Origin of the sequence: Periweissella fabalis, assembly GCF_012396505.1 — a bacterium.
Classification (GTDB): domain Bacteria; phylum Bacillota; class Bacilli; order Lactobacillales; family Lactobacillaceae; genus Periweissella; species Periweissella fabalis.
The window spans coordinates 1-57,671 of the sequence record NZ_JAAXPN010000007.1 but is presented as its reverse complement, the minus strand read 5'-3'; the positions used below and the strand labels follow the sequence as shown (position 1 = coordinate 57,671).

The window sequence follows — 57,671 nt, the reverse complement described above, 5'->3', positions numbered from 1 at the left end:
ATTTTGCTGGTAATGAACGAACGATTGATGTACATATTAAAAATTTACGGAAAAAAATTCCAAAATATGGTGCGCAAGTTATTAAAACAGTTTGGGGTGTTGGATATAAATTTGACGATAACCATAAATAAAAGTTACTTAATGAAATTATTAATTTGAATAAATTGTAAAATTATTTTACTTAACCTCTTGTGTAAACGTTTACAATAAGATAGAATATCATAGTTGATATTATTCATTGACTTTTAGAGAGAAGAGAGAAGAATTATGTTTATACTTATTGCGTTGATTCCTGCGTTGGCATGGGGTTCAACTGGTCTATTTTCTACCAAGTTAGGTGGGTCAGCGGGACAACAAACACTAGGAATGACTTTTGGAGCCATGGTATTTGGATTGCTTACATACCTTTGCTTTGTATTACCAAACCATATTAACATGGCATCAAATATCTGGGTTGTAGGTTTACTATCAGGTTTACTTTGGGCAGTTGGACAGGCAGGTCAATTTACTGCAATTAAGGCCATGGGTGTCTCAAATGCGATTCCTTGGTCAAATGCTGGTCAAATAGTAAGTAATGCTGCTTTGGCAGCGACAATACTTGCTGAGTGGCAATCAGGTAAGACATGGTTATTTGGTTCATTAGCAGTTTTACTTGTTGTGATTGGCGCAATTCTTACTGCAAAACGTGATGCTGCTATTTCAAATGGTGATACAGCTAAGTCTAAAGAAACAACACGTGGAATTATTGCTTTAATAATTTCAACGATTGGTTATGCCGGTTACTTTATTGTGCCTAATTTGATGCGTAAGTTTGGATACATTTCAAGTACAGTTGCTAATCGGAATCATGGTGTTGATTACTTGACTGCAACAATTTTTCCACAATCAATCGGAATGGTTATTGGAGCTTTCATTATCGTTTTATTCTTTATGCGTGAAAGTAAGATTATGTTCCAAACACCAACATGGCGTAATATCTTAACAGGTGGTGTTTGGGGGATTGGTAATTTAGCAATGTTCATCTCAACAGCAACAATTGGGCAAGCAGTTGCCGTAACAATTGCCCAAATGGGTATTATTGTTGGTACGTTTGGTGGTATTTTTATTTTGAAGGAACGTAAAACTACTAAGCAAATGGGCTTTATTATCGCTGGTTCAATTTTGATTGTGATTGGTGGTATCTTGATTAGTAATTTACCTAAGTAAAAAAGAGTTCTGATATAACTCCAATATTATAGGAGTATACTACGATACGTTGGTTCATAATTTTCATATATTTAAAATACGATAGAAAACGTATTGAAGAAATATTTTTCTATTAGGGTAGCCTCCGAGGTAACAAATGAAATTGATTATTTCATTTGTTACCTCGGATTTTTTTATAAAAAACTGCACATAATCATTTTGACATACTTTGAATCATGCATAATAGAAAGTGCCAATAAGAGTGTAGTTATTTAATTTGCAAAAAATTACTCGCCCTGAAGCGAAAACTTTAGCTGGGTAAAATGGCTAGGGAATATCAAAAAATACAACTGGATTGTTTAAAAAAGGCCTTATTCATCGTTTAAAAAATAAATGGCCTTACACCGAATAATTTCGGTGTAAGGCCATTTTAAAACGGTTAATTACATAACCATTTTTAGTCGCTATTATTAAGTAAGGTATTATGCCCAATCGCCATTACGGAAGACAGGGATAGTTTCACCGTCGTAAGTAATACCGTCAATGTTCATGTCAGCAGAGCCAATCATGAAATCAACATGGGTTTGTGATTGATTTTGGCCAAGTTCTTTACGTGCTTCTTCATCTAATATGGTTCCATTTTTAACATTAAATGGATAGGCAGCACCGAGTGCTAAATGATCAGATGCATTTTCATCAATTAGCGTATTAAAGAAAACAATGCCTGATTCTGAAATTGGTGAGTGGAATGGAACTAATGAAACTTCTCCTAGAGAACGTGAACCTGCATCAGTATCTAATAACTTAAGTAAAGCATCTTCACCCTTAGAGGCATGTGCTTCGATTACTTGACCATTTTCAAAAGTTAATTCAATATCCTCAATCAAGACACCAGCATATGAAAGTGGCTTAGTTGAAACGACTTTTCCATGAATGTTTTTAAAATCAGGTGATGTAAATACTTCCTCAGTTGGCATATTAGCAACGAATAGGTTGCCTTGGCGATCAATTGAATCTGCAGCTTCCCAAACATGATTTTTGGCTAAACCAATCGTGAAATTAGTTAATTCACTAGTATAATGAAGTTCTTTGAAGTTTAATTCATTAAGCCAAGTAGCCTTACTTTTAAGGGTTTGAATATGTTCATCCCATACTGCAATAGCATCATTAGTATCATCAATACGGACAACCTTGAAAATTTCATCCCATAAGCGATCAACTGCTGCTTGACCGTGTAATTTAGGGAAAACTTTTTCGGCCCATTTTTGACCAGATGCGGCGACTACAAGCCATGAAATATCATTATTCATAGTTGCTTGACGAATCACGCGAAGTGCTTTACCAGTTGCTGCGGTAAATTTGGCAACTCTTTCTTGATCTAAATCACCATATGCATCAGGATCACTTGAGATAAGTGAAATACGAGATGCATTTTTAGCCATTAATTCTTCGGCTTCGACTGATAAGTAATTGGGAATATTTACTAATCTTTCAGCAGAGGTATGTTCAAGGAAAGCATGACTAATATGACTGTCGTTCCATTTGACAATTACTTCATTTGCACCAGCAGCATAAGCAGCATCTGTAATCTTACGAGCTAAAACGGCATTCTCAACATCGGCATAAAGGATAATTGTTTGACCTTTTTGCACATTTACTCCAGTTTTAACGATTAAATCTGCATATTTATCAAGTTTTAGTTCGAAATTTGAGCTCATAGAAAAGCGCCTCCAATAAAAATTAAATTATCTTAATTATAACATGTTAATTACATGAGTAAATAATTAAATTTATTTAATTTTTACGTTGTTAATTAGGATTAAGCGATAGGTGATTATTAATACAAACAATACAAACGAATAAGACAAAGCCTATTAGCAATGCTATAATAATAAAGATTAGTAGGTTAGAAACTAAAGAAGATTTAGAAAGGGAGAACTATGATTAGTTTAAAATCAGCACGTGAAATCGAGGCAATGAAAGCTTCAGGTGCTATTATTGCAGGCATGCATAAAGAATTAGCTCAAATTATTAAACCAGGTATGGAAAGTTGGGCAATTGAGGAATTTTGTCACAAATATATTGAAGAACATGGTGGGGTTGCAGCCCAAATTGGTTTTGAAACATATAAATATGCAACTTGTGTTTCAATAAATGATTATGTTTGTCATGCAATTCCTCGTAAAGGTGTTTTCCTAAAAGAAGGTGATATTGTTAAAGTTGATACTGTTGTCGAGCTTGATGGAGCATTTTCAGATTCATGTTGGACTTTTGCAGTTGGTAAAGTTAGCCCTGAGGTCGCTGCTTTAATGGAGGCGACTAAGCATGCATTATACCTTGGAATTGATCAAGCTGTAGTTGGTAATCGAATTGGTGATATTGGTGCAGTAATTGATGGTTATTTAACTGAAAACGGTTATGGAAATGTTCGTGAATATATCGGACATGGTATTGGACCAACTATGCATGAAGAACCATCAGTACCTCATTTTGGAACTGCTGGACGTGGGTTACGCTTGAAAGAAGGAATGACAATCACCATTGAACCAATGGTAACACTTGGTGGTTGGCAAACGCGAATTGTTGCTGAAGAATCAGATTGGGATGCAGCAAAAACTGCTGATGGTTCATGGTGTGCTCAATATGAACATACGTTAGCAATCACAAAGAACGGACCTAAAATTTTAACTTCTCAAGATCCAAAAGAAGATGCTAAATACTTATAATAATTAAAACAGAGCCGACTTTTAAAATAAGCCGACTCTGTTTTAATTAGGTAGATTTGAGTGTTTAGGTAACTCAAATTTGCTACAATATAATTAGTAAAATTTATTATTGAAGAGGTGACAAAATGGTTTTAAAAGTTGGAACAATTGGAACAAGCTGGATTACTGAACAATTTATTGAAGCAATCCTGGCAAGTAGAGAATATGATTTAGGCGCAATTTATTCGCGTGATGCAAGTAAAGCAAAGGTAATCAATGAAAAGTTTGCAACAAATGCTACGGCTTTTACAGATTTGACAGCATTTTTTGCGAGTGATATTGATGTTGTATACATTGCCTCACCAAATGCTTTGCATTATCGACAAATTTTACAAGCTATTGAAAATGATAAACATGTGATTGTTGAAAAGCCAGCCGTGATTACACCAATGCAATTTGAAATGGTATATTCAAAATTGCGGGAGCATCCCAATGTTCGCTTTTTTGAAGCTGCTCGTCACATTCATCAACCAAATTTCAAAAAAATTGCAGCCCAAATTGAAAAAATGGAGCAAATTCAAGGGGCAACCTTTGTCTACAATAAGTACTCATCTCGTTTTGATGATTTCCTTGCAGGTAAAAATCCAAATGTATTTAATCCGGATTTTGCTGGAGGGGCTATTGAAGATTTAGGAGTGTATCCAATTTATGCAGCTGTAGCATTATTTGGTTTACCAAAAGATGCACAGTACTTTGCTACTAAATTATCAAATGGTGCGGATGGTCGTGGGACTGCTATTCTACGTTATCCAGAGTTTGATGTTACATTGATTTTTGGAAAAAATTCCAATTCATATTTAGCATCTGAAATCTATGGTTTAGAAGATTCGATTGTGATTGATAGTATTGCTGAATTAACAAGTATTCTTTATCACCATAACCCAACTGAAGCTGAACAAATTGCTGATTTACCACATGAGAATCCAATGTTGGCTGAGGTAACGGTCTTTGCAGAAATTATTAATAATTTTGATCTACATAATCAAGAATATCGTGATTTATTAATGCTTAGCCAACGGGTCAATAATGTTATTTACCAATTACGTCAAACTGCTGCTTTATCTTTCCCCGCAGATCAGGAAAAATAAAGTTTTAAATTAGAAATGAGATAAAATATGTTACAAATTTTAGAAGATCACTTTAAAGCTAAGGGTTTCACTGAACAAACGCCAATTCAAAAAGCAGTCTGGGGGCCCCTAGTTAATGGTGAGTCAATTATTGGACTATCACCGACTGGCTCAGGTAAAACAATCGCATTTACCCTTCCGTTGTTAGCTAATATTATTTCAAAAGATGGTACTCAGCTTTTAATTTTGGCACCATCACAAGAATTAGCAATGCAGACAACTCAGGTTGTTCGGGAATGGGCAGCATTGCTTAACTTAACAGTAGCCTCAATTACAGGTGGTGCTAATGTAAAACGCCAAATGGAAAAATTGAAATCCAATCCTGAAATTGTGGTTGGTACACCCGGACGCGTGTTAAACTTATTAGCAGATCGCAAGTTAAAATTACATAATTTGCAAACAATGATTATTGATGAAGCAGATGAATTATTAACTGATGAAACATTACGTGATATTCAAGACATTGAACGGTATACAAGTTCTGATGTTCAATTTGGCTTCTTTTCAGCAACTGATAAACCAGTTTTTGATAAGCTTGAGGAACTTTTTGGTATTGAAGTTAATGTTATAGATGTTCGTGCGGTTGATAATACTCAAGGAGTCGTGCGACATGGCTTGATGATGGTAAATAATTCGCAAAAGGTAGCAATGTTAAAACGTTTTAGCCATATTAAAGGCTTTAAAGCTTTGATTTTTTTCAATCAATTACCGAATCTGAAGTACGCTGCTAGTAATTTAAAACATGAACATGTAAATATTGCAGTACTTGGTGGCACGCAACGCGGTACAGATCGAGCGGATGCTTTACGTTTATTCAGACAAGGGAAGGTACAATACCTTCTTACAACTGATGTTATGGCACGTGGATTAGATATTGCCGATTTACCAGCAGTAATAAACTATGATCTACCTAATAGTGCACTAACTTATACTCACCGTGTTGGCCGGACAGGTCGTATGGGTAATGAAGGAATAGTGGTTAACTTTGGTAATGATCATGATTTACGAAAATTGAAGCAATTAGTTGGTAAGGATTTTGATTTAAAAGCAATGTATTTTGCCAATAATAAATTAGTTGATCAAAGGCCAATTATGACAGGAAGTCAACAATCAGGGGCACAAACGAGTACACGTATCACAGTTGAGAATAAACCAACTAGTACTAAAGATGCTAATTTGACTGGTAGTAATTCAAAAAATATTTCAAAAGATAAAGTAATTGTTCAACAACCTAGGATATTATCTAAAAAAGAGCAAATTGCTGCTAAAAAAAAGGCACGTTCACGTAAAGGTTCACAAAAGAACAAAGGGATGCGTCGAAAAAAGGATTAGATTAATTATAAAATTCTTACTAAAGTAAGAATTTTTAAAATTAAAATAGACATAATTGTGATATAATATCTCAGTTGGTCTATTTGACCCTATAGTTTAACTGGATAAAACGACTGCCTCCTAAGCGGTTGCTCCCAGTTCGAGTCTGGGTGGGGTCATAATTTGTAACTAAAAGGTGGTCTTAAGGTGCAATCAATCAAATTAATTATTAATAAGTATTCATCACAACTATTATACTTAGTTTTTGGGGTTTTAACCACGATTGTCAATATTGTAGTTTTTGGTGTGGGTATAAAATTTGGTCTGAATACGACATTTAGTAACATATTAGCATGGCTATTATCAGTGCTAGTAGCTTATCTAACTAATCGAGTCTGGGTATTTGGTTCAAAAGCCGTCTCTTTTGGTGAAAAAATACGTGAAATTATAACTTTTTTTTACTATCGTGGTGTCACCTTACTTTTAGATTTAGCAATTATTTACGTAGGGGTTAATTTATTGCACGGACAACCACTTATTTGGAAGATTATTGATAATGTTATTGTAATCATTCTAAACTACGTTTTGAGTAAAGTTTTTATTTTTAAAAATAATAAAATGTAAAAAATAATTTTACTTATTGATTAATAAGTAAAATAGTAATAAAATGAATGGTGTTATTTATTGCGCATTCGCCAAGGTGGTAAGGCAGTGGACTCTGAATCCATAATGCACTGGTTCGAATCCAGTATGCGCAATATAGAGTATGCTATTAATAAAAAAGCGAAGGTGAATGGAAATTCCTTTCGCTTTTTTATTAATTTTTAACCAATTTGTTTAGTAAGATAACTTGTAATCACTTTATTTTGTATAGAAATATAATTGTTGTATAATAATTATAGGATTATGAAGTATTGTGAATTAGAAAATAACTATCTGTTTTGAATTACAGAAATAATAGTCAAATTGCTGGGTTAATACTATTAAATAATGGTGACGTAAAGTTTTGGGAAATTTACATTACGTTAATAGATTTTTGAAGGGGGAATTAACCGTGAAATCAGGAATTAAAGTTTTTAGTGGTAAATATCTAGAAGAATTGGTTGCTGAATTAGATCGATGGCTTGAACAAAACAATGCATCATTATTTGGTCAAGGTGCAATTAAGCAACGGCGTTTAGCTGATGAAACTTATGAAATAACACTGAAATATGTCCTTAATAATTAAAATTAATGAATCTAGAGTTAAATTATTATCAAATTTATTTGACTATCGACATTGTTTCGTCTATTCTTTTGATTAGCGATTGTTTATATGATACGTAAACACAATTCTTTTGTGGTAAAAGTAGCATTATAACAACGTTTGTGCTAACATTTTATGTGCTGAAGGTTCAGTACAAAATTTTATATAAATGAGGAGTCTCCACATGGCTAACAAACAAGATTTAATTGACCAAGTCGCATCTACAACTGGTTTGACTAAGAAAGATTCTGCTGCTGCAGTAGAAGCTGTATTTAGCTCAATTCAAGATTTATTGGCAAAGGGTGAAAAAGTTCAATTGATTGGCTTTGGTAACTTCGAAGTTCGCGAACGTGCTGCCCGTAAAGGTCGCAACCCACAAACTGGAGCAGAAATTGAAATTGCTGCTTCTGTAGTACCAGCATTCAAGCCTGGTAAAGCCTTGAAGGATGCTGTTAAGTAAGCTTAACGACACATTTAATAAAGCAATATAAGGTACGCCATTGATTTGCAATGTGTACTAATAAAAAAACGAGAGAAAAACATCTTTTCTCTCGTTTTTTTATTGTTTAAAATTATAAAAAGATATCTTTTTGTGCTAAATTAGCTAGACACTCAGCAAGATAAGCCGCATCATGTTCTGGATAAATGGGAGTTGTTAATGGACAAGTTGACAACTCGCTGTAAGCTTGTGCGGTTTGCCCACGATATTTTGCTACCTCCCAACGGCCATCAGGCTTATACCCACGGCGGTGCATTTCTTGCATCACCAACTGATGATATTGAAATAACTTATAGGGTGAGTATTCAAAAACATAGTTAACAGTTTGGTGTGGACGGCCCCAGCCACGGCCACGCAAAGCACAACATTCTCGATGTTGGCCTAATAGTTGTTGACGCGGGAGTGTTGTGATTAAATCTTCATGCCATAAACGCATAAATGAACCTCCTGTATATAATTAAATCATTTTATTTAATTATATATCAAAACATAATTCGTTTAATAATTTTGTGATTAAGGCTGTTAAACTATGATAAAATTAACCAATGTAAAATAATTAGGATAGGTGAAGATAATGGCAGAAACAGAATTGACACGTGAAGAAGTCCGTCACGTGGCGGGCTTAGCAATGCTTGAATTTAGTGATCAAGAACTTGATTACTTTAAAGAACAACTTGATGACATTATGAATTTAATTGATGTCTTAAATGAAGTTGACACAACAGATGTCCCTGCTACTTTTACTGTTACTGAAAATCGTAACATTCTTCGAGCAGATGAAGGCATTAATGCAGAACAAAAAGATGAATTATTGGCACGTGCACCTGAAAGTGAAAATGGTTTGATTAAGGTTCCAGCAATTATTAATGAAAGTGCAGGTGCTAAGTAATGAATTATTTTGAAACTGATTTAACAAAGCTACACAACCAGTTAGTTAACAAGGAAATTTCGTCAGTTGAATTGACAAAAGAAACAATTACTAACATTAAGGCAACTGAACCGGCCGTTGATGCATTTATTACGATTGCCGAAGAAGAAGCCTTGGCACAAGCAAAAGCAATTGATCAACAAGGAATTGACCCAAACAGTTTGTTTAGTGGAATTCCAGTGGCGATTAAGGATAATATTTTAACAAAAAATATCTTAACGACTGCTGGTTCAAAAATGTTGCACAATTTTAAGCCAATTTTTGATGCTACCGTGGTTGAAAAATTAAACAATGCCGGAGCCGTCATGGTTGGTAAAGCAAATATGGATGAATTTGCAATGGGATCGACTAGCAAAACTTCATATTATAAAATGTCAAAAAATGCTTGGGACCAAACTAAAGTGCCTGGTGGTTCTTCGGGTGGATCAGCGACAGCTGTTGCTGCAGGTGAAGTAATTGCTTCACTTGGTACTGATACTGGTGGTTCTGTTCGTCAACCAGCAGCATTTAATGGGATTGTTGGCTTTAAACCAACTTATGGACGTGTTTCTCGTTGGGGTGTGATTGCTTTTGCGTCTTCATTAGACCAAGTTGGACATCTTACACGGACTGTTCGTGATAACGCAGCAATGCTTAATGTTTTGGCGGGCTTTGATTATCGCGACCAAACTACTTCAACACGTGAAGTACCTGACTTTACAGCTAACTTGAATGGTGATATTAAAGGGATGAAAATTGCGCTACCTAAGGAATACCTTGGGCAAGGTGTATCTGCTGGGGTATGCGAAACCGTTTTAGCAGCAGCAAAACAATTTGAAGCCCTTGGTGCTACTGTTGAAGAAGTTAGTCTACCACACTCAAAGTACGGTGTGGCTGCTTACTACATCATTGGTTCTGCCGAAGCGTCATCAAACTTACAACGTTTTGATGGAATTCGTTACGGTTTCCGGGCTCAAGATGTTAAGAACTTAAATGATTTATATATTAAGACACGTTCACAAGGATTTGGAGATGAAGTTAAACGCCGAATTATGTTAGGAACATTTTCACTTTCAGCCGGTTCATACGACGCCTTCTTTAAAAAGGCTGCGCAAATTCGAACTTTGATGATTCAAGATTTTGATAAAGTCTTTAATGATTATGATTTAATTATTGGGCCTAGTGCACCATCAGTTGCATTTGGTATGGATTATAAACCTGAAGATCCAGCTGAATTATATATGTATGATGTACTTACAATTCCTGCTAATTTAGCTGGTTTACCTGCAATTTCAGTTAATGCTGGCTTTTCAGAAGGTTTACCAGTCGGGTTACACATTATCGGTAAAGCATTTGCTGAAGATACTGTTTATCGTGCAGCTTATGCATTCGAACAAACAACCCAATTATTTAAGCAAGTGCCTAATTTGGGAGGACAAAACTAATGAATTTTGAAACAACAATTGGACTTGAAGTCCACGTCGAAATGAAGACAAATTCAAAGGCATTTTCTCCTTCACCAGTTGCCTATGGCGCGGAAGTGAATGCCAATACTAATGTGATTGATTGGGGCTACCCGGGGGTCTTACCACAAGCAAATAAAGGGGCTATTGAATTTGGGATGCGTGCAGCCTTAGCTTTAAATGCTGAAATTACATCTGAAACCCACTGGGATCGTAAAAACTACTTCTACCCAGATAATCCAAAGGCGTACCAAATTACGGAACATGACAACCCAATTGGTCGCAATGGTTACTTGGAAATTGAAGTTAATGGTGAAACTAAACGCATTGGCATTCGTGAACTGCATGTTGAAGAAGATGCAGGTAAAAATACCCACAATCCAAATGGGTACTCATATGTTGACTTAAACCGTCAAGGAACACCATTGATTGAAATTGTTTCAGAGGCCGACATTACTAGTCCTGATGAAGCCTATGCATATCTTGAAGCCTTACGTCAAACAATCCAATTTACCGGAATTTCTGATGTTAAGATGGAAGAAGGTTCAATGCGGGTTGATGCTAACTTGTCAGTTCGCCCAATCGGCCAAAAAGAATTTGGGGTTAAAACTGAGTTGAAGAACTTGAACTCATTTAACTATGTTCGTAAGGGACTTGAATTTGAAGCTAAGCGTCAAGTGCAAGTCTTACTTGGTGGTGGCGAAATCAAGCAAGAAACACGTCGTTACGACGAAGCAACTGGTACAACAATTTTGATGCGTGTTAAAGAAGGTGCTGAAGATTATCGCTACTTCCCAGAACCAGATTTAGCACCTCTTACAATTGACGATGCATGGATTGCTAAAGTGCAAGCTGAATTACCAGAAGGCGCTAAGGCTCGTCGTCAACGCTATGTTAATGAACTTGGTATCGAAGCTTACGATGCTGAAGTTATTACGCAAACTCTTGAAATGTCAGATTTCTTTGATGCAACAGTTGCGGCTGGTGCGGATGCTAAAAGAACTGCTAATTACCTTATGGGTGACGTTAATGCCTACATGAATGACAAAAAGGTTGAATTACAAGATACTGATTTAACCCCAGCTCACCTTGCAGGAATGATTAACTTAATTGAAGACGGTACAATTTCAACTAAACAAGCCAAGAAAGTCTTTAAGGCAATCATGGAAGGCGAAGAACCAGTTGCTTATGTTGAAAAGAATGGTTTGAAACAACTTTCAGACCCGTCAATCTTACAACCAGTTATTGATGGTGTTTTAGATGCTAATGAACAATCAATTGAAGACTTTAAGAATGGTAAAGATCGTGCGGTTGGTTTCTTAGTTGGAGCAATAATGAAACAAACGAAGGGCCAAGCTAATCCAAACGTTGTTAATGAACTTTTAATGGCTAGTTTGAATGCTCGTTAATCATTGATATATCTTTATTGACCAAATTAAGGTAAAATAAACTTTCATGGTTAAATAAAATTGAATCGATGTCCCAATTAATTTGGGCATCGATTTGTACATAAATAAATTTCTTAGAAGGAGGTTTGTGCATGAAACGTGCTCGAATCATTTACAATCCGACTGCTGGACGTGAATTAGTCAAGCGTCAATTAGTCGATATTTTACAAGTTTACGAAGAAGCCGGTTATGAAACGAGTGCGTTTGCGACAACGCCCGAACCAAATTCAGCTGAAAATGAAGCTAAACGTGCTTCACTAGCTGGCTTTGATTTAATTGTGGCAGCTGGTGGTGATGGTACAATTAATGAAGTTGTTAATGGGATTGCTCCACTTGAAAAACGACCTAAGTTAGCAATTATCCCTGCAGGGACAACAAATGACTATGCTCGTGCTTTAAGAATTCCACGTGAAGATCCACTTGAAGCGGCACAAGTGATTTTAAAGGGTAAAACGTTTAAAATTGACGTTGGCCAAGCTGGTGATACTTATTTTGCTAATATTGCCGCCGGTGGAATGTTGACTGAATTAACATATTCAGTACCTTCAAAATTTAAAACATTGTATGGTTATTTTGCGTATTTAGCTAAAGGGGCTGAATTATTGCCACGATTACGGCCAGTTAATGTTAGTATTGAATATGATGATGGCAAATATGAGGGTGAAGCATCGATGATGTTTTTAGCCCTTACTAATTCAGTCGGTGGATTTGAACAATTGGTACCTGATGCGATGTTAGATGATGGTAAGTTTACATTGCTGATTGTTAAAGCGGTTGGCATAGCTGATTTACTCCAGATTGGGGCTGAAATTATTAATGGCGGTAAGCATGTTGATGACCCCCGAGTGATTTATAAAAAAACTAGTAAAGTATTTGCTAAACCACTATCTAATGATCGATTAATGATTAATCTAGATGGTGAATACGGTGGAGATGCACCAATGAGTTTTATTAATTTACAACAACATATTGAGGTTGTTGCTAATATTGATGATATGCCAGATAGTGCTTTAAAATCACACGAAGATAAAAAGCTTCGGGAGTATGAAGAAAAATTTATTGAAGAATCAAAACACATAAATTAGCAATGTTGTTAATTTAAATGTAGAAAAAAAGGATATTTTATGAGTAAGAAAAACGCACCTGTTTCAAAAAATCAACAATTTGATGTTGAAATCTTCGACCTTACATATTTAGGTATGGGGGTTGCGAAAATTGAGGATTTCCCAATTTTCGTTGCTAATGCTGTTCCTGGTGAAACAGTTAAGATTGGGATCACTAAAGTGGCTAGTTCATATGCTTTTGCACGAGTAATTAAGGTTTTAGTAGAGTCAGATAATCGTAATAATGAGGTTAATGCTGATTTAGTTACAACTGGGATTGCACCATTAGCTAATTTAAAATACCCGGCACAATTGAAGTTTAAGCAACAACAAATTGAAGCGTTGTTAAAGAAACAGCACTTGGACATTCCGGTTGCTGAAACAATTGGGATGGAAAATCCATTTGGCTATCGTAATAAAGCACAAGTACCAGTACGTGAAATTAAAGGCCAGTTAGAAACTGGCTTTTACCGTCGTAATTCCCACAATTTAGTGCCAATTGAAGATTACTTTATTCAAGATCCAGAAATTGATAAAGCTGTTAACACGGTACGTGATATTTTACGTAAATACCACGTGGCAGCCTATGATGAAGTCAACCACCGTGGAGTTGTTCGTACAGTAATGGTTCGTCGTGGTTACTACAGTCATGAAATGATGATTGTAATTGTTACTAAGTCACGTAAGTTACCAATGCAAGAAGTGATTGTTGATGAAATTCGTGCCGCCTTACCTGAAGTTAAGTCAATTATGCAAAACATTAACCAAGACAAAACAAATGTTATTTTAGGTGAAAAGAACGTTGTCCTTTGGGGTAACAAAGTCATTTTCGATACCTTACTTGGCTTAAAGTTTGCCATTGGACCAAATTCATTCTACCAAGTTAACCCACAAACAACTGAAAACTTGTATACATTAGCTGCTGAAAAAGCTGAATTAACTGGTGATGAAATTGTTATTGATGCTTATTCAGGAATTGGAACGATTTCGCTTACAATTGCGCCAAAAGTTAAGCAAGTATATGGTGTTGAAATTGTGCCAGGAGCGATTGATGATGCAAAACGTAATGCCGATATGAATAACATTAAAAATGTGAAGTTCACCCTTGGTAAAGCGGAAGAACAAATGGTTAAGTGGGCGGAAGCTGACTTGAAGCCAGATGTTATCTTTGTTGATCCACCACGTAAAGGTTTGACTGGTGAATTAATCAGTGCAGCAGTTGAAATGGCACCTAAGAAAATCGTGTACATTAGTTGTAACCCAGCTACTTTAACTCGTGACTTGGAAGAATTTAAACAACTTGGTTATGAGGTAAAAGGTTCAATTCAACCAGTTGATCAATTCCCACAAACAACCCACGTCGAAAGTATTGCTGTGTTAGAAAAAAACTAGCATATAAATTATCAAGTCATCCATTGTATAATGGATTATGACATACCCACTGTACAGTAAGTAAGTCTATTCTAAAATGCCGTCTAATTCCTGATTGTGTTTGAAATACAACAATAACGGAAGCATGCAAAAAAGTAGATAATATTGAGAAATATAAGTAAAAAGCCCAGGGAAAATTTATTTTTCCGGGGCTTTTTTGTATACGATTTTAAAACCATTTTTTCATGGGATAGTAGGCATTAAAGACGATTAATAGCTATTATTATTAAAATTATAGAATTGATTTTTGGGGTTAAAAACGTATTTGTTAATAAGCTAAATATTGGTAACTTATATATTTATTTGATAAATTTATTAGTAGTATTAAATAAATATTATAATCAAAGGGGATAATTTGATGGTAATAAAACTTTCGCCACAAGATATTACGGAATTAGGTAATCTAATGTTACTACGCTTTAATGCTAATGAGTTGCATACATATCAAAAAAATGTCCAAGAATTACTTGATTTAACGACAAATTTTGCTGATTGTGATTGTACAGATGTTGAACCAACATATGTTGTTGCTGAAGATAATGCTAGTCTGCAAAATGATACTGGCTTAACGATGATTCCAACAGCATACTTTAATTTGGAGGAGCAAGATTAATGAACTATTTTGATACTAATTTAGTTACACTTCACCAACAGTTGGTTGATAAAAAAATTAGTGCAGTTGAACTAACTAAGCAAACATTAGCACGGATTGCAGCAACTGATGATAAGTTAAAAGCATATATCATGGTTACAAAGGAACTTGCCTTAAAACAAGCTGCAACTATTGATAATCAAGGAATTGATTCTAATAGTTTATTTAGTGGTATTCCAGTGGCAATAAAAGATAATATTTTAACAAAAGATATTATTACAACTGGTGCTTCGCAAATGTTAAAAAACTATCGTCCAAGTTATGATGCAACGGTTGTTAAAAAATTAACTCAGGCAGGTGCAATCATGATTGGTAAAACCAATCTTGATGAACTAGCCATGGGTTCAACGAGTGAAACATCTGCTTATCAAGTAACACGAAATGCTTGGAACCAATCGAAGTTACCCGGCGGATCATCTGGTGGCTCAGGTACGACAGTTGCTAGTGGCCAAGTTTTGGCAGCGTTAGGTTCAGACACTGGTGGCTCGGTACGACAACCAGCTAGTTACAATGGAATTGTTGGGATGAAACCATCATATGGACGGGTATCGCGCTCGGGCGTAATTGCATTTGCTTCATCACTAGACCAAGTGGGCCCATTGACACGTAATGTGTATGATAATGCTGCACTTTTAAATGTTATAGCGGGGTTTGATGAACAAGATGATGCTAGTTCTCATAAAGTACTTCCAGATTTTACGGCGAATTTAACGCAAAGTATCAAGAATATAAAAATCGGGTTACCAGAAGAATTCTTAAGTGCTGGAGTTGAAGAAGGCGTTAAAACGCAAATTTTAGCTGCTGTCAGGCAGTTAGAAGGACTGGGGACCCAAGTTGAGCTGATGCATTTACCACACGTTAAATACGCACGTAGTGCCTGGTATGTGATGTCATATGCTGAGGCTGCATTTAACTTTGCGAACTTTGATCGAAATACGAGTGAGTATCGAACTGAAAATATTGATATTTTACAAGATTTCTATACAACAATCCGCTCAGAGGGCTTGGGTGAAAATGTTAAAAGCTGTCTATTATTAGGAACACTGGCACTTGTACCTAAACATTATCATAGTTTATATCGTAAAGCGGCTCAGATTAGGACCCTTATCAATGATGATTTTAAACAAGCTTTTACAAAATATGATTTACTTATTGGACCGACAACACCAATTGTGGCTTATGGTGATAATTATCAAGAACCAACCCAAGCTGAAGCCGATATGTTTGATATCTTAGTTACGCCAGCAAATTTTGCTGGTTTACCAGCATTATCAATTAATGCTGGGTTTTCAAAAGGTCTGCCAGTTGGATTACAAATTATAGGTCCCCGTTTTGGTGAAGAGCGAGTGTATCAGTTAGCCTATGCATTTGAGCAGGCCAGTGATTTATTAAGTCAGCATCCTAAATTATAATTATAATCGTGTGGTTAATAATTTTACTTTGATACAAAGTGGTATAGTAAGGATTATTGATTTGAAAGTAGGGTATGAAGATGTTTTTTTATAATAACGAGTTAAGTTTAGAACGTATTGATGAAAATAGTTTTCGTAAGGTATTGGCTTATGGGGATGGGCTAATGAACACCCTAGTAGTTTTTGAACATGGCATTCCTATTGGAACAAACATTGTGTGCCACCAACATGAACATGCACAAACGACTTTTGTGTTGCAAGGTCGATTTGAATTTATGATTCAATATCCAGATCATATTGAGCGAAATATAGTAGGGTGTGGTGACTCGATTTATTTTCCTAGTAATTATCCACATGGCTGTATTCCTTTGGAAGCTGATAGTCGTTTACTAGATTCTTTTAATCCAATTCGCCAAGACTTTTTATAATATTAAAATTAGCAGTTGATAGTTAAAAATTATTTATCAGCTACAAATTAGCATAACGAATTTATTATTAAGAATTTTGTAATACCTTTTCGGGCTTTTTTTTGATAAGATAGATACCTGTAAGATTCACTTTTTAATTTGTAAGCGTTTCTGAAAGTAGAGTAGAAATTGGAGGGAAAATTAAATGTCGCATTTTATTCAGACATTAATTTCAGAGCGTTTTAATTTGTTCAATGCAATTTTACAGCATATCGAAATTTCATTGGTTGCTTTAGTAATTGCAATTATAATTGCTGTACCAATTGCAATTAGTGTCTTAAATCATAAAAAAATTGCGTATGTTATTACTCAATTTGCAGGAGTATTACAAACAATTCCTTCTTTGGCACTATTAGGTTTATTGATTCCATTTGTCGGAATTGGTCAAGTGCCAGCAGTAATTGCATTAGTTGTATATGCTATTTTACCCATTTTTCAAAATACGTATATCGGCTTGACATCAATTGATCCATCACTTGATGAAGCTGCTAACGCATTTGGGATGACAAAGTTTGAAAAGTTAACCAAGGTTCAATTACCAATTGCTTTACCAACAATTATTGCTGGTATTCGTCAGGCGTTAGTCATGATTATTGGTACAGCGACGTTAGCTGCCTTGATAGGTGCTGGTGGGTTAGGTAATCTAATATTATTAGGAATTGATCGTAATGATAATACCCTAACAATAATTGGTGCGATTGCAGCTGCATTATTAGCAATTATTTTTAGTGCATTAATTTATGTACTTCAAAAAGGAAAATTAAGGTATTCAATTCTAGCATTACTTTTAATTGTTGCAATTCCAGTTGGTAATGGTATCTATCAAGCGGTCCAACCTAAACAAACAACGATTACTATTGCAGGTAAATTAGGATCAGAACCTGATATTTTAATTAATATGTATAAAGAATTAATTGAAGCCAAAAATAGTAATACTAAAGTTATTTTAAAACCTAATTTTGGCCAAACTAGTTTCTTATTTAATGCGTTGAAAGCCAAACAAATTGATATTTATCCAGAATTTACTGGGACTGTATTGGAAAGTTTAGTTAAAGTTCCTAAGGGGCAACGTGATACTGGCATTTCACCAGAACGATTGTATGGATACGCTAAAAAAGATTTGAAAAACCAATTTGATTTAGATTATTTACCACCAATGAAATATAACAATACGTATTCAATAATCGTTACTAAAGCTTTTGCTGATAAATACCACTTGAAAAATATTTCTGATTTACGTAATATCGAATCGCAATTACACGCTGGTTTTGATCTTGAATTCTTAAATCGAGCAGATGGGTATAAAGGCTTACAAGAAAAATATGGGTTATCAGTAACCTCACAATCAGTTGATGCTGCCTTACGTTATGAAGCTTTACGGAGCGGTAAGGTGAATGTGATTGATGGTTTTTCTACTGATTCACAAATTCGCCAATACAATTTTGTAGAATTAAAAGATAATCATCACTTGTTCCCAGTTTATCAAGGGGCACCTTTAGTCTCAGCAACCTTTGCTAAGGAAAATCCTGAAATTGTTGATACGTTAAATGCTTTAGCTGGTAAAATTACCGATGATGAAATGCGTGAAATGAACTATCAAGTTAACGTTAAAGGTAAATCACCAGCTGTTGTTGCTCGTAACTTCTTAGTTACCCATCACTTGTTAGGAGCTAATGAAAAATGACAGAAACTTTAATAAAATTAGATAATATTTCTAAGATATATCAAGATAAGACTGTAGTATCTAATCTATCACTTGATGTTCAAGCTGGTGAAATTTTAGTTTTAGTCGGTTCATCAGGAAGTGGGAAGACAACTACCCTTAAGATGGTCAATCAATTAATTACCCAAACTGAAGGGAATGTTTTATTCAAAGGTAAAAATGTTAATGAATATAAATTACGGGATTTACGTTTGCAAATCGGTTATGTATTACAACAAATAGCCTTGTTTCCTAATATGACGGTTGCTCAAAATATTAGCTTAATACCAGAGATGAAGAAGCAATCTAAAGCAGAAATAAACAAAATGGTTGATGATCTGTTACGAGAAGTTGATTTAGATCCAGTTAATTATCGTAATCGTATGCCAAATGAACTTTCTGGTGGGGAACAACAGCGGATTGGTATCTTACGAGCTTTTGCTGCCAATCAAGACGTTGTTTTGATGGATGAACCATTCAGTGCCTTGGATCCAATTTTACGGTCCCAATTACAAGTGTTGGTTAAAAAAATACATCAACAGTTTGGAACAACAATTATCTTTGTAACCCACGATATGGATGAAGCGTTACGTCTAGGTGATCGAATTGCTGTTATGCGGCATGGACAAATACTGCAAGTTGATACGCCTGAGGAAATTGTAAAGAATCCAGCTAATACTTTTGTTAGCGAAATGTTTGCTAATTCAATGGCACAAGATGTTTTTGGTGTTTATTTAAGCCGATTAGAATTATTAGGTTATTTAGATGATCAAGATACTTCAACACCACTGGGTGACTTAGATACAAATTCTACTGTGGGTGAAGCAATTAAATTACTGGCACAACATGATGTAATTACTATAACAACTAAGAATAGTGGTTTAAAAGTATTAAGCAAGGCACAACTCTTTAAATTTATTAGTGAATTCCAAGATATGTAATAAAATATATTGCTAATAAACTAATTAACGAGGCACTAACATAATTATTATTTTTTAGTAGCAAATTACAGCTAAAATGTGTTTCAAGGCCCGATATACTTCCAATATGACAGATGTCTTGTTGTAGGATGTACCCTTAAAGTTATTTCTAACTTTAAGGGTATTTTTATGACTAAAAATTCAATCGAAATCCAATCTTTAAGCCACACTACTAAAAAATTTTACGCATGGAAGTATCTTAGTGCCTTTTTAAATGTTATTTGACTTTTGATGTCCTTCATTTGTTTTTATTTAGATAAACTACTTTTAATTAAGTAACTTATACGTGGAATAAGGATATTTCATTACAAAGAGCTAAATATTTCTCATAATGCTAGTTTTATTGAGCATTGCTCTTCACAAACGCTTCAAAATTCCTTATTATTAATGAGTGTTTCAATCAGCCAGCGATTTTAATTAGAAAGAAGTAGTTATTCATGATTTATTTTGATAATTCAGCAACAACGCAAGCTGATGCTTCAGTTTTAGAGACCTATACGAAAGTTTCGCAAAGTATTTGGGGCAATCCAAGTTCATTGCATAATTTTGGTGAAAAGGCCGATAAGTTATTAAGTCAATCACGCCAACAAATTGCCGATATTTTAGGTGTGAAAAAGCATGAAATCTTCTTTACCTCAGGTGGTACGGAAGGTGATAACTGGGTAATAAAAGGGACAGCAATAGCCAAACGTGATTTTGGTAAGCATTTAATTACTACCCAAATTGAGCACCCAGCTGTAATTAATACAATGCAGCAACTTGAACAGTTAGGCTATGAAGTAACATATTTACCAGTTGATAAGTCTGGTCGTGTTAGTGCCGATGATGTTGCTGCTGCGATTCGTCCAGATACAATTTTAGTATCAGTTATGGCCGTAAACAATGAAGTCGGTTCAATTCAACCACTTGATGAAATTGGTGCGGTTTTAGCTGACTATCCTAAAATTCATTTTCACGTTGATGCTGTCCAAGCAGTTGGGAAGGGTCTTTGGGATTTAGTTTTAAATCCTCGAGTAGATTTTGCAACTTTTTCAGGGCATAAATTTCATGCACCACGTGGGACTGGCTTTATTTATATGAAAGCTGGTAAAAAAATAGCACCATTAATGTCAGGTGGTGGGCAAGAAAGTAATTTACGCTCAGGTACTGAAAATGTCCCTGCAATTGCTGCAATGGCTAAAGCATTACGGATCGTCACAACTAACGAACAAAGTAAAAATCAACAAGAACAAGCAGTTCGTAAGATCATTATTGAGCATATTAAAGATCAACCAAATATTACAATTTTTTCTGGAATGGATGAACATTTTGCACCACATATTTTAACATTTGCAATAGCTGGTGTTCGGGGAGAAACGATTGTACATGCTTTTGAAGAGCAGGATATTTACATTTCAACAACGTCAGCTTGTTCTTCAAAAAAAGAACAAGTATCAGGTACATTGATGGCAATGCATACACCAGAAAAGTTAGCAACATCAGCTGTCCGTGTGTCTCTTGATGCAACTAATACCATTGCTGAAGCACAAGCATTTAATCGCGCTTTTGATAGTATATATGCTGGCTTTGGTAAGATCATGACTAAATAAAAGTCAATTAGAAAGAGGTATACTTTGGAATATACAGAAATTATGGTTCGCTATGGTGAACTGTCAACAAAAGGTAAAAATATTAAAGATTTTATCAATCGCTTGGGCTCAAATACAATGCGTGCTTTGCATGATTTTCCAGAGGTACATGTTTACCCTAAGCGTGATCGAATGCATGTCGTTTTAAATGGAACCGATCCGGAACCAATTATGAAGCGATTAAAGCTTATTTTTGGGATTCAAACATTTTCACCAGTAGTACAATTGCGAAAAGAAATTGATGCCGTATATGCAGCAGCTATTGAAATGATGCAAGAACAAGTAAAGCCAGGAATGACTTTTAAAGTTAGTACTAAGCGCTCTGATAAAGAATTTTCAATGGATACGAATGCTATCAACCGAGAGGTGGGTAGTGCTGTATACGAGGCTTTTCCAGATTTAACGGTTGATGTTAAAAATCCAGATATTGAAATTTTAGTCGATGTTCGGCAAAATGGTATTTTCATTTCATGTGAAACGATTAAAGGTGCTGGTGGTTTTCCAGTTGGAACAGCTGGTAAGGGGATGATGATGCTTTCTGGTGGAATTGATTCACCAGTTGCGGCGTATCTTGGTATGAAACGTGGAGTTGATATGGAAATGATTCACTTCTTTAGCCCTCCATACACAACTGAGCAAGCCTTAGCTAAATCTAAGCAATTGACTGAAGTGCTTTCGCAATCAGTTGGAGCAATCAAGTTTATTCAAATTCCATTTACTGAAATTCAAGAAACAATTAAAGAGAAAGTTCCAGAAGGATATTTAATGACGGTTCAACGTCGATTGATGTTACGTTTAAGTGTTGCCATGGCTGAAAAGCGTGGTGGAATGGCAATTTTTAATGGTGAAGCATTAGGGCAAGTTGCATCACAAACAATGGAATCAATGATGGCAATTAACGATGTAACAACAATGCCGGTTATTCGGCCTGTAGTTTCAATGGATAAAACTGAAATTATTAAAGTGGCTGAAGAAATAGGTACTTTTGATCTATCAATTATGCCATTTGAAGATTGTTGTACAATTTTTGCACCACCATCACCCAAAACACGCCCTAATTTAGAAAAGGCTCGCCAATTTGAAGAATTAATTGACGTTGAAGGTTTAATGGAACGTGCTTTAGCAGCCACAAAAATTGTGACTATTAAGCCTGGTGAAAATTATTTGAATCCGGACGAGGATATTTTTGCCGAGTTGTTGTAAAAAATGTTGCATAGGTCATGTCAATATGCTATTATTACTTTATGCGATGAGTCGAGAATAACCAGCTGGTTTTACCGGTGCAAGTAATTGCCTAGTGGTTTTCGAAGGCAGGGCACATATACCACCGAATTGTGGGTGCTTGTTAAGGGGATTGTGGAATCTACCTTTTCTACTCATGACTACACTAATTTATTAGTGGAGTACTGCCGTGACGGAATTAGAAATAATTCCCCGGGCTTGACCGGTTATTCAAGCAAAATGCCAAATCGAGCTGTAGGGTAATCCTACAGCTCTTTTCTTTTATCTAAAAATGACTATAATGGAAGTTAAACATTGCTAGGAGTAATAACATGCGAAGTGGTGGTAAAGCCCAAACAAAGAAGCTAATTCAGCAAAAACATCGAATTAGACAACAACAAAACCAACAACTAGCTCCGTTTAATGCACAACAATTCCAAGAATTTATGCGCGTTCGCTGGTATTTAACTAATCAAGTATTAACGATTACAGAACGTAACTTGAGTGAGATATGGTTAACGACATTATTAGATGATATTATTGCACAACGTATTATTGAACCAACTAAAGTCCAGTGTTTAGACTTAACACGTCTCATCAGATTAGTTTTGATACAGTTAATAAGGCTAGATTATCAATATTATCTCATGTTGGCGAAATTAGGGCCTAAATTGTTAAGATTTATAAAAAAAGAGTTTACGGTGAATGCATATTTTACGTTGGACTGCATACCGTCAAACAAGCAGTTTAATAAGTTAATTAGTGATGTCTTGGCCCAAAAATTAAGTCATAGCCAAGGCGTGGATAATCGGTTTACGGCACAATATCAAGCATTATTTTGGCAAGATAATCAACTCGTAGAATCCATGATAGTAGAATTATATCGTGGTCAAATGGCACAACCAGTAATATTAGAAAGTAAGCCGCTGTTAGCTGACAATAATAAAATAAAAAATTTAGAAGAGAAATTAAAAACAGCCTTACGAAAAGATATGCCTAATATAGGTGCGTTGGATGCTATTTGTAATAACACAAGTTTTTTAACGGCGCTAATCTATGATGATCCTGATTTATTATTAATTAGCCCAACAGTGATTGTTATTGAAAGCTGGAAACCAACAAATGAAACATTTTTAGGGATAGGTAATCAATTACAAGTAATTGTTAAAACTATTATTTCAACAACTAACATTGATACTAATACTTGGCACCAATTTGATCGGATATTGGCTGTTTGTGCACTTAATACTTTAAAAAATTAACATCAATAAAATTTAGTAGTAATCTGCTGCTAGATTGTGTTCCAAAAGGCAGCTACCAGTATAAAATACAAAAATCCCGATCGAATTTTTTAAATTCAGTCGGGATTTTCTAGTTCTATAAAACTATTACCACATTGGAATGGCTGTGACAGCTATTTTTAAATAGTTATTCGACGATTTTAGTACCGTGAACTTGGTAAACAGTTAGTGATTTAGCAATACTTTCATAATTTGCACTTGTAATACCACCACCCGGTAAAATAGCAATATGGTTAGCAGCATGGGCTAAAAGTTCTTTTAAGTGGTTGATATTATCTTCAATTGGTGTTTCAAGGGCACCACCGTGCGTCAAGATTCGTTCAACACCATGATCAGTTAACCAGTCAATTGCATGGAGTTGTTCTTCGTGATCAAGAGCATCAAATGCCATATGCATTGTGATTGTCATGCCCCCAGCAGCTGCAATTAGGTTTTCCATTGCATCTTCATCGAGTGCGTTATCTACAGTTAATGCCCCAAAAGCGACACCGTCAGCTCCTAGTTGTTGAGCTTCAAGAATGTCAGCTTCCATAATTTTAAGCTCGATGTCATTATAAATAAAATCACCTTTGCGGGGACGAATCATCACGGTAATTTCTTTATCATGATCGTGGACATATTTAATTGCCTCAGCAATCATCCCTTTTGATGGAGTAACACCACCGACGGCAAGATCAGCATTTAATTCAATACGATCAGCACCATTTTGAATTGCTTGTACAATCGCTGGAAAATTTGCGACACAAGCTTCTTTAATAATTGCCATATTTAATAACTCCTGTTCATCTTGTTAGTTAGATAATTGTATCAAAAAAAAGCGCCTACGCCAAACTATCTAAAGCAAGCATGTTAAAAATAGTGGTAAATAAAAAACGAATCTGTTACCAGGTTCGTTTTAAAAATTAGCTTATTCGAAGTGTACTCGGACGCCTTCAGGAAGGCTAAAGTCTTTTTGGACTAAGCTCAACTTACCAGTGGTAGCATCACGGCTAAGTAATGATACATTATCAGTATCTTGATTAGCAACAACAACGAATTCTTCAGTGCTATTAAGATCAAAGTCCCGTGGGAACTCACCTTCCGTGCTAATAGTTTGAATTAATTCAACGTGATTACCATTCTCAGTAATTGCAAAGACTGCAATTGAATTGTGACCACGATTAGATGTGTAAATAAACTTGCCATCTTTGGATACACGAATAGCAGCTGCACCATTAAATTCTGTCCAGTCACTTGGGAGAGTTGAAACTGTTTGTTCAACTTTAAAACTACCATCAGCTTGGTTGTAAGTTAAGACACTTAATTTAGATGAAAGTTCACCAAGCAAGTAAGCATGCGTACCATCAGGGTTAAAACGAATATGACGTGGGCCAAATCCAGCTTCAGTGATTAGTGTTGCTGCATGTGTTAATTTACCTGAATCAACAACATCATACGTATCAACTCGGTCAGAACCAAGATCAACAACAACAAGCCGTTGATCAGGTGTCAAACCAGTAAAGTGCACGTGGGCTGAAGCTTGTTCTGGGCGAGGGCCGTGGCCTTCATTTTTAATAGAATCAACTAATTCAAGGCTGTCACCATTGATTTTAAGGACTTCTGTTAAACCAATATGGTAGTAACCGGCATAAATTAATTGACGTGCCTCATCAACAGCAACATAAGCAGGGGCTGCTTCCAACATGTGTTCTGATAGCTTAGTAGTTGGACGAGTTGTATTATCTAGTACAAAGATTCCACCTTGATCACCGTGCTTATCAACACTGTAGATTTTACCGGCTTTTGAGGTAGCAAGATAAGTTGGATTACCTACCTTAGCAACCAGTGTGGCATCAATTAGTTCACGCTTTTGAGTATCAAGAATAGCTTCGTAAATACCCTCAGACGTTTTTTTGGTGTATGTACCAAAGAGAATTTTTTCTTGCATCGTAAATGTGCCTCCAAAAATTTATTTATATCGATAACGCTTTCATTATAACAGAAAAATATTTATAAAAGCGTATTTTACTGAATATGAAAATGAAATCTTGATAGGCTTAGGTTATGATTTGAATTAATACTGAGATGCTAATAATTGTGGAATAATGTATACTTAATAATGGAAATTAAGTAAATGAGGTTATTATGAAAAAAATAGATAAAGGACGCGTATTTGTCCAAGAAAATTTGGCATTATTCCAATGCCCAAATTGTCAAACAGCATTTACTAAGGTTGTTGGCAACACGGTTAGTTGTGTAAACCAACATGCTTTTGATTTATCAAAAAAAGGTACGCTATATTTTTTAAATCATGCAGTAAATACTGAATATGATGATGCGATGTTGGCGTCACGGCGCAAAGTTTTAACTGCGGGTTTATTTGACGGTATTGTTGATGCCGTTGCCACAGCATTGCCAACAACGTCACAAACAATTTTAGATGTTGGAACGGGTGAAGGAACTCCATTTGCGAAGTTATTGGCCCAACGCGGTAATGTTGATACAGCGATTGCGTTTGATATTAGTAAAGCCGGAGTCAATTTAGCAACGCAACTTGAAACACAGGCATTTTTTGCGGTGGCAGATTTAGCACAATTGCCATTTGCAGATGCGACATTTTCAAGTATTGTGGAATTTTTTTCGCCAAGTGCGTACGCTGAATTTAATCGGGTAATTCAACCTAATGGGATGCTTGTTAAAGTGGTGCCCAACCGTTTTTATTTACGCGAACTCCGCGAAATGCTTTATCCTGAAGGTTCAAAACATCATACATATGATAATCACCAAGTTGTTGATTTGTTTATGCAAAATTATCCGAATACGGAAATTAAAGATGTGACGTATCAATGGACTATTCCAACAGACTTATATGCTGATTTATTACACATGACCCCGTTACATTGGGGGGCACGTCCAGAAGCACAAGCAATGGCAGAACAAACATCATTAACAAGTGTTACTGTGGATGTTCAATTATTAATTACGCATTTTAGTTAAGATTGGGGTTGGAGGGAAAATGACAAAAAAAGAACCTGATATGTTGAAAGGTACACAAACTCGCCATGAGCGCGAGACACAAGCATACCAAGCAGAAGTACATAGGAAACGATTGACACGTACTAAAATAATCAGTATGTTATTAGTTATTGTGGTTATAATTCTAGTATTAGATGGCTTACAATTTAATAAAAAAGCCCATAATAAATCAACTGAAGAGGCAATTAGTCAAGCTGTTACTAAATCAGATAAGACAAGTAAGATGTCCTCAGCTAGTAGCCAAATACAGCCAAGTAATATTTTTGGTGAAGCAGCTACTGAAATCGCACCTGATAAGTATATCAAAGACATCTATGGTAAAACGCAAGCATTATACTTAATTGTTGGTGACAGTAGTGATATGCGGGTACAACAATTAGCGCAAATACTAAAAAAGGACCACAGTACTTTGCATACCCGAGTCCCGGTTTACTTTATTGATGCTAATCGCTATTTACATTCAAATGATGCTCAACAAAAAATTGCAACTTTACAATTATTAAATGGTCTAGGATTAGCCAAAGTTAATGGTAACAGTATCCCATCACAAGTTAAGTTTACTAGTACGATGTATGCTAATAAATTAACTAAGGTCAATGATAAGGCAGCGTATACTAGTTATACGGCTGATGAAAATACTTTTACGGATAGTAATGCATTGCAGTCATTTTTAGTAGCCGCTAATGGGAAATTAGGCGTAAACTAGTATTTATATTATTTATTATTAAAAAAGGAAATTAAGATTAATGAAAAATCATATTGTTTTATTTGAACCTCTAATGCCAGCAAATACTGGAAATATTGCTCGTACATGCGCTGGAACTGATACTGTGTTACATTTAATCGAGCCTCTGGGTTTTTCAACTGACGACAAGATGATGAAACGAGCTGGTTTGGATTACTGGGATAAAGTTGAAATCAAATACCATAAGAATTTACCTGCCTTTGTTGAATCACTTGGGGAAAACGATCGTTTATACCTAGTTTCAAAATTTGCTGAGAAAAGTTATCACCAAGTTGATTATACTAATGAAGATTTAGATTACTATTTCTTATTTGGTAAGGAAACAACAGGGTTACCAGAGCCCTTTATGCGCGCAAATCCTGAAAAAGCGATTCGAATTCCTCAAGACGATGAGCATATTCGTAGTTTGAATTTAGCTAATTCAGCAGCCATCGTTATTTACGAAGCGTTACGCCAGCAAGATTTTCCAAATTTGGAAACAACGCACTTATACGAAAATGACAAATTGAAGGATTAATAGAGTTATGGAACGCGCCTGTATACTATAGGCGCGTTTTGTTTGAAAGGAGGTCAAAGATGCCGGTCAAAAAACAAGCTACAACTAATGCACGTAAGCGTAATACGACAAAAACTAAGTCCAAGGCTAAACCACGGAGTACGCAAAATAAAAGTGAAGCATTTATCTATCGTAATAATTTAATTGGGGTTGTGTTAGTCTTTATTTTATTATTAGCAATTTTAAAGGCTGGTGAAGTAGGCATACTTTTAGCTAATGGCTTACGATATATTGTTGGAAATTCATATCAAGTATTTGCTAGTTTTTTAGCAATTTTATTTTTATACTTCGCTGTTTATGGTAAATGGGTTAATCTTAAGGGCCGTGTTTATGGCGGGTTTACTTTGACTTATATTGGTGTTCTAATATGGCAATCTTTATTATTTTTTACAAACGCTAACGTTCATAGTGGTAAATTAACGGTTCTAAGTAACGCAATTAAATCAGATATGGTTAATCATTTAGTTCAAAGTGACGTTGGTGGAGGTGTTATTGGGGCTTTATTGTATGGCTTAGTCGGTCCACTTGTCGCTAATTGGGGCACGATTGTCATTGCGATTGGCTTAATTATTGCCGGGATTATTGTTTTATTTGATTTACCATTACAAAAAACACTGGGAATTTTCTTTAATAGCTTAGGAATTTTTGGCCACAAAACCGCTCAATCGGCCCAAAAAGTTAGTGAAGAATTACAAAAGCGTACCGAACAAATTAAAACTGAACTTGAAGCCACTCGGGAAGCTGAACGTCAAGCCCGAATTGATAATATTTTAGATCAAGATTTATTTCCAGCATCCAAACCATTACCAACGCCAAAAGCGATGGCACCAGATAATAAGGCTGCTGATAGTTTAGCATCGGACTCGGACATGGTTACACCTAAAATTTCAACGTTTGATACTAAGCACTTAGATCAATCACTTGCGCCAATTGAACCAATCTTTAATAAACAGAGTACTGCATCTATGGCAGCATCAACCATGGAAGAGACTAGTCCAGTAGTACCAACGAGTGACTGGACAACTAAACCAACGCCTGAACCGGTGGCAGCAGATGAGTTTGATTTACCAACTGATGTTGAATCAAATGATGTCCAACTACCAGTCCCAACGATGGCTAGTCCAAGTGAAAATGGCTTTGATGAGCAAGCTTATCAATTACCATCAACTAATTTGTTGGATCAAGTTAAGCAAACGGATCAATCAGCGGATTACCAACAAATTAAAGAAAAATCACAAATTCTCCAACAAACGCTTAAATCATTTAATATCGATGTGACGGTTGAATCGGTCGCTTTAGGCCCAACTGTGACTCAATATGAAATTAAACCGGCCATTGGGACGCGCTTATCTAAAATTACCGGGCTAGCGCAAGATTTGGCCCTTGCCTTAGCCGCAACAAGTGTGCGGATTGAAGCACCAATTCCGGGTAAATCATTAGTTGGGATTGAAGTACCGAATGCACATCAAGCGATGATTGGTTTTCGGGATGTTTTTGAAAATTCACCGCAAGATGATGAAGGACAACTTGAAGTGCCAATTGGTCGTGGAATTACGGGTGAAGTGGTCACGGCCGATATTGGGAAGATGCCACACTTGTTAATTGCCGGGCAAACAGGTTCTGGTAAATCAGTGGCAATTAACGGGATTATCGCGGGTTTATTGATGAAAAATAAACCAAGTGATTTGAAAATGGTGATGGTCGATCCTAAGCAAGTGGAATTATCAATTTATAATGATATTCCACACTTGTTAACGCCAGTCGTGTCTGATCCAAGGAAAGCGGCGCGGGCCTTACAAAAAGTCGCTAAAATCATGGACGATCGCTACAAACTCCTCGCAACCGTGGGTGTACGTAAGATTAGTGAATATAATAAGCAAATCGAAGCTTACAACGGTGAACATCAAACGGGCTACGTTAAGATGCCATATATTGTGGTTGTGGTTGATGAAATGGCCGATTTGATGATTCAAGTTAAATCTGAAGTTGAACAACCAATTATTCGGATTGCCCAACTAGGCCGGGCGGCTGGTATTCATATGATTTTGGCCACCCAACGGCCAACCGTTGATGTTATCACCGGCTTGATTAAAGCTAACGTGCCATCTCGGATTGCCTTTGCGGTGGCCTCAGGGATGGATTCACGGACGATTTTGGATAAAAATGGGGCCGAACAACTCCTTGGTCATGGGGATATGTTATTTGAACCAAGTGGGAAACCATCGCAACGGGTGCAAGGGGCCTTTATTTCCGACCGCGATGTTAACAATCTAGTTGATTTCATTAAAGCGCAAACCACGGCTGATTACGATGACTCAATTACTGAAGAAATTGAATCTGAAACGGACGGTGGCGACGGTGATAATGGTGCACCAGCCCATGATACACAATGGAATGAAGTTTTAGAATTCATTGTTCGTGAACAAAAAGCCTCAACGTCATTATTGCAACGGCGCTTTGGTTTTGGTTATAACCGGGCTGCTCGCATTATTGATCAATTAGAAGCCGAAGGGTATATTGGGCCAAATAATGGCTCAAAACCTCGTGAAGTGTACTTACAATCATTAGATGATGCTAAATAAAAACCAGACGCAGTCGCGTCTGGTTTTTATTTGTTTTCACTAAGGACTTGTTGGCTATACCACGTTTGGAGTTTTTCATTTTCGTTAGCTTCTAAATAACGTAACGTTAAACTAGCAGCATGACTACCTTCACGAATGACAAAATCTAAATGATGAGTGTTACCATGTACCATAAAGATTGATTGGTGATGATTGATCAGTTGGAGCTTGTTAGCTCGTAGTAAAAATATTTTTTTCGTCATAAAGACATTATTTTGGATATTTAACTGATCAGCGAATATCGCATATTTAGTTTCAGTGTTGTCCAACCATGCCCAGACGGTAATACAAGTGATAATAATGATAATCCCAATGATAATTACGGGAATGTACCAACCATAATAAATTGGGATAAGCACAAGTGGTAACCAGCAAAACCACAGCCAGCCAATCCGCCAAAAATTCCAAAAGTGCGATTTGGCATTATCCCGACCTAACTGATTAAACTCAAATTCATATTCCGGTAATAAGTTTTTTAAGACGACTGGAAGATTAAGTTGGTCAATGACGGGAATTAAGACGAGGGATTTATCATTGGCATCTTCTTGTTTGTCAGAGCCAGAAATGAATAATTTAACAGTATATAATTTAAATAACCGCCGTAAAAATGATTGTTCAATCGTGATCCCTTGAATTTTACGTTGATCAAAATGGACCGTAGTTTTACTGAAAAAACCTTTGCTAATGCTAAAAGTATTGTTATTACGGGTCACAACTTGGTGGTAATAACGATTCAAAATTTGTAACAAGCTCAAAAACATCCCAAAGATAATCGCTAAGATAGTCAACGCGACAATCGCAATCACGGAATTTTTAACAACTAATTGATTGACTTGATTAAGAAAATGTTTGGGAATAATTTCTGACAGATGGGAATATAGTAAAAATAAAATTGATATCCCCGGTAAAATCCCTAATGAAGTTAAGCCGTAAATCATGAGTTCGTGCATGTTAATGGCGTAACTGATATCGTTTTTGGGGTTAGGCGTCGTCGGTTGCTTGACCATCGCTTCATGCGTATCGCTACCAGTTGTCTGGGGATAAAGTACTTCAACTTGTCCTGGTATTGGGCTGTGTTGGCGTTGATTACGGGTGGCCTCGATTTCATCAGCCGCGGCAATGGTGAGGGCTTTTAATACAATTGGTTCATCATCTTGACTAGCGGTTTCAATTTTTAATTCAACTAGTTTAAAGATTTGCATATACCATGGTTGAATTCGTTCGATAGATTGAATGCGCGTATATGGCATATGCCGGGCTTGTTTAATAATCACGCCGGTTTTAAAACTAAATTCTTGGGCTTCGAGCGCATAGGTGGTTTTGAAGTAGTTAATAATCGGCAAAGCAATAATTAAGAGGGCTAATATTATGCAAAGGCCAAATAAAATGGGCTTGGGCAAATTAAAAGTACTAGCGATAAAGATTAGGATAACAAAAATAAAGACGGAATTAATTAAGCTATTAATGACCGTGATGGGGACTAGTAACCAGTGTAAACGTTTAGGCATTTTCTTCCCTAGCCTTTCGTGCAGCTTTGACAATTTGGTTACGTAAGCTATCAGCTTCAGCCTCCGTAATCCCGGAAATTGAAAAGCCATCGGCGGCGGTGACTACTTTAAGTTCTTTTAAATGCGCCATTTGTAAGAGGGGGCCTTGTTCTAAATCGACGTTTTGAATCCGATTGATCGGAATTGTGCGTTGTTGGCGAATAAAGAAACCGGATTGAATGAAGACAAAATCAGCATTAATTTCATAGCGCCAGAAACGATAATAGTAGGGCACGAGGGCGATATTAATAATATCAAGTAACAGAGCAAGGACCGCAACGATTAAAACATAGGGGGTAATGATTGGTAGAAAACGTTGACTAACGTACCAAGCCACACTGCAGATAATTAGTAAAATGATTAAGCCGATGACTTTGCTAACTAGCCAAACTGGAATAATTTGTTTAGGTAATGCTTTTGTTTGATTCATAATGGCTCCATTCATATAACAAAAATTTATAAAATGATAACATAAATCACCAAGATAACCAACCAGGATAACCAAATTGCATGCGATGACATTTAGATATTGTCGATTCTTTCTGTAACGTGTTAAACTTTAAGTAATCTAAATTACAATGAGGTGGATACACATGGACATTTTCGTAGGCGAAGACAAATTTCAAACAGTTGGTGAACCAGTTTCAGTAGGAATGGAATTGCCACACTTTAAGTTAATCGACGCAGAAGGTAACAAAGTTAAGACAGCTGATTTATTAGGTAAGGTTACTTTGATTAGTGTGGTACCAAACATCGAAACTAACATCTGTGCTTTACAAACAAAGCACTTTAACGAAGTTATTGATAAGTACAACGACATTAACTTTATTACAGTTTCAACTAACTCAGTTGAAGAACAAACTAAGTGGTGTGCTGCTGAGGGTGTTGAAAACATGAAGATGCTTTCAGATAAAGAAGAATCATTTGGTTACGCAATGAACCTCTTTATTGAAGCAACTGCTTTTGATGCACGTTCAATTTACATTATTGATGAAAACGGTCAAATCGTTTACCGTCAAATTGTTGAAATTACTGGTACTGAACCAGATTACGCTGATGCACAAGCTAAGTTGGATGAAATTTTAGCTAAATAAAGTAGTAGCGGATATTTTTTGAAAATGTTAATATAAATGCAACGATGTAAGAGGATTAGTAAGTATTCTTAATTTTAGCGACAAGGTGGTTGGTGCAAACTTTGATAAGAACTTACGAAGGTAGCTTACATGCATCTGATTCTGAACTAATAGTAGGAATTAGCGGTTTAACAATCCGTTACTATTGTTAGAGTGGACCCTCAATAATTTGAGCGGTCAATTCAGGTGGTACCACGACTTTTACAGCCGTCCTGATTGCATTTAGCAATCGGGACGGTTTTTTATTTTAGAAAGGGAATTATTATGGCAAAAGATATTGATATGTCAACCAAATACGATCCAACTTCTGTTGAAGCGGGCCGTTACCAAGCTTGGAATGAAGCTGGTTTATTTAAACCTTCAGGAGACAAAACAGCACACGCATATTCAGTTGTGCTTCCACCACCTAACGTGACTGGTAAGCTCCACTTAGGTCACGCCTGGGATACGGCTTTACAAGATATGATTGTGCGGCAAAAACGGATGCAAGGTTTTGATACTGTCTGGGTACCAGGAATGGACCACGCTGGGATTGCCACACAAGCGAAAGTTGAAGCACGATTACGTGAAGAAGGCATCACTCGTTATGACTTAGGTCGTGAAAAATTCATCGACCAAGTATGGTCATGGAAAGATGAATATGCTTCAATCATTAAAGCCCAATGGGGTAAATTAGGTCTGTCACTTGATTACTCACGGGAACGTTTTACCCTTGATGAAGGGTTATCAAAAGCCGTCCGGAAAGTCTTTGTTGACTTGTATAACAAAGGTTTAATTTACCGTGGTGAATACATTATTAACTGGGATCCCCAAGCCCGGACCGCTTTATCAGATATCGAAGTTATTCACCAAGATGATGAAGGAGCATTCTACCACGTTAAGTATCCATTTGTTGATGCTGATGTAACTTACGATGGTAAAAATTATATTGAAATTGCCACGACACGTCCTGAAACAATGATGGGGGATGTGGCAGTTGCTGTTCACCCAAGTGATGAACGTTACAAAGCCTTAGTTGGTAAGAAGGTTATGTTACCACTTGCCAACCGTGAAATTGAAATCATCGCGGATGAATATGTTGATCCAGAATTTGGAACGGGGATGGTTAAAATCACGCCGGCCCACGACCCTAACGACTTCTTAGTTGGTAACCGTCATAACTTACAACGGATTAACACAATGAACGACGATGCATCAATGAATGAATTAGCCGGTAAATACAACGGTATGGATCGTTTTGATGCCCGTAAAGCGATTGTTGCTGACTTAGAAGAACTTGGTCTAATGCTCGCAATTGAACCAATTGTCCACTCAGTTGGGCACTCAGAACGGACAGGGGTACAAATTGAATCACGCCTTTCAACGCAATGGTTCGTTAAGATGAAGCCACTTGCCGAACAAGCATTAGACATGCAAAAGGGTGAAGATCGTGTTGAATTTGTCCCTGCACGTTTTGAAAATACGTTCACTAGTTGGATGGATGATATCCATGACTGGGTTATCTCGCGACAATTATGGTGGGGCCACCAAATTCCAGCGTGGTACAACAAAACAACTGGTGAAACTTATGTCGGTGAAGAAGCGCCTAAGGATATTGAAAACTGGGAACAAGATAACGATGTGCTTGATACATGGTTCTCAAGTGCCTTATGGCCATTTACCACGCTAGGTTGGCCAGATCTTGATGAAGAAGACTTTAAGCGTTACTTCCCAACTTCAACCTTAGTTACTGGTTATGATATTATTTTCTTCTGGGTTGCCCGGATGATGTTCCAATCAAAAGAATTTACTGGACGTCGGCCATTTAAGAATGTTTTAATTCACGGTTTAATTCGTGATGAACAGGGTCTCAAGATGTCTAAATCACTCGGTAACGGGATTGACCCAATGGACGTGATTGAAAAGTACGGTGCCGATGCCTTACGGTGGTTCTTATCAACTGGGTCAACACCTGGTCAAGATGTTCGTTTCTCATACACGAAGATGGATGCTGCTTGGAACTTCATTAACAAGATTTGGAATGCATCACGTTACGTAATCATGAACCTTGATGAAAATACCAAGCCTGAATTACCAGCAACAGAAGATTTAACATTAGCTGATAAATGGATTGTTTCACGTTTACAAGCAACGATTAAACAAGTAACAACGATGTTTGATAAGTTTGAATTTGGTGAAGCTAATCGGGCCCTTTATAACTTTATCTGGAATGATTTCGCTGACTGGTACATCGAAATGACGAAGGAAACTTTAAATGGGGATGATGTAAAAGCCAAAGCCAATGTGCAAAATACTTTGGCCTACGTCTTGGATCAAACATTACGCTTACTTCACCCAACAATGCCATTTGTAACTGAAAAGATCTGGTTATCAATGCCACATAACGGTGAATCATTAGTGGTTGCGGCGTACCCAACATATGATGAAACTTTAGCTAACCCAGTTGCTGAAAAGCAATTCCAAAGCTTAGTTGATTTAATTACCGCCGTACGTAACATCCGTAGTGAAGCAAATGCAGCGATGTCAACGCCAATTGATTTGTTAATCAAGACCAACGATGCGGACTTGCAAACAATTTTCAACGAAAATGCAGATTACATTAACCGTTTTGCACATCCAAAGGCAATGCAAATTGGGGCTGATGTAGTGGCACCTAAGTTGGCGATGACGCAAGTTATTACGGGAGCTGAAATTTATGTTCCGCTTGCTGAATTGATTGACATTAAAGATGAAATTGCACGCCTTGAAGGTGAAGTTAAGAAGCTCCAAGGCGAAGTAAAACGTGGTGAAGGTAAACTTGGTAACGAACGCTTTGTTAACAATGCCCCTGAAGACGTGGTCGCTGAAGAACGGCAAAAATTAGCTGACTGGCAAGAAAAATTAGCTATTACGCAAGCACGTTTAACTGAATTACAAAACGCTTAAAGTAATCTAAAATTTAGTAAATAAAAAGAGAGCGTGACAGAAGTCGGGCGATATCGAGAAATACACTAAAAATCCCCATGAAGAATTTTCTTCATGGGGATTTTGTCGTAATTCGAATATATCGGACTTCTGGAGCGCATTTTGGCAGCAATTTAGTACTCAAAAAGAGTTAAGTTATAGCATTTTTTTACTATATTAATCATCTACTGAAATTACACCGTTTGAAGAAACGTCAGCTTCATAATGATTATCCCCTTTAAAATTCCACGATTGGATATTTTCACAAGCTGAAAGATTAGTGTGAATTTGCTAGAATTAGGAGGCAGACTAAAGGTTACGTGAATCAAAAGGAGTAAGCGATGCAACGCTGTCAATGGATTACTGGGCAACCAGGTTTTTATGTTAACTATCACGATCATGAATGGGGTAAGCCAATTTATGGCGACCAAAAATTATTCGCATGTCTCGTCTTGGAATTATTTCAAGCGGGCTTAAGTTTCAAAACGATTTTAAATAAACGGGCTAATTTTCAAACTGCTTTTGCTCATTTTGCGATTGATCAAGTCGCCCAGTTTACGGCCGTTGATGTCGAACGGTTAATGCAAGATGCCGGAATTGTGCGGCATCGGGCTAAAATCTTAGCAGCCATTACCAATGCCCAATGTATTGTTAAGCTGCAAGCACAAGGGCAAACATTTACAGATTTTGTATGGCAATTTGTGGATAATCAAGTAATTGATCATCAGATTACAACGATGGCTACTATTCCCACGAGTATTTCAGCCACCCAACAATTACAAAAAGCGTTAAAAAAAGCCGGGTTTAAATTTGTTGGTGAAAAAACCGTCTATGCTTTCATGCAAGCGGCAGGATTAGTAAATGACCATGAAATAACATGTGCATTTCATGGCTAACAATTTTACTAGCTTAAAACCTTTAATTATGTTAAAGTATACGGTAGATTGTCATTTGAAATTATAAACGGAGGCCACAGACGTGTACGATATTTTATTAGGCGCATTGCTCGTAATTAGTGTGTTGATTATTATTGCGGTAATGATGCAACCATCTAAACAACAAGATGCATTGAACGCATTGACTGGTGGAGCCGGTGAATTATTTGCTAATCGCAAGGCTCGGGGATTTGAAGCCGTTATGCAACGGGCAACCGCAATTCTTGGCGGATTATTTTTCGTAATTGCATTAGTTTTGGTTTATTTATCAGCTCATAAATAATTACAATATTAATCCCCAGGTAGTTCTTTGCCCGGGGTTTTTATATATAATGGCCTTGTAGTAATGATTTTGCTGGCCTTGATGCTTTTTATGAGCTTAAATAGTTGATAAAAGGTGTTAAGTAGCAAGCATGGCTACAAGGATGAGAGAAGAGAAACGCATTGGAACATAAATAAACTTTGAATGTGAGGATGAATTTATGTATCAGGCACCAAAACCATTTTTCTTTGCAAATGAATCAGCAACTAAGGCTGTGGTGATGTTTCATGGCTATGCTGGTTCAACCAACGATATGCGGATGTTAGCACGGTCACTACAACGGCAAAATTATGCGGTGTATTGTGCGAATTTTGCTGGCCATGGGACTGGTGAACCGCGGGATATTTTAACCAAAAATATTGATGATTGGTTACAAGATGCCCGGGATGCGGTTAGTTATGTTCGTGATCGCGGATATAAAGAAGTTGCTGTGTGTGGGCTTTCATTAGGAGGCTTAATTGCCACTTGGATGTTAGCTGAATGTCAGGATATTAAAACTGGCATTGCGATTAGTGCGCCATACATCATGCACGTTACGGTGCACTTTTATGATCAATTCATCTACTATGCTAATTTAGCATATCGGGCACAAGGACTTGCTGAAGCAACGATTATGACTAATGATCGGGCATTGCGGTTAGCGGTTCCTAAACAAATCGAAGAAATTACCCACTTGTCAGAAATGGTTAATAAGCGGGCGGGTGAGATTTACCAACCGATGCTGCTTGCTCAAGGAGAAGCTGATAATATGCTTAATTTAGGGAGTGCAGCGACGTTTGCCAGCCACTTGCCAATGGAGCCAACTATTCAGTATTATCCGGATGCTGGTCATGTTTTGACAGTTAATGAAGCGCATCATGCATTAGAAGCTGACGTATTACATTTTTTAGATGATAATCTTTAGAAAATGTTGAGAAAGAGGAAATATATGAACGAACAAACTTTGCAAGCGCAATTAGCAAGCTTTTTAAAAGCTAACCACACTCAAAGCTTTTCGGCGCAAGTACTTACAGATGGACTTCGCTTGGATGATGCCAATGCATTTACTAAGGTGGTCCAAGCATTAGCCCAACTTGAACGTGACAAAAAAGTCATGGTTAATGAAGCCGGTGAATTTACTTTTGCTCCTGAAAATCAAAAAATGGGAATTTTCCATAGTAATGAAAAAGGGTTTGGGTTTGTCAAATACGATGAAAACGAGTTAGATGTTTTTATTAGCCCAGCCAATACTTTAAATGCTCTTAATGGGGATGAAGTGGCCATTGAAATTACTCGTAAATCAACTGATCCTAGCCGTGGACCAGAAGGTAAAGTTACAGAAATTATGACGCACCACTATGAAAAAGTCGTTGGTCAATTTAGTCTTGGTTCAAACAAACCAGGGATTATTGGTTCAATCAAGTTAACTGACAAAAAGATTTTGACTTATGAATTTTTTGTAACCGATGCTGGTTTAACACCACAAGATGGTGAAGTTGTGACGGCTGATATCGTTACTTACCCAACAGCAGAAAATCCTAAAGAAATTTATGGGGTTGTGACGGAAGTTATCGGTTTCAAGGATGAACCCGGGATTGATATCTTACAAATTGTCTACAATCACGATGTACCGCACGAATTTCCAGCTGAAGTTTTAGAACAAGCCAAAGCGATTCCAGACCACGTCTTGGATACGGAAAAAGCCGATCGCGTCGATATTACTGATCAAACGCTGGTAACAATTGACAGTATTGAATCAAAAGATTTGGATGATGCCGTTGTGGTATGGAAATTGCCAAATGGCAACTTCCATCTCGGGGTCCACATTGCCGATGTTTCAAACTACGTTGTTGAAGGTACACCTTTAGATGCTGAAGCCTATAATCGTGGGACATCAGTTTACTTAACTGACCGGGTTATTCCAATGTTGCCCCGGAACATTTCTAATGGGATTGCTTCATTGAACCCAGGGGTAGAACGCTTAGCAATGTCAGCGGATATGGAAATTGATCGCAATGGGGAAGTTGTTAACCACAAGTTATACACTTCTGTGATGAAATCCCATGCCCGGATGACTTATAAAGCGGTTAACAAAATTTTGACTGATCAAGATGAAGCTACACGGGCGGAATACCAAGAATTAGTTCCAATGTTTGAAGCGATGGAAGAGTTACACCACATCATGGTTGCCAAACGTAAGCGTCGTGGTGCCATTGAATTTGATGCACCTGAAGCCAAAATTATTGTTGATGAAAATGGTAAGCCAACGGATATTGAATTACGTGAACGTGGTTTATCTGAACGCATGATTGAATCATTTATGTTAGCGGCTAATGAAACAGTTGCTGAACACTTTGATCGTTTACACGTACCATTCCTTTACCGGATTCACGAAACGCCAGATGGTCAACGTGCACAAAGTTTCTTTGAATTTGTGCAAGCGTTAGGTCACCCAGTTAAAGGTGATCCAAATAAGTTATCACCTAAGTTATTCCAAAGTATTTTAGGTGAATTAGCTGAAACTCCAGAAGAACGAATGGTATCAACGATGATGTTGCGTTCAATGAAACAAGCTAAATATTCAAACGAACCAGTTGGTCACTTTGGTTTGGGAGCTGAATACTACACCCACTTTACATCACCAATTCGTCGTTATCCTGATTTAACGGTGCACCGTTTAATTAAATGGTACGAAAAGAATGGTCTTGGTGAAGACGCCACGGCCAAGTACCGTGATAAATTAGCACAAATTGGGGAAGATACATCACAAAAGGAACGTCGTGCGGTTGATACCGAACGTGATACGGATGCGATGAAGAAGGCTGAATTTATGGAAGAACACGTTGGTGAAACATTTGACGCCGTTGTTTCATCAGTCTTGAAGTTTGGGATGTTTATCTCACTTGAAAACACGGTTGAAGGTTTGATTCATATTTCAAACATGACTGATGATTACTACCAATACATCGATTCACACATGGCATTAGTTGGTCGTCGCAGTCACCGGATTTTCCAAATTGGTCAAAACGTTAAGGTTCGCTTGGTCCGCGTTGATAAAGCGCAAAGTGCTCTTGACTTTGTCTTAGTTGATCCAAAGAGTGCCCCAACAACGACTTTACGGGCTCCAGAACCACAAAATAACGGTAATAACCGCGGTGGTAATGGGCGTGGCGGCGACAAACGTCGTCCTAATGATCACCGTAGTAGCAATAAACCTGGTAACTTTAATAAAGGTGGCAAGTTTGGTGGTAACAAAGAAAAATTTGGCGGCGGTGGTAAAGTCGGTGGCCGAGGGCAAAAAGGCCTTGGTCGTCGGAAACCAACTAGCCCAACGCGTGGTTCATAATTAATTATTAAAAGGAGGAGTCGCTTATGGCCCATCAGCTAAATGACGCTCTTGCTAGTAATAAAAAAGCCCGCCATGAGTACTTTATTGAAGATACTTATGAAGCGGGGATGGTCTTAACGGGAACCGAAATCAAATCGGTACGCGCCGGTAAGATTCAAATTGCCGATGGTTACATTCAAATTAAAAACGGTGAAGCAACGTTACTTAACGTGCATATTGCCCCCTTTGAACAGGGTAATCGCTTTAATGTGGATCCGTTACGTCCTCGCAAATTACTTTTGCATAAAAAGGAAATTAGTAAACTAATTAAAGAAACGCAAGCAACCGGGATGACGATTGTGCCCTTGAAAGTCTATTTAAAACATGGGTATGCAAAAATCTTGATTGGGGTTGCTAAGGGGAAACATGAATATGATAAGCGCCATGATTTGAAGAAGCGTGAACAAAATCGTGAAATTGAACGGGTGCTTAAACATCGATAATATTACAGAAAAAAGCTATTTCCATGTGGAAATAGCTTTTTTTGTTGATTTTTATGTAATAAAAAACATTTATTTGTTATTTTTGTGTTTTATGTTTCTTTTGTGTTACAGAAGTGTTACGATAAGTGTGTAGAAAAAATCATATAAAATTAACGTTTGGAGGTTAAGAAAATGAAATCATTGAAAAAAGTATTTGCAATTTTAATCGGTTTAGCAGTTGTCACATTATTTGTAGGGGTTAGCGTGCAAAATACGAATGCTTCCGTTGTTAACCACCAAACGGCTGGTAAAGTTATTAAGACACCTACTACCCCACAAATTATTTCTAAAAAAATTCAAGGTACTTGGTACTTCTTTGATAATAATAAACGACAACATAAGATTATAATTACAGGTAACACTTTTAAAATAGATAACGAAAATGCCACTGTTAATAAAAATGGATTTATGTACTACTATGCTGATGGAATTTACCAATTAGGTTACCGTTACTCAGATAATGGCTATGCTTTTAAGACAAAAGTACAACGTGTAAAAGGGCATAATGTTGTCACATTACAAATGATTAGTGCTAACTTTATTGGTACAAATGTCCTCACTCAAGGGCGTGCATATCATTTTGGGGCACAAGAGTTCTTTTAAGCCTAGACGCTAACTTGGTACAATATGATTATATAAATGAACTATCCCGCCGTGATTTAAAGTTACGGCGGGATAGTTCATTTATTGGTGATGACAGCTTATTGATTTAACTAAAATATGTTACTCTTTTTAAGGTAAATGCAATAAATAATTCTAAGTAGTTTAATGATAACTGTTTTAGGATATGGTATAATACAAAAAGTTATTACACAGGAACGAAAGGAAGTAGCAACGTGTTATCATTTGGACAACGAAACATTGGAATTGATCTTGGGACAGCAAACACCCTTGTTTATATTGAAGGTAAAGGGATTGTGTTGCGCGAACCATCAGTCGTAGCACGCAATACTCAAACAAACGAGGTTGTTGCTGTCGGAGAGGCTGCCCGTGAAATGATCGGTCGTACACCTGGCAGTATTCGGGCAATTCGCCCAATGCGTGATGGAGTCATTGCGGATTACGATACAACAGTTGCGATGTTAAAATACTATTTAGAAAAATCCCTTGGCGGCCGTGGTCAAAAGCCATTTGTAACTATTGGGGTACCATCAGGAGTAACTACAGTTGAAAAGCGGGCGGTTATTGATGCTGCGCGTGTGGCTGGTGCTCGTGATGCGTATGTAATCGAAGAACCTTTTGCAGCGGCTGTTGGTGCTGGCTTACCAGTTATGGAACCAACTGGATCAATGGTAGTTGATTTAGGTGGTGGAACAACGGATGTAGCTACAATTTCTCTTGGTGGGATTGTCTCAAGTCGTTCAATTCGAAAAGCTGGGAATGCACTTGATGAAGCTATCATTAATTATATTCGCAAGGAATACAATGTAACAATTGGTGAACAGACTGCAGAGCGACTTAAAATTGAAATTGGTTCAGCTGATGTTGAAGCGGCTAAAGCACTTGATGGTGCTCAGGCACGCGGACGTGATTTAGTATCAGGTTTACCAAAAACAATTACAGTAACAGCAGAAGACGTTGCTATTGCAATTAAAGATGTCGTATCAGAAATTATTATCGCTATTCGTGAAACCCTTGAAGAAACATCACCTGAAATTGCGGCTGATGTAATTGATCATGGGATTGTTCTCACAGGTGGTGGGGCAATGTTAAAACATTTAGATGATGTTATTTCAGAATCAACAAAAGTACCAGTATTTATTGCTCCAGAACCATTGGATGCTGTTGCAATTGGAACTGGTGAAGCTTTGAAGTCAATTGACGCATTACGTAAGACAAAATAATGATTAGTTAAGTGGCGTGCATGGGGAAACCGGTACGCCATTTCGCTTCATTAGGCATGTTAAATTTATCTTAATTTAATCTGCGAAGGGAGGAACATGATGAAGTTTTTTTCAACACGACGACTTGTATTTGTCATCATTGGCATTGTTGTCACAGTAGCATTATTAACTGGTTCAGTACTTGTCCGTAATCGGCGTGCAACGCCACCGGTGATTCAACAATTTGGTAACGATGTAGCGGGGGTTGTAGCTCGAGTTGTCAATTGGCCAGTTGCAGTAACCCATGGTGGATACGATTCAGTTGCACAACTTCTTGATACATACCAAGAAAACACACAATTACGAGCTAAAGTTGATGCATTAGCACAAGAAAAAGTTCGAGCTCAAGTACTTGAAAATGAAAATAAGTCATTAAAAAATCAATTGAATTTAAACGAAACGTTAACAGATTATTCTTTGATTAATGCAACAGTAATTAGTCGTGCACCTTCAGCGTGGTTAAGTCAATTAATTATTAATGTCGGGCGTAATGCTGGTATTAAGAAAAACATGCCAGTTGTATCTGGTAAAGGACTTATTGGTCGTATTAGTGAAGTTGATCGAACTACATCAAAAGTTGAATTGCTATCGGATGATAGTGGTTCATCTAATCGCTTTGCAATTCAAATCACTAATAAAGAAGGTGAAGCGATGTATGGAATCATCACAGGGTATAATCGCAATGCTAATCGTTTAATTGTTGGACAAGTTACTTCAAATATTAAGTTGAAAAAAGGTGATCAAGTCTTAACTAGTGGTTTAGGTGGTATTACACCTAAGGGACTATATGTAGGAGAGGTTGACTCGATTCACAATGATGCGAGTGGATTGTCTAAGTCGATATATATAAAGCCGGCTACTGATTTTGGAAATATTAATTTTGTATCGGTTGCAATCGAAAAATAAGGAGTAATTATGTTTGGTTTTTTTAATGGTTACCATACAAAATTAAAATGGATTTTTGCGGTAATTACATTCTTTTTACTATTTTTTGATGGGGCATTATTTGCTAATATGGCTGGTTTTTTAACAAAAGGGCAATACCATATTATGCCAATGTTACTAGTGATTTGGTTTGTTTATGCAGTTTTATTTGAACTTGATTTAGACTTACCAATCTATGCTTGGACACTTTTGGCTGGATTAATATATGATTTCTTCTATTTTGGAGTCATTGGTGGTTTTACAGTAGGACTACCAATTATGGTATGGGTAAGCAAGCAATTACGTTTCTATTTATCAGATTCAATAGTATCATTATGTATGATAATTATATTGTCAATAACGGCCTTGCAAATTTTCACTTACGTTGCTGCATTTATTGCAGGCCTTGATGTTGGTAATGCTGCTAATTATGTGGTACATACGTTTGCACCATCATTAGCTTTAAATGTGATTGTTGCAATTATTTTATACTTGCCATTTCGTCAATTGTTCCGTAAACTAAAAGAAATTTAAAAACTTTGAACAGAAGAGTAAGATTTAATATTAGTAACAGCGAGTCTAGAATGGTGCGAATAGACCAATATTAAATCTGAACCACATCTGGGAGTTGATTAGTTGAAATTTTAGTAGGCTAGTTCGGTTGGTCGCGTTATCGACTTAGGTTTTATTCAAATAAAACCTATTGAGGATTCTTGTGTGAGCAGGGATTGATTTTGAGGTGGAACCGTGCAAAGCACCCTCTTAACGTAATACGTTAAGAGGGTGCTTTTTTATTTTTTATATTATCAGGAGGCATATACAATGCAATATATTCAAACAGTTTTGCCCTCACTCTTAGCAGGGGCTTTAGTAACACTAAAGGTTTTTTGTTTAACAATTATTGGTGCATTACCAATAGGAATTTTAGTTGGCTTAGGTCTTAAGTCTGAATTTAAATTGGTCCGTTGGATTTTAAATGGTTATGTATGGTTAATGCGGGGGACGCCATTATTACTACAATTAATATTTGTATTTTATGGGTTACCCTTAATTAATATTACTTTTGATCGATTAGATGCAGCACTATTTGCATTTATTCTAAATTACGCCGCTTATTTTGCGGAAATATTTCGTGGGGGCTTTCAAGCAATTCCGATGGGGCAGTATGAAGCAGCAAAAGTGTTGCGCTTAAACCCATGGCAAACACAGCGTAAAGTTATTTTGCCACAAGTTATTAAAAATGTTATTCCACCGATTGGAAATGAAGTAATTAATTTAATTAAAGATTCATCATTAGTATATGTAATTGGAATTGGTGATTTATTAAGGGCTGGTAATATTGATGCTGCTCGTGATGTTACATTAGTACCATATATTTTGGTTGGGATAATTTACCTAATATTAACAGCTGTAACGACACTTGGCTTGCGCCGTTTAGAAAAATACTATAATTATTACCGTTAAGGAGTAAAACAATGATTGAATTGAAAAATATAAAAAAATCTTTTAATGGCCGCATGATTTTAAACGATATTAATTTAACAATTAATGATGGTGATATTTTAGCAATTGTTGGCCCATCAGGAGCTGGTAAAACAACATTATTGCGGGCCTTAGCTGGTTTAGGTGATATTGATAGTGGTGAAATTCTATTAGATGGACAACAATTTGATCCTCGCAACAGTGATTTAAAAAATAACGTAATCGGGGTAGTTTTTCAAGACTATAATTTATTTCCAAATTTAACAGTTTGGGAAAATGTTACCCTAGCACCAAAAATGGTCTTAAAAATGACAAAGCAAGAATTAGAAACTAGGATTAAGCCAATACTAACACATCTACAGTTGGCAGGAAAAGATGATCTATATCCGTTTGAATTATCAGGTGGAATGAAACAGCGTGTTGCAATTGCGCGAGCTTTAGCAATGCAACCAAGAGTTTTAGCCTATGATGAGCCAACATCGGCCTTGGATCCATCAATGCGTACGGAAGTTGCTAATTTGTTATTAGAATTAAAAAAAGATGGTGTCACACAGATTGTTGTTACACATGATATTGAATTAGCAAATAGTATTGCTGATAAAGTATTTACCGTCAATGCATTAAGTTAGGAGAAGCTATGGCGAAAAGAATTATAATAAGTATTGTCGGTTTTATAATTGCAATTTTGTGGCTTTTTATTATCGTTGGTCGTGGAGTTACAATTGGACATGACTTTAATCGTGCTGATAACTGGCGAACTTATCAACAAAATAAAACAATTACAGTCGGTTTAGATGATACATTTGTCCCAATGGGTTTTCGTAATAAGGAAGGACAAATCGTAGGGTACGATGTTGATCTTGCCCGTGAAGTATTTAAACAATATGGAATTAAAGTTAAATTTCAGCCCATTGATTGGCTCATGAAGGAAACCGAACTACGTAATGGAACGATTGATTTAATTTGGAATGGATATTCATATACACCAGAGCGTGCAAAAGTGGTTGGATTTTCAAAGCCATATTTTGCTAATGGCCAAGTCTTAGTTAGCCTACGTAGCAATAATATTTTAAAGTCGGCAGATATGAAAGGGAAAGTCTTGGGCGTTCAATCATCTTCAACTGGAGCAACCGACTTAGATGCTAACCCTAAAATTTTAAAACAATATATTAAGAATCATCAACCAATTTTATATGATACTTTCATGAATTCAATGAATGACCTAAATGCTGGCCGAATTCAAGGGGTGTTGATTGATCGAGTCTATGCAGATTATTATATTAGTCATTTACCTAACCCTAGTAAGTATCGAATTGTAGAAAGCGGTTTTCCAGTTGATCAATTTGCAGTGGGAATTCGAAAATCAGATATTACTTTACAAAATAAGGTAAATGAAGCAATTACAAAAATGCGCGTAGATGGTCAATTAGCAAAATTAAATCAAAAATGGTTCGGTGATACGAATATAAAAAAATAAACATATAAATTCGAGGTGATGCAAAATCCCTCGAATTTTTGCGTATTCGCGGAAAAAGAGTAATGTTAATTCAAAATTTGTTATAATTAAAAAAGAACAAGTGTTTGATTTATAAGACGAGGATTCACAAAAATGAAATTTATTCATACCGCGGATGTCCATTTGGGGCATCCGTTTACTGGCTTAAATAATGTGCCAAATAATCTAATGCAACAAGTTGAACAAGCGACTTTTACAAGCTTTATTAAATTAATTGATTTTGCACTTGCTAACGCAGTTGATTTTGTTGTGATTACAGGTGATTTGTTTGATACCCAACACCAAAGCGTTCAAGTGTTGGATTTTTTAGTTGCACAATTTAAACGTTTGGCGATACAAGATATCATGGTTTACTTGAGTTTTGGGAATCATGATTTTAACCAAACAATTGCGGAATTTGATTTTGGTAGTAATGTTACGCTATTTTCCGGTGATGTAACGGTAAAACATCAAACGACGCAACATGGTGAGAGTGTTAACATTGTTGGTTTTAGCTATCAACAACAACATGTCAAAGCAAAAGTTATCGATCAGTTCCCTATGAAAGAGACAGTTGATTTTCAAATTGGAATGTATCATGGTGCAATTGACGGACCATATGCACCTTTTAGTATTACAGACATGCGTGCTAAACACTATGATTATTGGGCTTTAGGTCATATTCATAAACGACAAGTCTTAGCTCAGCAACCATATATTATTTATCCTGGAAACCTTCAAGGACAAAATATTAAGGAATCTGGTATGAAGGGATTTTATTTAGTTACGAACCAAGGTGATCGGTTAATACCTGAATTTATTCCAGGAGCCAATGTTATATGGGAAACGTTAACTTTAGAAATTCCAGCTGTTGCTACGCAAAACGATTTGTTAAAGTTATTATTGCCCAAATTGGAGAAGTTTGCGACTGAGCATCAAGAATTAGTAATGACTAGAATTGATTTAGTATCTCAATTTGCTTTGCCAAATCTTTTAGAATTGCGGCTACTTGATGGGGCAACTGTTAATCAACTTAATCAGGAATTACGAGTTAATGGGATAAATCAGTTATGGATTAATGATCTTACCTTAAGACAACCAGAGCAAAATCAAGCATTAGCCGGATTAGATAGTCAAGCATGGGATGCGGCGGCTAAAATTGTATTTGCGCCAACAAATATTCATAATACTGGTTTGAAGAATGTTCCTGAAGCATTTGTTACGAGTCATTTTGATCAAGTTGAAGTTCAATCGCAATTACAGCATCGAGCTAAATTACTATTAGAATTATACTTAAGTGAGGATATTGTGGATGAAAATTGAAGCAATTAAAATCTATGGGTTTGGTAAGTGGGTAAATCAAGAATTCACGTTACCTGAAATGATGACGGTTTTTTATGGTGAAAATGAAGCAGGTAAATCAACATTAATGGCCTTTATTAATGGAATGTTATTTGGCTTTGCCAGTAAGAAAAGTAAGTTTATTAATACATATGAGCCCAAACAACAAGCCGTTTATGGTGGAGAAATTCAATTTTTACATCACAATAAAAAATACCGATTAATTCGTCGTTATCGAACTAACAGTGAGATAGAATTGATAAATTTACAAACGAATGAAAATTATCCCAATCCTCAGCCGATTCTAGATGATATTTTAGGCCCGATTACTAGTGAAACTTTTCAGCAAATTTATGCAATTAATGCGGATGAATTGGCTGAAGTACGTAGCTTAACCCCTAATGAACTAGAACAGCGATTACTTAAAATTGGTGCAGTAGGTGCAATTGGCTGGCTTCAAGTAGCGGATAAATTTGAAAAAGAAGCTCAGGTACTCTTTGCTGCTAATTCTAAAAATGGTAAGCGACCATTAAATGGCTTGCTCAATGAATACCGGAGGACAGTTGATAATCAATTGGAGATTCAACGACAATTACCAACGTACTTCGCAAGTTTAGAAAGTTTACAAAGTCAGCATGTAGCGATTGATAATTTAAAAGCCGAAATAAAAAAACGACAAGCAACATTGGTTGAATTAAATGAACTTGCCCGCTTAGAACCGCTATATCAGCAAATGCGAAAGTTAGAGCGTAAACAGGCACAACAAGTCCAACAAATTAATGAAGAAACTAAAGTTAGATTCGAGCAATTACAATTTCAAAAAACAAACTTAATTGAAGAAATTACCCATCTTGAACAGGAAATGCATACTTCAGATATTTCCTCAGTATACGGACAAGAATTTGAGCAACAAGTTACTAAACTACAGCCTCGCTTAGGCATGCTTATGGAGATGGCAGCTAACTATCGGGCAATGGAGCAACAAGTAAATCAATTAAGTGGCCAATATCAAACAGCGCTTAATAAATTTAATGAACTTAATTCAGCTTCACAACTACAACGTGTAACACCACCAACTAAGCAAAATAAATCAGTTAAATGGACAATTGGAGCGATAGTAGCCGGAATAGTAATACTATTATTTTTACCATTTACCATAATAATCAAATTTATTATAGCAATAATTGTTATGGCAATTATTTGGATAATTGGCCAACAAACATCATCTATTGAAATAACTAATGATGAAAAAATACCGATGGCAAACATTCAAGTTGCGCAAAGTCAATTACTTCAGGTGCAACAACAATTACAAGCAAGTCAACAACAATTACAAAAGTTAGTTCAAGCTATCAATCGTGAGCAACAAGGCATTAATAATTTGAAGTTAGAAAATGTTCAGAATTCAGTAATAGCTAGTGATTTTCCAAGGCAATTACAGCAGATAAATCAATTATTGAATGAATATATGGCAGAACAACAAGCCAATGCTTTAGGTAAAGCCGATCAAGTTTATCAAGAGCAATACTATAAGCAACGGCAGCAACAATTAGCTAATGTTCGACGAGAAATGCAAACGGTTTTAAATAGTGTTGGTTTAATAGATGAAAGTGAATTTCATTTACAGTTAGTTAAACAGAATGTCGATGCTCAACAAAATCAAGAATTAAGAGCAATGCAAAAGCAGTTTACTGAATTACAAATTAAACGATTAGCTAGTTTAACAACACCGGTTACAGATCTTATTGCATCGACTAATATGCAATTAACACAAGATAAAGTACAAATGGAAGCGTTGGAGTCACAACTAAAAACTTCACAAATCCAACATCTAAAAGTTGTTAGTAATGGGACTCTTAATGAAGTAGAACAACAAGTTGCCAATCTACAACATGACTTTTTGTCAGGGTTAGAGGATTTCATGGTTAAGCAACTTACATCACAGTGGATTAATGAAGCACTTAAACAGTCATCACAGCAAAGAATGCCACAGATAATTTTATTGGCAACGAAGTATTTTCAAATGCTAACAGGAGGTCATTTTGTTGCAATTAAAATGGAAAGTAATATGATATCCTTAGTGACATCAACTGAAGAAAACTTTACTTTAGCAGAATTATCTAAAGGCACTAGTGAGCAGTTGTATGTAGCATTTAGAATTGCATTCGCACAAGTACTGGCAGATTTGATTGAATTTCCAATTATTATCGATGATGGCTTTGTAAATTTTGATGCTCAGCGTTTGGAAAGAATGCATGGACTAATGCTTGATTTAAGTACTAAGCAGCAAGTTATTTATTTCACATCTAATCCAACTGTTTTAACAGACTTTACAGAACTACAGATTGTTACTTTATAATCTGATTTATAGATAAAAGAACGGCGGAAATTAATATGAGTGATAAATTATTGCATGACTTTAAGCTTAATGAACAAATTAATATTCCAGCTTTAATTAAGCAAGTTGTCGTCAGGACAGCTAAAACCGGCAAAGAATATTTAGCGATAGTCTTTGAAGATAAATCTGGTGAAATGGAAGGTATGTATTGGGGAGTTACACCCGATGAGATTAAAGTGTTTGTACCAGGTGTAATTGTACAATTGCATGCGACCCTACAGATATATCAAGGAAAGTCGCAACTTAAAATAACTAATCTTAAACGGCTTTCAACTGATGCGGAATTTAAACCTAGTGATTTTGTTGCGGCAGCACCAATTAGACGACAACAAATGGAAGAAGAAATTAATCAAATTTTATTTAGCATTACCAATCCAGAGTGGAATCGGATTGTACGGTATTTGCTACAAAAATATCATGAACAATTTTATAATTACCCGGCCGCTAAGAAAAACCACCATGCCTATACTGGTGGTTTGGCTTACCATACACTTTCGATAATACATCTAGCCCAAAGAATTGGACCGATGTATCCACAAATTAATCAAGGCTTATTATTAGCTGGGGCAATCTTACATGATATTGGTAAAACGGTTGAGCTGTCGGGGCCGATTGGCACATTGTATACAGTTCCTGGAAATTTAATTGGTCATATCGCTATTGCCGATGCTGAAATTGTATTAGCAGCACATGAATTACATTTAGATGAAAATTCTGAAAGTATTTTAGTATTACGCCATGTAGTTTTGGCACATCATGGCCTATTAGAATATGGTTCGCCTGTTAAACCAGCGTTGCTTGAAGCAGAGGTGTTACACCAGTTGGATGAATTAGATGCTAGCATTGAAATGTTTACACATGCGGCTAATCAGACAGAACCAGGTAAGTTTTCAGATCGTATATATGCATTAGACAACCGGATGATTTTTCATCCCCACGATTTAGAATGAATTAACAATGTGACTAAAGTCAGGCAGTATTGAGAAATACCTAGTAAAAATCCCAGGAAAAATCAAATTTTCCTGGGATTTTTGTCTATATTTATAGCATATCGGGCCTTTGAAACATATTTTAGCTGCAAATTATTGCTAAAATAACTACAGTTCAAACCGTTTATGGAATATTTAGATGGTGACATATACTAATATGTGGTATTCTCCAAAATTTGTCTCTATGGAATCATTTTGGTGATTATAAAATTTTTTCTTGTAAAATAATTGCAAATGATTTGGCATCGATTTTTAAACGATATTGTTCAAGTTCACCGTTCTTACGTAATGTGACGCCACCATTATAGACCATCCATTTGGTATTGTTAGCAAAATAAACTTCAGTATCACGGTTAAGCCAAGTACCTTCAATTTTACCACTATTAGCAAATTCATCATGAATTTTACTAATTAGTTTGGCATGCGTTTTGGCGACTGTTTTTTCTTGAGAGTTCTTACTACTAATGGCAGCAGCAACTCCAATACTTCCAATTATGCCAGCAATAATCCCAAAACCTTTTTTATTCATGTTAAATTTCTCCTGCCCATCTCCCAATCTACACTATAAAATAGCATAATCTCATATAAAAATAAATTAAAAAATTCGTTTGTAATCATTTCGTATTTTTTTAATTTTTTAGATGCGGTAAAATAAGGCTAATAGCCAAATAAGATGGTGTTTTCAGATTTAATAAGCCATGCTAGATTAAACTATCATATTGAAATGAGGAAAGTAAAAAATGAACGAAAAAGATTTTTTACGTGTTAAAAAGTATACAGAAATTCAAGGTACTAGTGGATTTGAACACCAAGTACGTGACATGTTTAAAGCTGATTTAACTCCATTGGTTGACGAGGTTAAACAAGACGGTTTAGGTGGTGTTTTTGGAATTAAACACGCCCAAGATATAAATGCACCTAAGATTATGTTTGCAGCTCATATGGATGAAGTTGGCTTTATTGTGACTAATATTACGCCAATGGGCTTATTCAACGTGGCAGCTGTTGGTGGCTGGAATCCATATGTGGTTTCATCACAACGTTTTACATTATTCACTCGGCATGACAGTATGCCAGTGGTGTCATCTTCAGTCTCACCCCATTTATTACGGGGGAACAGTGGTGTGAATGGTACACCTAAAGTTGATGATATTTTATTTGATGCCGGCTTTACTTCAGCTGAAGAAGCCCACGCATTTGGTGTACGTCCAGGTGATTTCATTGTGCCAGAAGTCGCTACAGTGATGACAGCTAATAAAAAACGGGTGATTTCTAAAGCTTGGGATAATCGTTTTGGAATGGTGACCGTGTTGGATACGCTTGATGCCCTTAAAGATGTTCAAACACCGAATACCTTAATTATGGGAGCCGATGTTCAAGAGGAAGTTGGTCTACGAGGAGCCCACGGGGCAGTTAATATGTTAAACCCTGACATTTTCTTTGCGATTGATTCATCAGCTGCCGATGATATTAATGGTAAGACTAATCATCAAGGGCACCTTGGTGAAGGGACTTTATTGCGAGTCTTTGATCCCGGTGTAGTCATGCCATTACGATTAAAAGAATTTGTCCTTGATATCGCCGAGTCAAATAACATTCCGTTCCAATACTTTGTTTCAAAAGGCGGTACTGATGCATCAGCAGCCCAATTACAAGCCCATGGAGTGCCATCAGTTGCCTTAGGGGTGGCATCACGTTATATCCACACGCACCAAACAATGTGGTCAATTCGAGACTTTGAAGCGGCCAAAGAATTAGTTAAACAATTAGCCGTGAACCTTGATAAGAGTGCGGTTGATACAATTATTGGTCGTTAAGCTTGAATGCTAACCAATATATGCTATAATTTAGTTACAAAAAATAAGTAAAATGGAGATGTAATATGAAAACTTTACCACAAATGGATCAAAAAACTTTATTAACTGAAATTGCTGATAAAAAAGTTATGTTATTCTTTACGGCTGATTGGTGTCCTGATTGTCGCTTTATTAAGCCAGCAATGCCTACAATTGAAACAAAATATTCTCAATTTGAATTTATCACCGTTGATCGCGATGAAAATATTGACTTATGTGCGGAATTAGATGTCTATGGCATTCCAAGTTTTATCGCATTTGAGAATGGTCAAGAATTAGGACGTTTCGTAAATAAGGATCGTAAAACTCAGGTTGAAGTTGAAAATTTCATCGAAAGTTTATAAAAAATCTAGGTATAAGTGAGTTTTTTGGTTGAAAAGCACACGACTTACCTCTAAACTAAAAGTTGGACGCAAAAGTTGGGCGACCAACTTTTTTTATTCAAATACTTAAATAGGCAGGAAACGAGATGTTAATTGCAAGTTACAATCCCAAACACGTTGGTGATACTCTAATGTTGTTACTTCAACCCGATGTTGCAGTGCAAGCAAGTGAAAAGAAGGGCCAAATTGTCCGACTTTATGATGAAACAACTCAGGCAACGATTGGGTTTAACTTTTTTGAAATTAGTAATTTACTAGACTTACCTACAGAAGGCGGACAGGTCTTTTTAACTGATAATCAAGTTGATAAATTAAATGAAGCATTAGTTGCGGTTGGATTTGAAGCTGAATTAGTACCAGATTTAACACCAAAGTTTGTAATAGGTTACGTTGAAAGTGTCACACCACACCCAGATTCAGATCATTTACAAATCACAAAAACAAAAATAGGTGATGATAAGTACGAACAGATTGTTTCTGGTTCACCAAATATGAAAGCTGATATCTACGTTGTTGTTGCTAAGGTTGGTGCAATGATGCCAAGTGGTTTAATTATTTGGCCAGGCGAGTTGCGTGGTGTACCATCAAACGGAATGATTGTTTCTGGTCGTGAACTTCAATTACCAAATGCACCACAAGTACCAGGTGCTTTGATTTTACCAGCAGATTTTCAAGCAATTGGTGAAGCATTAGATTTTGACAAAGCACAAGGACTATTTAGCTAATCTTGATAGTACATTCAACTGAGATTGTGCTATGATTTAGGGAGTAATCAAATTGATTACTCTTTTTTTATTACTTATATAGTAGTAAAAATAATATTTAATTAATGCAGTGTAGAAGGAGTTATTGTCACAATGGCAAACAAATATTATTTTATTGGAATAAAGGGGTCAGGTATGGCTTCACTTGCTTTGATTTTACATGATCAAGGACATGAAGTAGCGGGTTCAGATATTACTGAATATACTTTTACTCAAACACCGTTAGAAGAAGCCGGTATCCCAGTGTATCCTTTTGATGCTGCTAACTTGAATGAAGGTTGGACAATTATTCGTGGTAATTCATTTGAAGATGACCACATTGAAGTTGCTAAAGCCATCGAAATGGAATTAGATATTAAAACGTATCCCGAAATGGTCGAACAATTGGTTAATGAAACTACAGCAATTGGTGTTGCTGGTGCGCATGGGAAAACTAGTACAACAGGATTATTAGCTCATGTTTTATCTGGGGTTGCTACTACTAATTTTTTAATTGGGGATGGAACTGGTAAAGGAATGCCAAATGCCCGATTCTTTGCTTTTGAAATGGATGAGTATCGACGCCATTTTATGGATTACACTCCAGATTATGCAATTATGACTAATATCGATTTTGATCATCCAGATTACTATAAGGGCATTGACGATGTGCGATCAGCTTTCCAGGATTTAGCTAATCAAGTTAAAAAAGCAATTTTTGCATGGGGTGATGATGATCAACTACGTCAATTAAAAACCAAGATTCCAGTGTATTATTATGGTTTAAATGCAAGTGATGATTTTCAAGCTAAAAATATTGTGCGTGATCAATCAGGCGCCACGTTTGATGTATACTATCACGATACTTATCTAGGCCAATTTAAAACTAATCAATTTGGTCAACATGGTATTTTAAATACATTAGCGGTTATTGCAGTTGCTTACTTTGAAAAACTCGATTTAGCATTAGTAAAAGAAGAGTTACTTTCGTTTGGTGGTGTTAAACGTCGCTTCCAAGTAACAACATTGAGTAATGGGGTAATGATTGATGATTACGCACATCATCCATCTGAAATTAAGGCGACAATTGATGCAGCTCGTCAAAAGTTTCCAACACAAGAAATCGTGGCGGTTTTCCAACCACATACATTTTCACGAACACAAGCTTACTTTGACGATTATGTAAAAATCTTAGGAACCGCTGATAAAGTATTTTTAACTGAGATTTTTACATCTGCACGTGAAACTAGTGGTGATATTAAATCAGCTGATATTGGAGCAAAATTAACAAATTTTGGTGGTGTTTTGCACGAAGATTCAATGAATCAACTATTATCCTTTGAAAATGCAGTTTATGTATTTATGGGAGCGGGTGATTTACAAAAGTATGAAGCGATTTTTAAAAAGTTACTAACTAAATAAGTAATTTGTTTATTTAGTTGGATTCAGGTATGATTATGTAAAGTAATGATATAAAGGAGAACACTAAATGAATAATGATAATATGAGTTACTTTAATGAACAACAAACTAAAAGTGTTGATGTTACCGGATTAAGTGGTTTTTTCCGTCGAATGTACCGTTACATGGCCTTAGCCTTATTAGTCTCAGGTCTAACTGCTTATATAACTGCAACAAAATTTCCTCAAGTTATGGAAGCTTTAGCATTTAATCGGTTTATGTTTTACGGATTGGTAATCTTTGAATTAATTTTAGTAATTTTGGTTAATACGAAAGCCATGCGAAATGCTTTGACTGCTTTACCACTATTAGTACTTTTTGCTGTTGTTAATGGACTAACAATGTCATTTATTTTTGCTATCTATGCAGGTGCTTCTATCTTAGGGGCATTTGCAGGGGCTGCAGCAATTTTTGTGGGAATGTCAGCGTATGGCTATTTTACAAAGCGTAATATGGCTGGTTTAGGAACACACCTGTTTGGATTGTTAATTGGACTGATTGTTGCTTCAGTTGTTAATATTTTTTTACACAACTCAGTAGTCACACTGGTACTTTCATGGGCCTCGGTAGTAATTTTTACCCTATTGTCTGCTTATGATACTAATAAGATGAAACATCTTTATCTTGAATTTGGTAATCAAGCAAACGAGACTGGACTAGCTGTTAGTGGAGCTTTAACACTATATTTGGACTTTATTAATATATTCTTGAGCTTATTACAAATTTTTGGCGGTTCAAACCGTGATTAAACATAAGTTATCAGAAAGTTGATAACTTAAAATATAGAAAACGTTTGTGACACATAAAGCGTATTTTAAAATCCCGGGAAAATTTATTTTTCCTGGGATTTTTTGTTATACTTGAAATATTGATTTATCAAGCTTTTGAGCTGATGTGTGAAAAAAATTATTTTATTTCAAAAAAAGGGTTGTCATGAAGTAAAAATCAAGGTATTATATTTAAGTTGTCTTGTGACATTAACCCAAAAGTTAATTAAACAAAACAACGATTAATTAAATAACTAATTCAAATTAATTTAAAAAAGTTGTTGACTTATCAAATTAAAGCGAGTATAGTTAATAAATGTTGTTACGACATATTAAGTTGTTAACAACGACGTAGATCTTTGAAAACTGAATAAAGTTTTGACAATCAAATGTGTAAGTACTTTGAAATTAATTTTCAGAGTTAAACAAATTTGCG

General features: G+C 36.2%; 54 protein-coding genes, 2 tRNA genes and 2 other annotated features (1 of these 58 running past the window's edge). Of the genes, 49 read left to right on the top strand and 7 right to left on the bottom strand.

Going from position 1 to position 57,671, the window contains the following annotated elements; genetic code table 11:
- Positions 1–131 carry the end of a winged helix-turn-helix domain-containing protein gene (locus HF964_RS06965; protein WP_168722327.1) on the top strand. Its footprint begins 289 nt before the window's first position, so 131 of the gene's 420 nt are visible here — the last part of the coding sequence; the start codon falls outside the window, past its left edge; it ends in the stop codon at positions 129–131.
- Positions 132–267: 136 nt separating this feature from the next.
- Positions 268–1,206: a GRP family sugar transporter gene (locus HF964_RS06960; RefSeq protein ID WP_168722326.1), complete on the top strand. Its 939-nt coding sequence runs from the start codon at positions 268–270 to the stop codon at positions 1,204–1,206.
- A 461-nt stretch (positions 1,207–1,667) separates the two neighbouring features.
- On the opposite strand, the gene HF964_RS06955 is transcribed toward HF964_RS06960, so the two are convergent.
- The gene (locus tag HF964_RS06955) at positions 1,668–2,903 is read right to left on the bottom strand and encodes an aminopeptidase (RefSeq protein WP_168722325.1); all 1,236 of its coding nucleotides are present in this window, start codon (positions 2,901–2,903) and stop codon (positions 1,668–1,670) included.
- A 222-nt stretch (positions 2,904–3,125) separates the two neighbouring features.
- Here HF964_RS06955 and map point away from each other — a divergent pair, with 222 nt between their 5' ends.
- The 8 genes from map to HF964_RS06915 all read left to right on the top strand — a co-directional run bounded on the left by map (position 3,126) and on the right by HF964_RS06915 (position 8,094).
- On the top strand, positions 3,126–3,911 hold the full coding sequence (map, locus tag HF964_RS06950; protein WP_168722324.1) for a type I methionyl aminopeptidase: 786 nt from the start codon (positions 3,126–3,128) through the stop codon (positions 3,909–3,911).
- Positions 3,912–4,036: 125 nt separating this feature from the next.
- Complete coding sequence (locus HF964_RS06945; protein ID WP_168722323.1) at positions 4,037–5,038, top strand: Gfo/Idh/MocA family protein; 1,002 nt, start codon at positions 4,037–4,039, stop codon at positions 5,036–5,038.
- Between the two features lie 27 nt (positions 5,039–5,065).
- Positions 5,066–6,409 (top strand): DEAD/DEAH box helicase, encoded by a 1,344-nt coding sequence (locus HF964_RS06940; protein ID WP_168722322.1) that lies wholly within the window; start codon positions 5,066–5,068, stop codon positions 6,407–6,409.
- Between the two features lie 85 nt (positions 6,410–6,494).
- Positions 6,495–6,567: transfer RNA gene (locus HF964_RS06935), tRNA-Arg, on the top strand.
- Positions 6,568–6,595: 28 nt separating this feature from the next.
- Complete coding sequence (locus HF964_RS06930; RefSeq protein WP_250786654.1) at positions 6,596–7,012, top strand: GtrA family protein; 417 nt, start codon at positions 6,596–6,598, stop codon at positions 7,010–7,012.
- A gap of 61 nt (positions 7,013–7,073) precedes the next feature.
- Positions 7,074–7,146: transfer RNA gene (locus tag HF964_RS06925), tRNA-Gln, on the top strand.
- A gap of 296 nt (positions 7,147–7,442) precedes the next feature.
- Complete coding sequence (locus HF964_RS06920; RefSeq protein ID WP_168722321.1) at positions 7,443–7,616, top strand: hypothetical protein; 174 nt, start codon at positions 7,443–7,445, stop codon at positions 7,614–7,616.
- Positions 7,617–7,818: 202 nt separating this feature from the next.
- Positions 7,819–8,094: an HU family DNA-binding protein gene (locus HF964_RS06915; protein WP_168722320.1), complete on the top strand. Its 276-nt coding sequence runs from the start codon at positions 7,819–7,821 to the stop codon at positions 8,092–8,094.
- A 112-nt stretch (positions 8,095–8,206) separates the two neighbouring features.
- On the opposite strand, the gene HF964_RS06910 is transcribed toward HF964_RS06915, so the two are convergent.
- Positions 8,207–8,569 (bottom strand): TIGR02328 family protein, encoded by a 363-nt coding sequence (locus HF964_RS06910; protein ID WP_168722319.1) that lies wholly within the window; start codon positions 8,567–8,569, stop codon positions 8,207–8,209.
- A 138-nt stretch (positions 8,570–8,707) separates the two neighbouring features.
- On the opposite strand from HF964_RS06910, the gene gatC reads away from it, so the two are divergent.
- The 13 genes from gatC to HF964_RS06845 all read left to right on the top strand — a co-directional run bounded on the left by gatC (position 8,708) and on the right by HF964_RS06845 (position 23,809).
- The gene (gene gatC / locus HF964_RS06905; RefSeq protein ID WP_168722318.1) at positions 8,708–9,022 is read left to right on the top strand and encodes an Asp-tRNA(Asn)/Glu-tRNA(Gln) amidotransferase subunit GatC; all 315 of its coding nucleotides are present in this window, start codon (positions 8,708–8,710) and stop codon (positions 9,020–9,022) included.
- Positions 9,022–10,485, top strand: coding sequence for an Asp-tRNA(Asn)/Glu-tRNA(Gln) amidotransferase subunit GatA (gatA, locus tag HF964_RS06900; RefSeq protein WP_168722317.1), 1,464 nt, complete (start codon positions 9,022–9,024; stop codon positions 10,483–10,485). Before gatC ends, gatA (HF964_RS06900) begins: the two co-directional genes overlap by 1 nt.
- Positions 10,485–11,912, top strand: coding sequence for an Asp-tRNA(Asn)/Glu-tRNA(Gln) amidotransferase subunit GatB (gene gatB / locus HF964_RS06895; RefSeq protein WP_168722316.1), 1,428 nt, complete (start codon positions 10,485–10,487; stop codon positions 11,910–11,912). The genes gatA (HF964_RS06900) and gatB overlap by 1 nt, the downstream gene beginning before the upstream one ends.
- A 131-nt stretch (positions 11,913–12,043) precedes the next feature.
- Positions 12,044–13,036, top strand: a complete 993-nt coding sequence (locus tag HF964_RS06890) for a diacylglycerol kinase (RefSeq protein ID WP_168722315.1) — start codon at positions 12,044–12,046, stop codon at positions 13,034–13,036.
- Positions 13,037–13,075: 39 nt separating this feature from the next.
- Positions 13,076–14,446, top strand: coding sequence for a 23S rRNA (uracil(1939)-C(5))-methyltransferase RlmD (gene rlmD / locus HF964_RS06885; protein ID WP_168722314.1), 1,371 nt, complete (start codon positions 13,076–13,078; stop codon positions 14,444–14,446).
- Positions 14,447–14,843: 397 nt separating this feature from the next.
- On the top strand, positions 14,844–15,098 hold the full coding sequence (locus HF964_RS06880) for a hypothetical protein (protein ID WP_168722313.1): 255 nt from the start codon (positions 14,844–14,846) through the stop codon (positions 15,096–15,098).
- Positions 15,098–16,549 carry an Asp-tRNA(Asn)/Glu-tRNA(Gln) amidotransferase subunit GatA gene (gene gatA / locus HF964_RS06875; RefSeq protein ID WP_168722312.1) on the top strand — a complete coding sequence of 484 codons (1,452 nt, stop codon included), beginning with the start codon at positions 15,098–15,100 and terminating at the stop codon, positions 16,547–16,549. The genes HF964_RS06880 and gatA (HF964_RS06875) overlap by 1 nt, the downstream gene beginning before the upstream one ends.
- A 74-nt stretch (positions 16,550–16,623) precedes the next feature.
- Entirely contained in the window at positions 16,624–16,977 is a 354-nt protein-coding gene (locus HF964_RS06870) for a cupin domain-containing protein (RefSeq protein WP_246220264.1), read from the top strand.
- A gap of 184 nt (positions 16,978–17,161) precedes the next feature.
- The gene (locus HF964_RS06865; RefSeq protein ID WP_168722311.1) at positions 17,162–18,700 is read left to right on the top strand and encodes an ABC transporter permease/substrate-binding protein; all 1,539 of its coding nucleotides are present in this window, start codon (positions 17,162–17,164) and stop codon (positions 18,698–18,700) included.
- Entirely contained in the window at positions 18,697–19,659 is a 963-nt protein-coding gene (locus HF964_RS06860) for an ABC transporter ATP-binding protein (RefSeq protein ID WP_168722310.1), read from the top strand. Before HF964_RS06865 ends, HF964_RS06860 begins: the two co-directional genes overlap by 4 nt.
- A gap of 476 nt (positions 19,660–20,135) precedes the next feature.
- The gene (locus HF964_RS06855) at positions 20,136–21,287 is read left to right on the top strand and encodes a cysteine desulfurase family protein (protein ID WP_168722309.1); all 1,152 of its coding nucleotides are present in this window, start codon (positions 20,136–20,138) and stop codon (positions 21,285–21,287) included.
- 24 nt (positions 21,288–21,311) lie between these two features.
- A complete protein-coding gene (thiI, locus tag HF964_RS06850) occupies positions 21,312–22,529 on the top strand; it encodes a tRNA uracil 4-sulfurtransferase ThiI (RefSeq protein WP_168722308.1) in 1,218 nt (405 codons plus the stop codon).
- A 350-nt stretch (positions 22,530–22,879) separates the two neighbouring features.
- Positions 22,880–23,809: a hypothetical protein gene (locus tag HF964_RS06845; RefSeq protein ID WP_168722307.1), complete on the top strand. Its 930-nt coding sequence runs from the start codon at positions 22,880–22,882 to the stop codon at positions 23,807–23,809.
- A gap of 166 nt (positions 23,810–23,975) precedes the next feature.
- Here HF964_RS06845 and HF964_RS06840 read toward each other — a convergent pair whose 3' ends face one another.
- Positions 23,976–24,608, bottom strand: coding sequence for a copper homeostasis protein CutC (locus HF964_RS06840; protein WP_168722373.1), 633 nt, complete (start codon positions 24,606–24,608; stop codon positions 23,976–23,978).
- Positions 24,609–24,755: 147 nt separating this feature from the next.
- On the bottom strand, positions 24,756–25,775 hold the full coding sequence (locus HF964_RS06835; RefSeq protein WP_168722306.1) for a lactonase family protein: 1,020 nt from the start codon (positions 25,773–25,775) through the stop codon (positions 24,756–24,758).
- A 197-nt stretch (positions 25,776–25,972) separates the two neighbouring features.
- On the opposite strand from HF964_RS06835, the gene HF964_RS06830 reads away from it, so the two are divergent.
- From HF964_RS06830 to HF964_RS06815, 4 genes are read left to right on the top strand one after another with little or no spacing between them, the layout of a single operon-like run.
- Positions 25,973–26,824: a methyltransferase domain-containing protein gene (locus tag HF964_RS06830; RefSeq protein WP_168722305.1), complete on the top strand. Its 852-nt coding sequence runs from the start codon at positions 25,973–25,975 to the stop codon at positions 26,822–26,824.
- A 19-nt stretch (positions 26,825–26,843) separates the two neighbouring features.
- Positions 26,844–27,569 (top strand): hypothetical protein, encoded by a 726-nt coding sequence (locus tag HF964_RS06825; protein ID WP_168722304.1) that lies wholly within the window; start codon positions 26,844–26,846, stop codon positions 27,567–27,569.
- Positions 27,570–27,609: 40 nt separating this feature from the next.
- Complete coding sequence (trmL, locus tag HF964_RS06820; protein ID WP_168722303.1) at positions 27,610–28,125, top strand: tRNA (uridine(34)/cytosine(34)/5-carboxymethylaminomethyluridine(34)-2'-O)-methyltransferase TrmL; 516 nt, start codon at positions 27,610–27,612, stop codon at positions 28,123–28,125.
- Between the two features lie 59 nt (positions 28,126–28,184).
- Entirely contained in the window at positions 28,185–30,746 is a 2,562-nt protein-coding gene (locus HF964_RS06815; protein WP_210727010.1) for a DNA translocase FtsK, read from the top strand.
- A 26-nt stretch (positions 30,747–30,772) separates the two neighbouring features.
- On the opposite strand, the gene HF964_RS06810 is transcribed toward HF964_RS06815, so the two are convergent.
- Both HF964_RS06810 and HF964_RS06805 read right to left on the bottom strand, forming a co-directional pair.
- Complete coding sequence (locus HF964_RS06810; protein WP_168722302.1) at positions 30,773–32,293, bottom strand: PH domain-containing protein; 1,521 nt, start codon at positions 32,291–32,293, stop codon at positions 30,773–30,775.
- Positions 32,286–32,762, bottom strand: coding sequence for a PH domain-containing protein (locus HF964_RS06805; protein ID WP_168722301.1), 477 nt, complete (start codon positions 32,760–32,762; stop codon positions 32,286–32,288). The genes HF964_RS06810 and HF964_RS06805 overlap by 8 nt, the downstream gene beginning before the upstream one ends.
- A gap of 163 nt (positions 32,763–32,925) precedes the next feature.
- Here HF964_RS06805 and HF964_RS06800 point away from each other — a divergent pair, with 163 nt between their 5' ends.
- The 17 genes from HF964_RS06800 to HF964_RS06720 all read left to right on the top strand — a co-directional run bounded on the left by HF964_RS06800 (position 32,926) and on the right by HF964_RS06720 (position 51,987).
- Positions 32,926–33,426, top strand: a complete 501-nt coding sequence (locus tag HF964_RS06800; RefSeq protein ID WP_168722300.1) for a peroxiredoxin — start codon at positions 32,926–32,928, stop codon at positions 33,424–33,426.
- A gap of 32 nt (positions 33,427–33,458) precedes the next feature.
- Positions 33,459–33,683: a binding site (T-box leader), on the top strand.
- A 46-nt stretch (positions 33,684–33,729) separates the two neighbouring features.
- Complete coding sequence (locus HF964_RS06795) at positions 33,730–36,390, top strand: valine--tRNA ligase (protein ID WP_168722299.1); 2,661 nt, start codon at positions 33,730–33,732, stop codon at positions 36,388–36,390.
- 359 nt (positions 36,391–36,749) lie between these two features.
- Complete coding sequence (locus HF964_RS06790; RefSeq protein WP_168722298.1) at positions 36,750–37,304, top strand: DNA-3-methyladenine glycosylase I; 555 nt, start codon at positions 36,750–36,752, stop codon at positions 37,302–37,304.
- An 82-nt stretch (positions 37,305–37,386) separates the two neighbouring features.
- Positions 37,387–37,626: a preprotein translocase subunit SecG gene (secG, locus tag HF964_RS06785; RefSeq protein ID WP_168722297.1), complete on the top strand. Its 240-nt coding sequence runs from the start codon at positions 37,387–37,389 to the stop codon at positions 37,624–37,626.
- Between the two features lie 199 nt (positions 37,627–37,825).
- Complete coding sequence (locus HF964_RS06780) at positions 37,826–38,569, top strand: alpha/beta hydrolase (RefSeq protein WP_168722296.1); 744 nt, start codon at positions 37,826–37,828, stop codon at positions 38,567–38,569.
- A gap of 24 nt (positions 38,570–38,593) precedes the next feature.
- Positions 38,594–40,990 (top strand): ribonuclease R, encoded by a 2,397-nt coding sequence (gene rnr, locus HF964_RS06775; protein ID WP_168722295.1) that lies wholly within the window; start codon positions 38,594–38,596, stop codon positions 40,988–40,990.
- Between the two features lie 26 nt (positions 40,991–41,016).
- Positions 41,017–41,475, top strand: a complete 459-nt coding sequence (gene smpB, locus HF964_RS06770; protein ID WP_168722294.1) for an SsrA-binding protein SmpB — start codon at positions 41,017–41,019, stop codon at positions 41,473–41,475.
- 171 nt (positions 41,476–41,646) lie between these two features.
- Entirely contained in the window at positions 41,647–42,117 is a 471-nt protein-coding gene (locus tag HF964_RS06765; RefSeq protein ID WP_168722293.1) for a hypothetical protein, read from the top strand.
- A 233-nt stretch (positions 42,118–42,350) separates the two neighbouring features.
- Positions 42,351–43,358 (top strand): rod shape-determining protein MreB, encoded by a 1,008-nt coding sequence (locus HF964_RS06760; protein ID WP_168722292.1) that lies wholly within the window; start codon positions 42,351–42,353, stop codon positions 43,356–43,358.
- 96 nt (positions 43,359–43,454) lie between these two features.
- Entirely contained in the window at positions 43,455–44,303 is an 849-nt protein-coding gene (gene mreC, locus HF964_RS06755; protein ID WP_168722291.1) for a rod shape-determining protein MreC, read from the top strand.
- A 9-nt stretch (positions 44,304–44,312) separates the two neighbouring features.
- The gene (gene mreD, locus HF964_RS06750) at positions 44,313–44,855 is read left to right on the top strand and encodes a rod shape-determining protein MreD (protein ID WP_168722290.1); all 543 of its coding nucleotides are present in this window, start codon (positions 44,313–44,315) and stop codon (positions 44,853–44,855) included.
- Positions 44,852–45,086: a binding site (T-box leader), on the top strand. It overlaps the preceding gene by 4 nt.
- Positions 45,087–45,143: 57 nt before the next feature.
- On the top strand, positions 45,144–45,785 hold the full coding sequence (locus HF964_RS06745) for an amino acid ABC transporter permease (protein WP_168722289.1): 642 nt from the start codon (positions 45,144–45,146) through the stop codon (positions 45,783–45,785).
- Between the two features lie 11 nt (positions 45,786–45,796).
- Positions 45,797–46,432 (top strand): amino acid ABC transporter ATP-binding protein, encoded by a 636-nt coding sequence (locus tag HF964_RS06740; protein ID WP_168722288.1) that lies wholly within the window; start codon positions 45,797–45,799, stop codon positions 46,430–46,432.
- A gap of 8 nt (positions 46,433–46,440) precedes the next feature.
- Positions 46,441–47,280 carry an amino acid ABC transporter substrate-binding protein gene (locus HF964_RS06735; RefSeq protein WP_168722287.1) on the top strand — a complete coding sequence of 280 codons (840 nt, stop codon included), beginning with the start codon at positions 46,441–46,443 and terminating at the stop codon, positions 47,278–47,280.
- A gap of 132 nt (positions 47,281–47,412) precedes the next feature.
- Entirely contained in the window at positions 47,413–48,621 is a 1,209-nt protein-coding gene (locus HF964_RS06730; protein WP_168722286.1) for a metallophosphoesterase family protein, read from the top strand.
- A complete protein-coding gene (locus HF964_RS06725) occupies positions 48,611–50,998 on the top strand; it encodes an ATP-binding protein (RefSeq protein ID WP_168722285.1) in 2,388 nt (795 codons plus the stop codon). The genes HF964_RS06730 and HF964_RS06725 overlap by 11 nt, the downstream gene beginning before the upstream one ends.
- Before the next feature lie 35 nt (positions 50,999–51,033).
- Positions 51,034–51,987, top strand: a complete 954-nt coding sequence (locus tag HF964_RS06720; protein WP_168722284.1) for a 3'-5' exoribonuclease YhaM family protein — start codon at positions 51,034–51,036, stop codon at positions 51,985–51,987.
- Positions 51,988–52,228: 241 nt separating this feature from the next.
- Here the strand turns inward: HF964_RS06720 and HF964_RS06715 are convergent, their stop codons facing one another.
- A complete protein-coding gene (locus HF964_RS06715) occupies positions 52,229–52,555 on the bottom strand; it encodes a hypothetical protein (protein ID WP_168722283.1) in 327 nt (108 codons plus the stop codon).
- A 211-nt stretch (positions 52,556–52,766) separates the two neighbouring features.
- On the opposite strand from HF964_RS06715, the gene pepA reads away from it, so the two are divergent.
- The 5 genes from pepA to HF964_RS06690 all read left to right on the top strand — a co-directional run bounded on the left by pepA (position 52,767) and on the right by HF964_RS06690 (position 57,217).
- Complete coding sequence (gene pepA / locus HF964_RS06710) at positions 52,767–53,843, top strand: glutamyl aminopeptidase (protein ID WP_168722282.1); 1,077 nt, start codon at positions 52,767–52,769, stop codon at positions 53,841–53,843.
- A 65-nt stretch (positions 53,844–53,908) separates the two neighbouring features.
- Complete coding sequence (locus HF964_RS06705) at positions 53,909–54,226, top strand: thioredoxin family protein (protein WP_168722281.1); 318 nt, start codon at positions 53,909–53,911, stop codon at positions 54,224–54,226.
- Between the two features lie 125 nt (positions 54,227–54,351).
- Complete coding sequence (gene ytpR / locus HF964_RS06700; protein WP_168722280.1) at positions 54,352–54,990, top strand: YtpR family tRNA-binding protein; 639 nt, start codon at positions 54,352–54,354, stop codon at positions 54,988–54,990.
- A gap of 132 nt (positions 54,991–55,122) precedes the next feature.
- Positions 55,123–56,430, top strand: a complete 1,308-nt coding sequence (gene murC, locus HF964_RS06695) for a UDP-N-acetylmuramate--L-alanine ligase (protein WP_168722279.1) — start codon at positions 55,123–55,125, stop codon at positions 56,428–56,430.
- A gap of 67 nt (positions 56,431–56,497) precedes the next feature.
- The gene (locus HF964_RS06690; protein WP_168722278.1) at positions 56,498–57,217 is read left to right on the top strand and encodes a Bax inhibitor-1/YccA family protein; all 720 of its coding nucleotides are present in this window, start codon (positions 56,498–56,500) and stop codon (positions 57,215–57,217) included.
- Positions 57,218–57,671: the final 454 nt, after the last annotated feature.

What these genes read in the sequence shown, in the direction of transcription:
- HF964_RS06730 (WP_168722286.1), top strand. Translation starts at nt 47,413, where the DNA reads ATGAAATTTATTCATACCGCGGATGTCCATTTGGGGCATCCGTTTACT.
- HF964_RS06705 (WP_168722281.1), top strand. Translation starts at nt 53,909, where the DNA reads ATGAAAACTTTACCACAAATGGATCAAAAAACTTTATTAACTGAAATT.
- HF964_RS06880 (WP_168722313.1), top strand. Translation starts at nt 14,844, where the DNA reads ATGGTAATAAAACTTTCGCCACAAGATATTACGGAATTAGGTAATCTA.
- HF964_RS06890 (WP_168722315.1), top strand. Translation starts at nt 12,044, where the DNA reads ATGAAACGTGCTCGAATCATTTACAATCCGACTGCTGGACGTGAATTA.
- HF964_RS06790 (WP_168722298.1), top strand. Translation starts at nt 36,750, where the DNA reads ATGCAACGCTGTCAATGGATTACTGGGCAACCAGGTTTTTATGTTAAC.
- gatA (WP_168722317.1), top strand. Translation starts at nt 9,022, where the DNA reads ATGAATTATTTTGAAACTGATTTAACAAAGCTACACAACCAGTTAGTT.
- gatC (WP_168722318.1), top strand. Translation starts at nt 8,708, where the DNA reads ATGGCAGAAACAGAATTGACACGTGAAGAAGTCCGTCACGTGGCGGGC.
- ytpR (WP_168722280.1), top strand. Translation starts at nt 54,352, where the DNA reads ATGTTAATTGCAAGTTACAATCCCAAACACGTTGGTGATACTCTAATG.
- HF964_RS06815 (WP_210727010.1), top strand. Translation starts at nt 28,185, where the DNA reads ATGCCGGTCAAAAAACAAGCTACAACTAATGCACGTAAGCGTAATACG.
- HF964_RS06870 (WP_246220264.1), top strand. Translation starts at nt 16,624, where the DNA reads ATGAAGATGTTTTTTTATAATAACGAGTTAAGTTTAGAACGTATTGAT.
- HF964_RS06955 (WP_168722325.1), bottom strand. Translation starts at nt 2,903, where the DNA reads ATGAGCTCAAATTTCGAACTAAAACTTGATAAATATGCAGATTTAATC.
- HF964_RS06765 (WP_168722293.1), top strand. Translation starts at nt 41,647, where the DNA reads ATGAAATCATTGAAAAAAGTATTTGCAATTTTAATCGGTTTAGCAGTT.
- HF964_RS06835 (WP_168722306.1), bottom strand. Translation starts at nt 25,775, where the DNA reads ATGCAAGAAAAAATTCTCTTTGGTACATACACCAAAAAAACGTCTGAG.
- HF964_RS06945 (WP_168722323.1), top strand. Translation starts at nt 4,037, where the DNA reads ATGGTTTTAAAAGTTGGAACAATTGGAACAAGCTGGATTACTGAACAA.
- HF964_RS06740 (WP_168722288.1), top strand. Translation starts at nt 45,797, where the DNA reads ATGATTGAATTGAAAAATATAAAAAAATCTTTTAATGGCCGCATGATT.
- HF964_RS06745 (WP_168722289.1), top strand. Translation starts at nt 45,144, where the DNA reads ATGCAATATATTCAAACAGTTTTGCCCTCACTCTTAGCAGGGGCTTTA.
- map (WP_168722324.1), top strand. Translation starts at nt 3,126, where the DNA reads ATGATTAGTTTAAAATCAGCACGTGAAATCGAGGCAATGAAAGCTTCA.
- HF964_RS06855 (WP_168722309.1), top strand. Translation starts at nt 20,136, where the DNA reads ATGATTTATTTTGATAATTCAGCAACAACGCAAGCTGATGCTTCAGTT.
- HF964_RS06795 (WP_168722299.1), top strand. Translation starts at nt 33,730, where the DNA reads ATGGCAAAAGATATTGATATGTCAACCAAATACGATCCAACTTCTGTT.
- HF964_RS06735 (WP_168722287.1), top strand. Translation starts at nt 46,441, where the DNA reads ATGGCGAAAAGAATTATAATAAGTATTGTCGGTTTTATAATTGCAATT.
- mreC (WP_168722291.1), top strand. Translation starts at nt 43,455, where the DNA reads ATGATGAAGTTTTTTTCAACACGACGACTTGTATTTGTCATCATTGGC.
- HF964_RS06915 (WP_168722320.1), top strand. Translation starts at nt 7,819, where the DNA reads ATGGCTAACAAACAAGATTTAATTGACCAAGTCGCATCTACAACTGGT.
- HF964_RS06690 (WP_168722278.1), top strand. Translation starts at nt 56,498, where the DNA reads ATGAATAATGATAATATGAGTTACTTTAATGAACAACAAACTAAAAGT.
- HF964_RS06960 (WP_168722326.1), top strand. Translation starts at nt 268, where the DNA reads ATGTTTATACTTATTGCGTTGATTCCTGCGTTGGCATGGGGTTCAACT.
- pepA (WP_168722282.1), top strand. Translation starts at nt 52,767, where the DNA reads ATGAACGAAAAAGATTTTTTACGTGTTAAAAAGTATACAGAAATTCAA.
- HF964_RS06940 (WP_168722322.1), top strand. Translation starts at nt 5,066, where the DNA reads ATGTTACAAATTTTAGAAGATCACTTTAAAGCTAAGGGTTTCACTGAA.
- HF964_RS06865 (WP_168722311.1), top strand. Translation starts at nt 17,162, where the DNA reads ATGTCGCATTTTATTCAGACATTAATTTCAGAGCGTTTTAATTTGTTC.
- rlmD (WP_168722314.1), top strand. Translation starts at nt 13,076, where the DNA reads ATGAGTAAGAAAAACGCACCTGTTTCAAAAAATCAACAATTTGATGTT.
- gatB (WP_168722316.1), top strand. Translation starts at nt 10,485, where the DNA reads ATGAATTTTGAAACAACAATTGGACTTGAAGTCCACGTCGAAATGAAG.
- smpB (WP_168722294.1), top strand. Translation starts at nt 41,017, where the DNA reads ATGGCCCATCAGCTAAATGACGCTCTTGCTAGTAATAAAAAAGCCCGC.
- HF964_RS06800 (WP_168722300.1), top strand. Translation starts at nt 32,926, where the DNA reads ATGGACATTTTCGTAGGCGAAGACAAATTTCAAACAGTTGGTGAACCA.
- HF964_RS06720 (WP_168722284.1), top strand. Translation starts at nt 51,034, where the DNA reads ATGAGTGATAAATTATTGCATGACTTTAAGCTTAATGAACAAATTAAT.
- HF964_RS06805 (WP_168722301.1), bottom strand. Translation starts at nt 32,762, where the DNA reads ATGAATCAAACAAAAGCATTACCTAAACAAATTATTCCAGTTTGGCTA.
- mreD (WP_168722290.1), top strand. Translation starts at nt 44,313, where the DNA reads ATGTTTGGTTTTTTTAATGGTTACCATACAAAATTAAAATGGATTTTT.
- HF964_RS06780 (WP_168722296.1), top strand. Translation starts at nt 37,826, where the DNA reads ATGTATCAGGCACCAAAACCATTTTTCTTTGCAAATGAATCAGCAACT.
- HF964_RS06825 (WP_168722304.1), top strand. Translation starts at nt 26,844, where the DNA reads ATGACAAAAAAAGAACCTGATATGTTGAAAGGTACACAAACTCGCCAT.
- HF964_RS06830 (WP_168722305.1), top strand. Translation starts at nt 25,973, where the DNA reads ATGAAAAAAATAGATAAAGGACGCGTATTTGTCCAAGAAAATTTGGCA.
- gatA (WP_168722312.1), top strand. Translation starts at nt 15,098, where the DNA reads ATGAACTATTTTGATACTAATTTAGTTACACTTCACCAACAGTTGGTT.
- rnr (WP_168722295.1), top strand. Translation starts at nt 38,594, where the DNA reads ATGAACGAACAAACTTTGCAAGCGCAATTAGCAAGCTTTTTAAAAGCT.
- HF964_RS06910 (WP_168722319.1), bottom strand. Translation starts at nt 8,569, where the DNA reads ATGCGTTTATGGCATGAAGATTTAATCACAACACTCCCGCGTCAACAA.
- murC (WP_168722279.1), top strand. Translation starts at nt 55,123, where the DNA reads ATGGCAAACAAATATTATTTTATTGGAATAAAGGGGTCAGGTATGGCT.
- HF964_RS06725 (WP_168722285.1), top strand. Translation starts at nt 48,611, where the DNA reads ATGAAAATTGAAGCAATTAAAATCTATGGGTTTGGTAAGTGGGTAAAT.
- HF964_RS06845 (WP_168722307.1), top strand. Translation starts at nt 22,880, where the DNA reads ATGCGAAGTGGTGGTAAAGCCCAAACAAAGAAGCTAATTCAGCAAAAA.
- HF964_RS06715 (WP_168722283.1), bottom strand. Translation starts at nt 52,555, where the DNA reads ATGAATAAAAAAGGTTTTGGGATTATTGCTGGCATAATTGGAAGTATT.
- HF964_RS06810 (WP_168722302.1), bottom strand. Translation starts at nt 32,293, where the DNA reads ATGCCTAAACGTTTACACTGGTTACTAGTCCCCATCACGGTCATTAAT.
- HF964_RS06860 (WP_168722310.1), top strand. Translation starts at nt 18,697, where the DNA reads ATGACAGAAACTTTAATAAAATTAGATAATATTTCTAAGATATATCAA.
- trmL (WP_168722303.1), top strand. Translation starts at nt 27,610, where the DNA reads ATGAAAAATCATATTGTTTTATTTGAACCTCTAATGCCAGCAAATACT.